Annotated in this window: 55 protein-coding genes and 1 tRNA gene (2 of these 56 cut by a window edge); 32 read left to right on the top strand and 24 right to left on the bottom strand. The window is 64.6% G+C overall.

The window, feature by feature from the left end:
• From C7435_RS02735 to C7435_RS02715, 5 genes are all read left to right on the top strand, one after another.
• Positions 1 to 329 carry the 3' portion of a hypothetical protein gene (locus C7435_RS02735; RefSeq protein WP_121209919.1) on the top strand. Its footprint begins 124 nt before the window's first position, so only the last 329 of its 453 coding nucleotides appear in the window; its start codon lies beyond the left edge, outside the window; it ends in the stop codon at positions 327 to 329.
• Between the two features lie 87 nt (positions 330 to 416).
• Positions 417 to 1,229 carry a helix-turn-helix transcriptional regulator gene (locus tag C7435_RS02730; RefSeq protein WP_147422612.1) on the top strand — a complete coding sequence of 271 codons (813 nt, stop codon included), beginning with the start codon at positions 417 to 419 and terminating at the stop codon, positions 1,227 to 1,229.
• 35 nt (positions 1,230 to 1,264) lie between these two features.
• Positions 1,265 to 1,978, top strand: coding sequence for a CPBP family intramembrane glutamic endopeptidase (locus C7435_RS02725; protein ID WP_121209917.1), 714 nt, complete (start codon positions 1,265 to 1,267; stop codon positions 1,976 to 1,978).
• Between the two features lie 108 nt (positions 1,979 to 2,086).
• Positions 2,087 to 3,247, top strand: a complete 1,161-nt coding sequence (locus C7435_RS02720; protein ID WP_170150321.1) for an Acg family FMN-binding oxidoreductase — start codon at positions 2,087 to 2,089, stop codon at positions 3,245 to 3,247.
• A gap of 38 nt (positions 3,248 to 3,285) precedes the next feature.
• Positions 3,286 to 3,828: a MarR family winged helix-turn-helix transcriptional regulator gene (locus C7435_RS02715; RefSeq protein WP_121209915.1), complete on the top strand. Its 543-nt coding sequence runs from the start codon at positions 3,286 to 3,288 to the stop codon at positions 3,826 to 3,828.
• Positions 3,829 to 3,834: 6 nt separating this feature from the next.
• Here the strand turns inward: C7435_RS02715 and C7435_RS02710 are convergent, their stop codons facing one another.
• Genes C7435_RS02710 through C7435_RS02695 form a run of 4 tightly spaced genes read right to left on the bottom strand, consistent with a single transcriptional unit; the run spans position 3,835 to position 6,609 of the window.
• The gene (locus C7435_RS02710) at positions 3,835 to 5,076 is read right to left on the bottom strand and encodes a CCA tRNA nucleotidyltransferase (RefSeq protein WP_121209914.1); all 1,242 of its coding nucleotides are present in this window, start codon (positions 5,074 to 5,076) and stop codon (positions 3,835 to 3,837) included.
• Complete coding sequence (locus C7435_RS02705) at positions 5,073 to 5,399, bottom strand: DUF6111 family protein (protein ID WP_121209913.1); 327 nt, start codon at positions 5,397 to 5,399, stop codon at positions 5,073 to 5,075. The genes C7435_RS02710 and C7435_RS02705 overlap by 4 nt, the downstream gene beginning before the upstream one ends.
• 3 nt (positions 5,400 to 5,402) lie before the next feature.
• On the bottom strand, positions 5,403 to 6,044 hold the full coding sequence (locus C7435_RS02700; RefSeq protein WP_233350664.1) for a CoA pyrophosphatase: 642 nt from the start codon (positions 6,042 to 6,044) through the stop codon (positions 5,403 to 5,405).
• Between the two features lie 4 nt (positions 6,045 to 6,048).
• On the bottom strand, positions 6,049 to 6,609 hold the full coding sequence (locus C7435_RS02695) for a DUF1285 domain-containing protein (RefSeq protein WP_233350663.1): 561 nt from the start codon (positions 6,607 to 6,609) through the stop codon (positions 6,049 to 6,051).
• Positions 6,610 to 6,691: 82 nt separating this feature from the next.
• On the opposite strand from C7435_RS02695, the gene C7435_RS02690 reads away from it, so the two are divergent.
• From C7435_RS02690 to C7435_RS02660, 7 genes are all read left to right on the top strand, one after another.
• Entirely contained in the window at positions 6,692 to 7,690 is a 999-nt protein-coding gene (locus tag C7435_RS02690) for an AAA family ATPase (protein ID WP_121209910.1), read from the top strand.
• A 2-nt stretch (positions 7,691 to 7,692) separates the two neighbouring features.
• Complete coding sequence (locus C7435_RS02685) at positions 7,693 to 8,589, top strand: DUF58 domain-containing protein (protein WP_121209909.1); 897 nt, start codon at positions 7,693 to 7,695, stop codon at positions 8,587 to 8,589.
• 4 nt (positions 8,590 to 8,593) lie between these two features.
• Positions 8,594 to 11,338, top strand: coding sequence for a DUF4159 domain-containing protein (locus tag C7435_RS02680; RefSeq protein ID WP_121210003.1), 2,745 nt, complete (start codon positions 8,594 to 8,596; stop codon positions 11,336 to 11,338).
• Complete coding sequence (locus tag C7435_RS02675) at positions 11,335 to 13,425, top strand: glutamine amidotransferase (protein WP_121209908.1); 2,091 nt, start codon at positions 11,335 to 11,337, stop codon at positions 13,423 to 13,425. Before C7435_RS02680 ends, C7435_RS02675 begins: the two co-directional genes overlap by 4 nt.
• A 75-nt stretch (positions 13,426 to 13,500) precedes the next feature.
• Entirely contained in the window at positions 13,501 to 13,707 is a 207-nt protein-coding gene (locus C7435_RS02670) for a hypothetical protein (protein WP_121209907.1), read from the top strand.
• Between the two features lie 129 nt (positions 13,708 to 13,836).
• Positions 13,837 to 14,340 carry a DUF3313 domain-containing protein gene (locus tag C7435_RS02665; RefSeq protein ID WP_147422611.1) on the top strand — a complete coding sequence of 168 codons (504 nt, stop codon included), beginning with the start codon at positions 13,837 to 13,839 and terminating at the stop codon, positions 14,338 to 14,340.
• Between the two features lie 162 nt (positions 14,341 to 14,502).
• Positions 14,503 to 15,057: a hypothetical protein gene (locus C7435_RS02660; RefSeq protein WP_147422610.1), complete on the top strand. Its 555-nt coding sequence runs from the start codon at positions 14,503 to 14,505 to the stop codon at positions 15,055 to 15,057.
• A gap of 19 nt (positions 15,058 to 15,076) precedes the next feature.
• Here the strand turns inward: C7435_RS02660 and queE are convergent, their stop codons facing one another.
• Positions 15,077 to 15,706, bottom strand: coding sequence for a 7-carboxy-7-deazaguanine synthase (gene queE, locus C7435_RS02655; RefSeq protein ID WP_121210002.1), 630 nt, complete (start codon positions 15,704 to 15,706; stop codon positions 15,077 to 15,079).
• Positions 15,703 to 16,434, bottom strand: a complete 732-nt coding sequence (queC, locus tag C7435_RS02650; protein ID WP_121209904.1) for a 7-cyano-7-deazaguanine synthase QueC — start codon at positions 16,432 to 16,434, stop codon at positions 15,703 to 15,705. The genes queE and queC overlap by 4 nt, the downstream gene beginning before the upstream one ends.
• Positions 16,435 to 16,469: 35 nt before the next feature.
• Between queC and cutA the strand changes: the two genes are divergently transcribed.
• Positions 16,470 to 16,799 (top strand): divalent-cation tolerance protein CutA, encoded by a 330-nt coding sequence (gene cutA, locus C7435_RS02645; protein WP_121209903.1) that lies wholly within the window; start codon positions 16,470 to 16,472, stop codon positions 16,797 to 16,799.
• A gap of 128 nt (positions 16,800 to 16,927) precedes the next feature.
• Positions 16,928 to 18,571, top strand: a complete 1,644-nt coding sequence (locus C7435_RS02640) for an ATP-binding protein (protein WP_121209902.1) — start codon at positions 16,928 to 16,930, stop codon at positions 18,569 to 18,571.
• A gap of 86 nt (positions 18,572 to 18,657) precedes the next feature.
• Here C7435_RS02640 and C7435_RS02635 read toward each other — a convergent pair whose 3' ends face one another.
• The 4 genes from C7435_RS02635 to C7435_RS02620 form a co-directional block, all read right to left on the bottom strand.
• Positions 18,658 to 18,912: a hypothetical protein gene (locus C7435_RS02635; RefSeq protein WP_075189339.1), complete on the bottom strand. Its 255-nt coding sequence runs from the start codon at positions 18,910 to 18,912 to the stop codon at positions 18,658 to 18,660.
• A gap of 128 nt (positions 18,913 to 19,040) precedes the next feature.
• Positions 19,041 to 19,117, bottom strand: a tRNA-Met gene (locus C7435_RS02630).
• A gap of 95 nt (positions 19,118 to 19,212) precedes the next feature.
• Complete coding sequence (locus tag C7435_RS02625) at positions 19,213 to 21,270, bottom strand: methyl-accepting chemotaxis protein (protein ID WP_083635010.1); 2,058 nt, start codon at positions 21,268 to 21,270, stop codon at positions 19,213 to 19,215.
• A 129-nt stretch (positions 21,271 to 21,399) separates the two neighbouring features.
• The gene (locus C7435_RS02620; protein WP_075189338.1) at positions 21,400 to 21,732 is read right to left on the bottom strand and encodes an energy transducer TonB; all 333 of its coding nucleotides are present in this window, start codon (positions 21,730 to 21,732) and stop codon (positions 21,400 to 21,402) included.
• Between the two features lie 336 nt (positions 21,733 to 22,068).
• On the opposite strand from C7435_RS02620, the gene C7435_RS02615 reads away from it, so the two are divergent.
• Positions 22,069 to 23,136 (top strand): malate/lactate/ureidoglycolate dehydrogenase, encoded by a 1,068-nt coding sequence (locus tag C7435_RS02615; protein ID WP_121209901.1) that lies wholly within the window; start codon positions 22,069 to 22,071, stop codon positions 23,134 to 23,136.
• A 3-nt stretch (positions 23,137 to 23,139) separates the two neighbouring features.
• Here the strand turns inward: C7435_RS02615 and C7435_RS02610 are convergent, their stop codons facing one another.
• From C7435_RS02610 to C7435_RS02600, 3 genes are all read right to left on the bottom strand, one after another.
• On the bottom strand, positions 23,140 to 23,634 hold the full coding sequence (locus C7435_RS02610) for an acyl-CoA thioesterase (protein ID WP_233350662.1): 495 nt from the start codon (positions 23,632 to 23,634) through the stop codon (positions 23,140 to 23,142).
• A 182-nt stretch (positions 23,635 to 23,816) separates the two neighbouring features.
• Positions 23,817 to 25,250: a dihydrolipoyl dehydrogenase gene (lpdA, locus tag C7435_RS02605; RefSeq protein ID WP_407658331.1), complete on the bottom strand. Its 1,434-nt coding sequence runs from the start codon at positions 25,248 to 25,250 to the stop codon at positions 23,817 to 23,819.
• A gap of 91 nt (positions 25,251 to 25,341) precedes the next feature.
• Positions 25,342 to 25,545 (bottom strand): hypothetical protein, encoded by a 204-nt coding sequence (locus C7435_RS02600; protein ID WP_143742922.1) that lies wholly within the window; start codon positions 25,543 to 25,545, stop codon positions 25,342 to 25,344.
• A 153-nt stretch (positions 25,546 to 25,698) separates the two neighbouring features.
• Between C7435_RS02600 and C7435_RS02595 the strand changes: the two genes are divergently transcribed.
• Positions 25,699 to 27,204 (top strand): aldehyde dehydrogenase (NADP(+)), encoded by a 1,506-nt coding sequence (locus C7435_RS02595; RefSeq protein ID WP_121209899.1) that lies wholly within the window; start codon positions 25,699 to 25,701, stop codon positions 27,202 to 27,204.
• A 185-nt stretch (positions 27,205 to 27,389) separates the two neighbouring features.
• Here the strand turns inward: C7435_RS02595 and C7435_RS02590 are convergent, their stop codons facing one another.
• The 4 genes from C7435_RS02590 to C7435_RS02575 all read right to left on the bottom strand — a co-directional run bounded on the left by C7435_RS02590 (position 27,390) and on the right by C7435_RS02575 (position 31,385).
• The gene (locus tag C7435_RS02590) at positions 27,390 to 27,647 is read right to left on the bottom strand and encodes a hypothetical protein (protein WP_075189333.1); all 258 of its coding nucleotides are present in this window, start codon (positions 27,645 to 27,647) and stop codon (positions 27,390 to 27,392) included.
• Positions 27,648 to 27,707: 60 nt separating this feature from the next.
• The gene (locus C7435_RS02585; RefSeq protein ID WP_121209898.1) at positions 27,708 to 28,967 is read right to left on the bottom strand and encodes a dihydrolipoamide acetyltransferase family protein; all 1,260 of its coding nucleotides are present in this window, start codon (positions 28,965 to 28,967) and stop codon (positions 27,708 to 27,710) included.
• A gap of 171 nt (positions 28,968 to 29,138) precedes the next feature.
• The gene (locus C7435_RS02580; RefSeq protein ID WP_121209897.1) at positions 29,139 to 30,152 is read right to left on the bottom strand and encodes an alpha-ketoacid dehydrogenase subunit beta; all 1,014 of its coding nucleotides are present in this window, start codon (positions 30,150 to 30,152) and stop codon (positions 29,139 to 29,141) included.
• A gap of 3 nt (positions 30,153 to 30,155) precedes the next feature.
• Complete coding sequence (locus tag C7435_RS02575) at positions 30,156 to 31,385, bottom strand: 3-methyl-2-oxobutanoate dehydrogenase (2-methylpropanoyl-transferring) subunit alpha (RefSeq protein WP_075189330.1); 1,230 nt, start codon at positions 31,383 to 31,385, stop codon at positions 30,156 to 30,158.
• Positions 31,386 to 31,569: 184 nt separating this feature from the next.
• Between C7435_RS02575 and C7435_RS02570 the strand changes: the two genes are divergently transcribed.
• Entirely contained in the window at positions 31,570 to 32,049 is a 480-nt protein-coding gene (locus C7435_RS02570; protein ID WP_011642643.1) for an Lrp/AsnC family transcriptional regulator, read from the top strand.
• A gap of 42 nt (positions 32,050 to 32,091) precedes the next feature.
• On the opposite strand, the gene C7435_RS02565 is transcribed toward C7435_RS02570, so the two are convergent.
• A complete protein-coding gene (locus C7435_RS02565; protein ID WP_407658330.1) occupies positions 32,092 to 32,580 on the bottom strand; it encodes a TetR family transcriptional regulator in 489 nt (162 codons plus the stop codon).
• Between the two features lie 120 nt (positions 32,581 to 32,700).
• On the opposite strand from C7435_RS02565, the gene C7435_RS02560 reads away from it, so the two are divergent.
• Together C7435_RS02560 and C7435_RS02555 are read left to right on the top strand one after the other, a co-directional pair.
• On the top strand, positions 32,701 to 33,081 hold the full coding sequence (locus C7435_RS02560) for a hypothetical protein (protein WP_121209895.1): 381 nt from the start codon (positions 32,701 to 32,703) through the stop codon (positions 33,079 to 33,081).
• A 13-nt stretch (positions 33,082 to 33,094) separates the two neighbouring features.
• Positions 33,095 to 33,463, top strand: coding sequence for a hypothetical protein (locus C7435_RS02555; protein WP_075189327.1), 369 nt, complete (start codon positions 33,095 to 33,097; stop codon positions 33,461 to 33,463).
• Between the two features lie 52 nt (positions 33,464 to 33,515).
• On the opposite strand, the gene C7435_RS02550 is transcribed toward C7435_RS02555, so the two are convergent.
• Positions 33,516 to 34,199, bottom strand: coding sequence for a hypothetical protein (locus C7435_RS02550; protein WP_121209894.1), 684 nt, complete (start codon positions 34,197 to 34,199; stop codon positions 33,516 to 33,518).
• Between the two features lie 118 nt (positions 34,200 to 34,317).
• Entirely contained in the window at positions 34,318 to 35,508 is a 1,191-nt protein-coding gene (locus C7435_RS02545; RefSeq protein WP_075189325.1) for a thiolase family protein, read from the bottom strand.
• Between the two features lie 165 nt (positions 35,509 to 35,673).
• Here C7435_RS02545 and C7435_RS02540 point away from each other — a divergent pair, with 165 nt between their 5' ends.
• Positions 35,674 to 36,057: a CPBP family glutamic-type intramembrane protease gene (locus C7435_RS02540; protein WP_170150319.1), complete on the top strand. Its 384-nt coding sequence runs from the start codon at positions 35,674 to 35,676 to the stop codon at positions 36,055 to 36,057.
• Here C7435_RS02540 and C7435_RS02535 read toward each other — a convergent pair.
• The 4 genes from C7435_RS02535 to flgK all read right to left on the bottom strand — a co-directional run bounded on the left by C7435_RS02535 (position 36,054) and on the right by flgK (position 42,217).
• A complete protein-coding gene (locus C7435_RS02535) occupies positions 36,054 to 36,773 on the bottom strand; it encodes an SEL1-like repeat protein (RefSeq protein ID WP_121209892.1) in 720 nt (239 codons plus the stop codon). The two genes, C7435_RS02540 and C7435_RS02535, sit on opposite strands and share 4 nt — an antisense overlap.
• 1,044 nt (positions 36,774 to 37,817) lie before the next feature.
• Positions 37,818 to 39,035 carry a tRNA 2-thiouridine(34) synthase MnmA gene (gene mnmA, locus C7435_RS02530; protein ID WP_121209891.1) on the bottom strand — a complete coding sequence of 406 codons (1,218 nt, stop codon included), beginning with the start codon at positions 39,033 to 39,035 and terminating at the stop codon, positions 37,818 to 37,820.
• Positions 39,036 to 39,146: 111 nt separating this feature from the next.
• The gene (locus tag C7435_RS02525; RefSeq protein WP_075189481.1) at positions 39,147 to 40,061 is read right to left on the bottom strand and encodes a flagellin; all 915 of its coding nucleotides are present in this window, start codon (positions 40,059 to 40,061) and stop codon (positions 39,147 to 39,149) included.
• 14 nt (positions 40,062 to 40,075) lie between these two features.
• Entirely contained in the window at positions 40,076 to 42,217 is a 2,142-nt protein-coding gene (gene flgK / locus C7435_RS02520; RefSeq protein ID WP_075189480.1) for a flagellar hook-associated protein FlgK, read from the bottom strand.
• A gap of 538 nt (positions 42,218 to 42,755) precedes the next feature.
• Here flgK and C7435_RS02515 point away from each other — a divergent pair.
• The 12 genes from C7435_RS02515 to C7435_RS02460 form a co-directional block, all read left to right on the top strand.
• The gene (locus C7435_RS02515; RefSeq protein ID WP_170150318.1) at positions 42,756 to 44,711 is read left to right on the top strand and encodes a flagellar hook-length control protein FliK; all 1,956 of its coding nucleotides are present in this window, start codon (positions 42,756 to 42,758) and stop codon (positions 44,709 to 44,711) included.
• 9 nt (positions 44,712 to 44,720) lie between these two features.
• Complete coding sequence (locus C7435_RS02510; protein WP_075189478.1) at positions 44,721 to 45,389, top strand: flagellar hook assembly protein FlgD; 669 nt, start codon at positions 44,721 to 44,723, stop codon at positions 45,387 to 45,389.
• 100 nt (positions 45,390 to 45,489) lie between these two features.
• Positions 45,490 to 46,875, top strand: a complete 1,386-nt coding sequence (locus C7435_RS02505; RefSeq protein ID WP_121209889.1) for a flagellar hook protein FlgE — start codon at positions 45,490 to 45,492, stop codon at positions 46,873 to 46,875.
• A 287-nt stretch (positions 46,876 to 47,162) separates the two neighbouring features.
• Positions 47,163 to 47,432: a CtrA inhibitor SciP gene (gene sciP, locus C7435_RS02500; RefSeq protein ID WP_075189476.1), complete on the top strand. Its 270-nt coding sequence runs from the start codon at positions 47,163 to 47,165 to the stop codon at positions 47,430 to 47,432.
• A 242-nt stretch (positions 47,433 to 47,674) separates the two neighbouring features.
• On the top strand, positions 47,675 to 49,330 hold the full coding sequence (gene fliF, locus C7435_RS02495; protein WP_075189475.1) for a flagellar basal-body MS-ring/collar protein FliF: 1,656 nt from the start codon (positions 47,675 to 47,677) through the stop codon (positions 49,328 to 49,330).
• An 8-nt stretch (positions 49,331 to 49,338) separates the two neighbouring features.
• The gene (fliG, locus tag C7435_RS02490) at positions 49,339 to 50,361 is read left to right on the top strand and encodes a flagellar motor switch protein FliG (protein WP_075189474.1); all 1,023 of its coding nucleotides are present in this window, start codon (positions 49,339 to 49,341) and stop codon (positions 50,359 to 50,361) included.
• Positions 50,362 to 50,373: 12 nt separating this feature from the next.
• Complete coding sequence (locus C7435_RS02485) at positions 50,374 to 51,027, top strand: FliH/SctL family protein (RefSeq protein WP_121209888.1); 654 nt, start codon at positions 50,374 to 50,376, stop codon at positions 51,025 to 51,027.
• 95 nt (positions 51,028 to 51,122) lie between these two features.
• Positions 51,123 to 51,395 carry a flagellar motor switch protein FliN gene (gene fliN, locus C7435_RS02480; RefSeq protein WP_366511510.1) on the top strand — a complete coding sequence of 91 codons (273 nt, stop codon included), beginning with the start codon at positions 51,123 to 51,125 and terminating at the stop codon, positions 51,393 to 51,395.
• 27 nt (positions 51,396 to 51,422) lie between these two features.
• Positions 51,423 to 52,793, top strand: coding sequence for a sigma-54-dependent transcriptional regulator FlbD (gene flbD / locus C7435_RS02475; RefSeq protein WP_121209887.1), 1,371 nt, complete (start codon positions 51,423 to 51,425; stop codon positions 52,791 to 52,793).
• Between the two features lie 12 nt (positions 52,794 to 52,805).
• On the top strand, positions 52,806 to 54,938 hold the full coding sequence (gene flhA, locus C7435_RS02470) for a flagellar biosynthesis protein FlhA (protein ID WP_075189471.1): 2,133 nt from the start codon (positions 52,806 to 52,808) through the stop codon (positions 54,936 to 54,938).
• Between the two features lie 35 nt (positions 54,939 to 54,973).
• Positions 54,974 to 55,966 carry a flagellar biosynthesis protein FlhF gene (locus C7435_RS02465; RefSeq protein ID WP_075189470.1) on the top strand — a complete coding sequence of 331 codons (993 nt, stop codon included), beginning with the start codon at positions 54,974 to 54,976 and terminating at the stop codon, positions 55,964 to 55,966.
• Positions 55,966 to 56,160, top strand: the 5' end (the start) of a protein-coding gene (locus C7435_RS02460; RefSeq protein ID WP_121209886.1) for a nucleotide-binding protein. 606 nt of this gene lie beyond the right edge of the window; the window shows 195 of its 801 coding nt (coding positions 1–195); its start codon is at positions 55,966 to 55,968; the stop codon falls past the right edge of the window. Before C7435_RS02465 ends, C7435_RS02460 begins: the two co-directional genes overlap by 1 nt.

Genomic DNA, 56,160 nt, shown 5'->3' with positions numbered 1-56,160 from the left:
CCAGGACCACTGCCAAAAGCACCGCAAGCCCGGGCTCATCGCAAACAGAACCGACCTCCAAGGCCTTGTCGACCGAGGAGTCCGCCGCCGTCTCGGAATTCCTGCGCTGGGCCAATATGACACCGGCAGAGCGCATCCGGGCACAATATCTCGAGCAGGAAGGTCTGAGTGAAGACTCACTGGCTGCCCTGCCCGAGGAAGAGCGCGAGCGCATCGAGATGGAAATCCAGCAACGCATCCGCGACGCGCTGGGCGGCACGGCTGACGGGGCCGGGACCTCGCAACGGGCCAACCAAGCCTATCAGGCCACGTCCGGCCTTGCGGTCTGACCGGACGCCAGGCTTGATAACAGCCCGCCCGCATCCAATAGCGGATCGGGCCGCATCAAACGGGTGAACCCAAGAGGCGAACCCGTCGTGCCAGAGACCCAGATTTCCCTGCCCTACCAGCGTTTTCACGCCAATATCGTGGCGACAGCCTTCGCGCCGCATCGTCATGACAGCTATGTCTTCGCGCTCACCACTCGCGGGGTGCAGGATTTCGACTATCGCGGCTCGACGCGGCGCTCGCGGCCCGGCGCCGTCGTCGTCCTGCATCCCGATGAGTTGCATGACGGCCGCCCGGGCGCTGAAGGCGGTTTCGGCTATGCCGGTCTGAGCCTCCTGCCGGAAGCGCTCTCGCAATACCGGCCCGGCGGCGGACTGCCCTTCCTGCCCGGCGGGGTCAGTCGCGATCCGGCGTTGATCAGCGCCGTGCGCGCCATGCTGGATCTGCCACCACGGGCTGGCACCCTCGAGCATGAGAACGCGCTGATCGACCTTGCCCTTGCGCTTGATCGCCTCAGCGATGCGCCGGTTGCGGCAAGCCCGGTCAGCCGCGCAGTGGTCGAGGCGGCCTGCGATCATATCCGCGCCCACAGCGCCCGCGGCGTGTCACTGGACGAGCTGGAACGTCTGACCGGTCTGGACCGCTGGCAGTTGAGCCGCGACTTCCGGACCCTGCGCGGCACCAGCCCGGCGCGATACCTGACCCAGCGCCGCCTAGATCAGGTCCGCCAGGCCATCGCCGGTGGCGACCGGTTGGCCGATGCAGCGCACCAAGCCGGCTTTGTCGACCAAGCCCATATGAGCCGCCACTTCAAGGCAGCCTATGGCATTACGCCCGGCCAGTTCGCCCGCACGATCGTACAAGACCCGCGCTCGCCGGTTCGACATCCTGTCCTTCACTGACCGCCAACCGGGCGGTCGCGTTGAAGGAAACATCCATGCCCCTCACCCCGCCTCATCGCAGCCGGATCGCGCTGCTCGTCGAACTCGCCATCGTCGCGATCGTGATGGCCGGCTCGAAGGCGTTGTTCGACCAGGTCGACTGGCGTTTCGCCGGCCCCTTCTCGATGGCCTGCACCATCACCACCATCGCCGTGATCAGTGCCACGCGAAAGGAGAGCTGGGCGAATTTCGGCTTTCGCAAACTGCGCCGCTGGTGGTCCGGCCCGCTGATCCTGCCACAAGCCCTGCTCGGGGTGATTGCCATCATCGCCATCGGCGCCGGTACAGCTTATCTGGGCGATGCGGTGGGGCTGTGGAGTGTCGAGGAAACGCCCGAAGGCGTTGAGGCCCGGTGGGGCAATGTCGAGGGCAATCTGCCGGTCTACCTGATGTGGCTCGCCATCATCTGGACCAGTGCCGCCTTTGGCGAGGAGATCTTCTTTCGCGGCTATCTGATCAACCGGGTCGGTCAGTTCCTGCCGGATGCGCGCTGGGCCAGTTTCGTCGCCATCCTGATCCCGGCCCTCATTTTCGGCGCCGTGCACGCCTACTACCAGGGCTTCCGGGGGTTTGTGGTGACCGGGCTGATCGGCCTCGCCCTCGGCGCGCTCTATCTCGCCAACAAGCGCAATCTCTGGCCCAACATCCTCGCCCATGGCGCCGTCGACACGCTCGGCTTCACGGCGATGTATCTCGACCTGGACATCTGAGCACCACGCCGATCAGGCACGCCGCAATAGCCGTCTTGTAACGGGCTTGCGGCGGCGCCGGTTCGGGATTACACATATGCATTGATATCTATGTATATGGAGCCTGCCATGCCCTCGCGTCGAAGCCTGCTCATTGCCGGAGGCGCCACCCTGTTGGTGGTTGGCGCCGGAAGCGCCTCGGTCTTGATGCGGGATGCGCCGGCCGCGCGCGAACCGTGGTCGCAGGCCGGACAAAGCTTTGACGATGCCCGTCTCGACGCGCTGGCCTTCGCGATCCTTGCGCCCAACCCGCACAACCGCCAGCCTTGGTGGGTCCGGCTGGATGGCGAGGACCGGCTGACCCTGTTTTGCGATCTGGACCGCCGCCTGCCGCAGACCGACCCGTTCGACCGCCAGATCACGGTCGGTCTCGGCGCTTTCCTCGAACTCCTGCGGATGGCGGCGCAGGCCGATGGCTACCGGCTGGAGACCGCCCTGTTCCCGCTCGGCGACGGCGAACCCCGTCTCGATCAGCGACCAGTCGCCAACGTGCGCTTTGTCCGGGATCCCGACGCCGGGACCGATCCATTGTTCGCGCATGTGCCCGACCGCAGAACCGTGCGCACGCCGTTCCGCGATGATCGACCGGTCTCTACCGACGACCTAGCCGAACTGGACCGACTGGCCAGCGCGATACCGGGCGTGCAGCGACGCAGCAGTACTGACGCGGCGCTGGTCGAGACCGTGAAATCGCACCTGCATCAGGCTTGGCATATCGAATACGACACATCGCGCACCCATGCTGAAAGCCTGGCCTTGACCCGGATCGGGGCGGCAGAGGTGGCTGCCAATCCGGACGGGATTTCTCTCTACGGCCCGATGATGGAAGCCTGGCGCGGGCTGGGACTGCTCAACCATGCAAGCCTCACCCGCCCCGACACCATGGCCGCGCGAGGCGCGCTGGATTTCTATGACAGCGCAATCGGCAGCGCCCAAGCCTTCGCCTGGCTCGAGACGGCGTCCAATGACCGGGTCGCGCAAATTCACACCGGGGCCGCTTGGCTGCGCACCCACCTGGCGGCCACGGCGAACGGCCTTGCCTTTCATCCGCTCAGCCAAGCACTGCAGGAATTTCCCGAGATGGCGGGTGTTTACAACGCCGTCCACGCCCTGCTCGGCGTCGCGGCCCCGTCCCGCATCCAAGGCTTGTTCCGACTCGGTTATGTTGACAGCGTACCGCGACCCGCACCGCGCTGGCCCATGGAAACCCGCCTGATGCCACTGGCCTGATGCCAGCCTGACGCGAGCCGTTCCAAGCGGAAAGATTGATGCCGACACCCGAAACACCTGCCTCTGACACGTCCGGTGCGGCGCTCGACCCGCCGGAATTCAAGGTGTTGACCGAGATCGGGATCATCGCCCACCTGGCCGACAATCTGCTCGCGTCGGTGCTGCCGGACGGGCTGACGACGGCGCAATTCGGCATTCTCAACCATCTCGTGCGGCTGGGCCGACGCGAGACCATCAGCGAGCTGGCCAGCGCGATGCAGGTCGCGCAACCGACCATGTCCTCGACCATTCGCCGGCTGGAGGCGGCCGGACTGGTCAATCTGCAACCGGACGCCAAGGATCGCCGTATCCGGCGTGTGGTGTTGACGCCCGCCGGCCACGCCATGCGCCAAAGCGCCCTTGCTGGCATCGGCCCGTTGCGTGAGCGCTACGCCGACCTGATCCGCAACGAGGTCTGGACCGACCTCCTCACCCCCCTGCGTGAAGTCCGCGGAGCGTTGGATCGGAACCGGCCAACCACGCCCGCAAGAAAAAAAGGCCCCGGCCAATCGACCGGGGCTCTTCAAATCCGTGACGGGTGATATCGCCTAGTGTTTGGTCAGCTTGGCGATCAGCTCTTCCCGGGTCGGCTCAAAGCGTTCGGCGATCCAGATCGCCTTGAGTTCGTCCAGCGCGTCGCCGAGCATCGGGCCGGGCTCATAGCCGAGCAGGATGAGATCGCCGCCCTTGACCGGGAAGTCCGGCTCTTTCCATTCACGGGCGAATTGCGCCAGCAGGGTCCAGTCGCGCGGCGGCGGGGCCACCTCGCCAGCGGCTTCGAGCCGGACCTGGTCTTCAAAGGCACGGGCGCCCAATGTCATGATCGCGCGCTCGGCGGCGGCACTGTCCGACCAGGCCTTGCGAACATCCTCGCGGGCGGCCGGATTGACCGCTCCTTCGAGACGACGGGTTTCCGCGTTCGACATTTTCAACTTGGCTGCCATGGTCTTGATCCTTTCCGGTCCGCCATCGGCGAGCGCCGCAAATCTCAGCATCGAATCGGGCGCTAATCCGTATTCTACATCTTGCGCAATGATACCGCTCAGGACTCTTAATGATCCGTTCACTCCGAGCATCATTTCCAGTAGGCCGAAATCGCGCATCAGCTTAACGGCCGCGCGCGGATCAGGCGCTGCCAGCAGCTTTTTCAGCTCCATCCAGACCCGTTCGGCGGATAATTTATGAACGCCGGCGACGTGTTTTCTGACCGCTGCAAGGGCCGTCGGGTCAACTTCACCGCCGCCATACCAGGCCTGAAAGCGGAACAGGCGGAGGATTCGCAAATAGTCCTCGCGGATCCTCGTTTCGGCATCACCGACGAAAACGAAGCGTCGTTCGGCAAGGTCGGCGAGCCCGCCGGTCGGGTCATGGACCACACCGGCAGTATCGGCGTAGAGGGCGTTGAGACGAAAGTCGCGGCGACGCGCATCCTCGGCCCAGTCCTGGGTGAAGCTGACCACGGCGCGGCGACCATCGGTGGCCACATCCTTGCGCAGGCTGGTGACCTCGAAGGGCTGGCCGTCGGCGACCACCGTGATCGTGCCATGCGCCTTGCCGGTCGGAACCGGTTTGAGGCCGGCAGCGCGAGCGGCTGCAATCACCGCGTCAGGGTCGAGCCGGGTGGCAATGTCGATATCGGCGACCGGCTCACCGAGCAGCGCATTGCGCACACAGCCGCCGACAAAGCGCGCGCCACCCGGACAGGCCGCCTCGAGTGCGGTCATCACCTTGCGCGTGGCCGGCGCGGTCATCCAGCCATGCTGCGCCGGATCAAGCGTCAGTGCGGTCATTGCGGATCGTCAGTCCCGCTCTCGTCACCGGTCGGTTCGTCGCTAGTCTCGTCCTCGCCAGCGGGCACGAAATGGCCGGGAATGATGCGACCGTCCACGCTTTGCGGCGGCACATAGCGATCACCGGCATGACCGGCATTGCGGGCGTCGACGAACACCATCACCAGCATCATCAGCACGGCCAGCCCGGCCCCGGCCGCCGCCAGCCGCAGGGTCGGTAACCGCCCCGCATCCGGCACCCGCGATGACAATCTCTGCCACAACAGGAAGAGCGCGAAAGGCAGCAGGAAGGAGGCGATTTCGATGAGCGTTATGCGGACCATGTTTCAACCATATAGCCGATCGTGCAGGGATTTCAGCATGCCTGCCGTCGCCCCCCAGATATAGCGACCTTGCCACGGCATCGCATAGAAATGCCGGACATGCCCCTGCCATTCGCGCGACTGACGCTGATGATTGGCCGGGTCCATCAGGAAATCGAACGGCGTTTCAAAGACATCGGCCACTTCGCCCGGATCGGGGCGGACCACATAGCCCGGCTTGATCACACCGACAAAGGGCGTGACATGATAGCCGGTCACGGTGGCATAGGCGTCGAAGCGACCGATCAGCTCGACATGGGCCGGTGAGATGCCGACTTCCTCCTCCAGCTCACGCACAGCCGCTTGGGCTGCGGTCTCGCCATTGTCGTCGATACGGCCACCGGGAAAGGCAACCTGGCCGGCGTGACGTGGCAGGTGCGAGGCCCGCTCGGTCAGAAGCAGACGCGGCGGGCCATCATGCAGGATGAGCGGTGCGACCACCGCAGCGGTACGGATTTCGACGTCGGCAAAGGCGGCGGGCACGCCGGCAGCCCCGCCATTGAGATCGGCATCACCGAAACGCGGCAGTCCGGTTGGACCCTCGACCGGGTCAAGCCGGTCACGCAAACGGTCCAGAAGCGCAGCGGTTTCAGGCGCGGCGGTCACGGGCTCACGCGCCCAAGGCGAAGAATTCGCCGCCGCTCCAGACGCCGGTGACGCCGTCATGCTCGACTGCCAATTCCGCCAATTCGTAGAAGACAGGCCGTGTCATCAGGGCCTGCAGATTGCCGCGGACATGAACGAGGGGAGTCGGTTCGCCGGTGCCCGCCTCGACGGTCACCGAAATCGGGTGATCGGGACCGGCCTCGATCAGCTCGTCCATATTGGTGTGAAAAACCAGCGACTGGTCACGGCCCTCGCCGACGGCATCGACTCGCACGGCCAGGAAGGGCGCGACCTCGACCTCGATGCCGATTTTCTCAACCGGCGTCACAAGATAATGAATGCCGTCGTCATCTTTCCGCAAGATTGTGGCAAACAGGCGTATCAGACGGTCGCGCGTGATGCGCGTACCCTCATGCCACCATGATCCGTCCCGCTTGATGACGAGGTCCATCTCACCGCAATACGTGGGATGCCAACGCTCGACCGGCGGCAGGCCGCTTCCCGCTTCGCGGGCGGCTTTGAGCAGGGACTGCATTGGATCACGGTTTTGCGTTGCTGCGGGCATGGACACCTTATCTGCGCAACGCCATGCTGCGTCACGCCAATTGGCTTTATAGATCACTTGTATCGCGGAGGAATGTAGGACGATGACCGAGATGAATGAACCCGCAGCAGAGCTGATCGCTGAAGCTGACGCCGCGACGGATCGCCTCAAGGCGGTCAAGGAGTCGATCGGCCGCGTGATTTACGGGCTGGAGAACGAGGTCGAGCTTTGCCTCACCGCCATGCTGTCGGGCGGTCACACCCTGCTCGTTGGCGCGCCGGGCCTGGCCAAGACCCGCCTGGTGGAAACCATCGCGGTGGCGACCGGGATCGACACCAAGCGCATCCAATTCACGCCGGATTTGATGCCAGCCGACATTCTCGGCTCGGAAATGCTTGAGGAAGGCGATGACGGCAAACGTCATTTCCGCTTCCTGCCCGGCCCGATCTTCTGTCGCCTGCTGATGGCCGACGAGATCAACCGCGCCAGCCCACGCACCCAGGCGGCCCTGCTGCAGGCCATGCAAGAAGGCCATGTCACCATCGCCGGCGAGCGCCACGACCTGCCCAAGCCCTTCCATGTGCTGGCAACCCAGAACCCGATCGAGCAGGAAGGCACCTATCCGCTGCCCGAAGCCCAGCTCGACCGTTTCCTGCTGCGCGTGGACGTGCCCTACCCGTCCCGCGATGCCGAACGGGCCGTGCTGCTGGCAACCACCGGCGCCGTGACCACCGAGTCGGTCTCGGTGCTCGACGCTGCGGAAATCCTCAAACTCCAGGCCCTGGTACGCCGCCTGCCGGTTGGCGAACGGGTACTGGAATCCATTCTCGACCTGCTGCGCCTGGCCCGCCCGGAAGATTCCGACGTGCCGGAAGTTCGCGAAGGCGTGTCCTGGGGTCCCGGCCCGCGCGCCGGCCAGGCGCTGATGCTGGCCTGCCGCGCCCGCGCGCTCCTTCAGGGCCGCCTCGCCCCGTCGACCGAAGATGTCGCGGCATTGGCCGAACCGGTCCTGAAACACCGCATGGCGCTGTCCTTTGCGGCCCGCGCTGACGGCCACACGCTGGAAGGCCTGATCAAGTCCCTCGCTGACCGGGCGGCCTGATCATGAGCCAGGGTGGCAATCGCCAGGATGAGGCGCGTGTCGTCTCGCTGCGCCATGAAGGCGAGGACGCGGCCGCCAGCCTGCCAGCGCTCCTCGCCGAAGCCGATCGCATCGCCGCGACGGTCGCCCAAGGTGTGCATGGCCGTCGCCGCTCGGGCATTGGCGAGACGTTCTGGCAATACCGCCACCACCGCCCGGAAGACGGACGCCAGGCCATCGACTGGCGCCAATCGGCGCGCTCGGACCAGCTTTTCGTGCGCCAGAATGAATGGGAAGCGGCCAATACGATCTGGCTGTGGCGCGATGGCTCGGCCTCGATGCGCTACAGCTCCAGCCGCAATCACGGCGCCAAGATCGACCGCGCGGCGGTCTGCCAGATCGCCGTCGCAGCCCTGCTGACCCAGGGCGGTGAACGGGTCTCGGTACTCGGCGAATCGGCAATTGCCCGCACCGGCGCTTTGGGCCTGGAGCGCGCCTCGCGCCGTCTGGCACTCGGTCCCGGCGATGCCACCTCGGTGGAAGCGCCCAACATGTCGCGCTATGGCCGCGTCGTGCTGGCCAGCGATTTCCTTGATCCAGTCGAGACCTGGGCTGCCCGCCTGTCACGCTTTGCCGCCATGGAAGCCCAGGGCGTGCTGCTGCGCGTGATCGACCCGGCCGAGGAAGACTTCCCCTATGCCGGCCGCACCCGTTTCGAACACCCGGGCGGCGGCGCCAGCCTGCTCTTCGGTCGCGCCGAGGAAGCCCGCTCGGCCTATCGCCAACGCTGGGCCGAGCATGGCGAACGCCTTGCCGATCTCGCCCGCCAATATGGCTGGACCCTGGTGACCCACCGCACCGACCGGCCGGCAACCAGCGCCGTTCTGGCCCTTTTCCGCGCCCTTGCGAGGGATGTCTGACCTGATGTTTGCCCTTGGCCCCCTTTCCTTTGGTGCCCCGCTGGCACTGGCCGGCCTCGTCGCGCTGCCGGTCCTGTGGCTGTTGCTGCGGGCCACCCCGCCAGCGCCCAAACGCGCCATCTTCCCGCCGCTGCGCCTGTTGCTGGGTGCGCCGGATGATGCCGAAACACCGCAGCATGCGCCGTGGTGGTTGATCCTGTTCCGACTGCTGATTGCCGCCCTGATCATCATCGCCCTCGCCCGTCCCGTCTGGACGCCGCCGAATGTCGAGGAAGAGACCCGTCCGGCCCTCATCGTGATGGATACCGGCTGGGCCAGTGCCGCCGCCTGGAATGATATGCGCCAGGAAGCCGAGCGCCTGATCGGTGACGCCGAGCGCGACGGTCGCGCGGTGGCCCTGGTGACTACGGCACCGACCGGACAGGCCCTGCCGGCCCTGCGCCTCGGCAATGCCGATGAGGCCCGCCGCCGGCTGGACAGTATCGAACCACAACCCTGGCCGGCGGATCGCGCCGCCACGGCCGAGCGCATCGGCACGGCTCGCAGCAATGGTACGCTGGATGGCGCCATGGCGGTGACCTGGCTCAGCGACGGGGTCGACAGCCGCGACGCCGCCGAACTGGCCCGCATGCTCGACGGTCTGGGCGACCTCACCGTGATCGAACCCGATGCCGGCCGGGCACCCCTCGCCCTTGCCGCGCCGGAACCGGCCGCCGACGGGCTCACCGTCTCGGTCCTGCGCGCCGGCCGTGACTTTCCGCGGACGGTTGCCGTGACAGCCCTGGGCAGCGATGGTCGTGCCATTGCGCGCCGGGATCTCAGCTTCGACGCCGGCGCCGGTCTCGCCTCGGCCGATATCGCTTTGCCGCTCGACCTACGCAATCGTATCGCCAGCCTGCGCCTGGATGGCACCACTTCGGCGGCCTCGGTCCGCTTGCTGGGGGATCAATGGCAAAGACCGCGGGTCGGCCTGATCACGCTGGAAAGCGATGAGGGCCAGCCGCTCCTGTCCGATTTGCACTATGTGCGCAGTGCGCTGGGTCCGCATGCCCAACTGATCAATGGCGATCTCGACGCCCTGCTGGCCGAGGATATCTCGGTCCTGGTGATGACCGACAATGCGCGGTCCGATGACGTCCGGATTGCCGATTTCGTCAATGAGGGCGGCGTGTTGATCCGTTTTGCCGGACCACGCCTCGCGGCCCAGGGCGATGATCTGTTGCCGGTCATCCTGCGTGAGGGCGGCCGCCTGTTCGGCGGCTCGCTGAACTGGGACGAACCGCAACGCATTGCCGCCTTCCCCGACACCTCGCCCTTCGCCGGCCTGCCGGCCGACAGCACCGCCACCATCGACCGCCAGGTCCTGGCCCAGCCGGGCAGCGCCACGCCGGACCGCGTCTGGGCGCGACTGGAGGACGGCACGCCGCTGGTCACCGCCGAACGGCGGGCCCGCGGCTGGATCGTGCTGTTCCATGTCACCGCCAGCCCGGACTGGTCCGACCTGCCCCTGTCCGGTCTTTTCCCGCGCATGCTGCAGCGTCTGATGGGCCTCGCCCAGGGCGGCACGGCTTCGGTTCCCGGCAATGGCGCCTGGGTGCTCGACCGGGCGCTGGATGCCAGCGGCCAGCTGGTCGCGGCGCCGGTCAGCGCCCGTCCCGTGCCCGCCACGAATTTTGATACCACCCCGGCGTCCCCCGTCGCACCGCCCGGCCTCTACCGGCTCGGATCGGCGGCCAGCGCCCTCAATATCGTCGGACCTGATACCCGCATGGATCCCCTGCCCCGCGACCTTCCCGGTGCCAGCTTTGCCGGACTGGACGGTCCCCGCGCCCGCCATTTCGACGCGCTGCTGTTGGCCGCCGCCCTGATCATGCTGACGCTGGACGTGGTGATCGCCCTCGGCCTGGCCGGCCGCCTGCCTGTGCGCCTCGGCGGTGCGACTGCTGCGGCTGTGCTCGCACTCGGCCTGTCACCGCTGATGACCCCGGCCGCCGACGCCCAGGATGCACCCTCCAGCCCGCAACGCGTCGAGCTGAGCGATGAGATGATGCAGGCCGCGCTCACCTTGCGCTTTGGCTATGTGACCACCGGTGACACCACGATCGACAATCGCAGCCGGGCCGGGCTGACCGGGCTGTCGCAGGAAATATTCCGACGCAGCGCCATGGAACCGGAACCACCGCTGGCCGTGAATGTGAACACCGACGAGCTGATCTTCTTCCCGCTGCTCTACTGGCCGGTCACGCGTGACGCCGCCCCGCTGAGCGATGCCGCCTCGCGCCGGGTCGCTGCCTATCTGGCCGCTGGCGGATTGATCGTCTTTGACACCCAGGACGCCGACATCGCCATGCTGCGCGCCGGCGCCCCGCATCCCGGCCTCGTCAATGTGCTCGACAGCATCGACGTGCCGGCCCTGTCCCAGATCCCCGGCGACCATGTGCTGACACGCGCCTTCTACCTGCTGCAGGAATTCCCCGGTCGTTATTCCGGATCGCCGGTCTGGGTTGAAGCCAATCCGGACGGGGCCTCACGCGACGGCACGTCCGGCGTGATCATCGGCTCGCATGACTGGGCGACCGCTTGGTCGCGTGGCGAGGGCGGCGGCGCGACAGCGCCGATTGATGGCGGCGAACGTCAACGCGAACTGGCTATCCGCTTCGGCGTCAATATCGCCATGTATGCGCTGACCGGAAACTACAAGGCGGACCAGGTCCACGTGCCGGACATACTGGAAAGGCTGGGCCAATGAGTGTGTCGCAAGGCCTGCCCCTGAGCGCCACCGTGTCGGCGCTCGACTTTGCCCCGCTCCTGCCCTGGTCGATAATTGGCGGGCTGGCCGGTATTGCCCTGTTGGCGATTGCCGTCGGCGGCCTGCAAAAACTGTCCGGCTGGATCTGGCGCACGCTTGGCGTGGCCCTGATCGCGCTGGTGCTGGCCAATCCCTCACTGGTCGAGGAAGAGCGCGACCCGCTGCCGGATGTCGCCGTACTGGTTACCGACACCTCGGCCTCGATGACCGTCGGTGGGCGGCGCGAAGCCGCCGGCGAAATGGCAGACGCCCTGCGCCGCGAAGCCGAGAACGACCCGCTGCTCGACCTGATCGAGGTCGAGGCCGGTGAAACCGCCGACGGCACGATGCTGTTTGACGGCGTCAATGCCGCCCTCGCCTCGGCCCCGCCGGACCGTCTGGCCGGTGTCGTCCTGGTCACTGATGGCCAGGTTCACGATGCCCCGCTGGACGCCGATGCACTCAATGTCGACGCCCCGATCCACCATGTCATGACCGGTGACCGCGCCGCTGGAGACCGCCGCCTCGTGATCGAGGAAGCGCCGCGCTACGGCATTGTCGGACAGACCGTCTCCTTCGTGATCCGCGTCGAGGATGACGCCATGCAGGGCACGGCCAATGTCGCCTTCCGCTTCGAGGGCGGTGACCCGCAAGTCCATTCGATCCCGATCGGCCGCTCGACCCGGGTCGAAGTGCCGGTCGAACGTCGCGGCCAGAATGTCATCGAGGCCGAAGTCGAGGCCGGACGCCAGGAATTGTCGCTGATCAACAATCGCGCCGCCGTTTCAGTATCCGGTGTCCGCGACCGGCTGCGAGTGCTGCTGGTGACCGGTGAGCCGCACAATGGCGCCCGCGCCTGGCGCGACCTGCTCAAATCCGACCCCTCGGTCGATCTGGTTCACTTCACCATTCTGCGGCCGCCGGACCGGCGCGATTCGACCCCGGTCGACGAGCTGGCGCTGATCGGCTTTCCGGTCCAGGAGCTCTTTGTCGAACGCCTGAGCGAATTCGACCTGGTGATCTTCGACCGCTATCGCCGTCGCAACATCATGCCGCCGCTCTATTTCGACTATATCGCCCGCTATGTGGAAAATGGCGGCGCGCTGCTGGTTACTGCCGGGCCCCCCTTTGCCGGACCGCCAAGCCTCTACCGCACGCCGCTGGCCGCTGTACTGCCCGTGCGACCGACCGGCTATATCACCGACGCGCCCTTCACACCGGAGCCGACCGATACCGGTCTGCGCCACCCGGTCACGGCCGGACTGGCCGGCGGCGGCGAGACGCCGCAATGGGGTCGCTGGCTGCGTCATATCCATGGCACGGCGCTGGGCGGCGAAACCCTGCTGGAAACACCGGATGGCGATCCGCTGCTGGTCGTGCAGCGCGCCGGCGAAGGCCGCGCTGCCATCGTGATGTCGGACCAGACCTGGCTGTGGTCGCGCGGCTTTGAGGGCGGTGGCCCCTATGCGGAAATGTTCCGTCGCGTCGCCCACTGGCTGATGCGCGAACCGGAGCTGGACGAGGAACGCCTGACCGCCTTTGCCACCGACGGTGAATTGCGGGTCGAGCGCGTCACGCTGGCCGACACACCGCCGCCGCTGCAGCTGACCTGGCCGGACGGGCGCCAGGACGTGGTCACGATGACCGAGGACGAGGCCGAACCCGGCCATTTCGCGGCCCGCCTGCCGGCGTCCGGGTCAGGCCTTGTGCGCCTGCGCTCCGGTGATCTGACAACCGTCGCCGCGCTGGGTCCGATCAACCCGCTGGAATATGCCGACATGCGGCCGACCGACGCCATACTCGACCCCTTTGTCGACGCGACCGGCGGCCGCCTGTTTGCTATCGGCGACGGTCCCGGTGCCAATCTGCCCAATCTGCGCCGCACCCGCTCCACGGCCGACCAATCCGGCCGTTCCTGGCTGGGCCTGCAACGCAATGAGCGCTATGTCGTGCGCGCCTCGACCCGCATCCCGCTGTTGCCGGGCCTGCTGCTGGTCCTGTTGATCACGACGATGCTCGGCTTGGGCTGGTGGCGCGAAGGCCGTTGATCCTGACGGGCCCGCATTCACCATGCGGAAAGGCCTTGTCGGGCATGACAGGGTGAACACGCACCGGAGATCACCATGCGCCGCATCCTGACCCTTATCGCCATCCTCGGTCTCGCACCGGCCCTGTCCGGCTGCCTCGTCATCGGCGCTGCCGCGCTGGCGACCGATGTCGCCGTCGGCACGGCCGGCGCCGCCGTTCGCACCGCCGGTGCCGTCGGCGGCGCCGCCATCGACGTGGTCACCCCCGGTGATGACGACGATGATCACGATCATGACCACTAGCCATGACCACTAGGATGACCCGGCGCTGATCGACACGGGATCGTGTTGCGTCGGTCCTTCTCAACCCCTGCCTGAGTCTGCTACATTGTCCGTGAGGGACTGCTTGTAGACGTATCAGGGAGGCGCGAAATGTTGCGCACAATGACGGCCATTCTGGCACTGGGTACCTTGTCCACCCCGTCGCTGGCAGATCAGCCGGTGGCGATCGGTGAAATCGCCTACGGACCAGAACTTGTTGAACATGCAGAAGATTTTGGCGAGCGTGAGCTGGACCGTCTGGCCGGCTATCTGCGCGACGCACTGGAGCGCGAACTCGCTGACCAACTCGGCGATGGCGGCCGTGTGCTGAACGCGACGATTCTCGACGCCCAGCCCAACCGGCCGACCATGGAGCAGATGAGCGGCGCCCGCGCCCTGCACCACTCGTCAGTGTCAATCGGCGGTGCCGATGTCGAAGCCCAACTGGTTTCCGCCGACGGCGAAATCCTTGAAACTTACAGCTATGGCTGGCGCAGCTGGAATATCCGGGACGTCGTGGGCCATGCCCAATGGACCGATGCCCGGCGCACCTTCTCGCGCTTTGCAGACCAGGTCTCCGACAGCCTCGACGAACGGGCTAACACTGGCTCCTGATCCGCATCTGTGGACTGACATCAACGGACGCACCTTCGCAGGTGCGTCCGTTTTTTTATTGTCCTGCAGCATGGATTTACGCGCGCGCCCCCTGCTCGCGATCACGCGGATGTGATACGCTGGCGCCATCGCAGGGGGGACATGAACCCAGGAGAGACCGACATGCGTACTCTCGTTTGTGTACTTGCGTTGTGTTGCCTTGCTCCACCCGTTGAAGCCCGGGACGATTCCAGCTTCCGGGCCGACTACCGCAGCGAGGCGGGCGGATCCATCGAAATCGGATTGATCGGGTTTTCCGATCTCGTCCGAAGCAAGGCGACCAGTCTCGGCGAAGCCGAACTCGCCCGCCTGTCCGGCTATCTGCGTGACGATCTGGAACGGGCGCTCATCGACGCCAACTGGCATGGTGTGGCCGCTCGCGAAACAGTGCTCACCGTGACCATTCTCGATGTCGTCCCGAACCGACCGACCATGCAGCAGATCCAGGACATGGCCGGTGCCCACTATACGTCCCACGCCGATGGCGGCGCCGCGCTCAGCGCCGTACTGCGCGATGCAGACGGCACCCTGATCGCGACCTTCAACTATGTCTGGTTCAATCCCGACAGCGGTGCCGGCGATGGCTATGGCGTGTGGACCGACACCCGGCAGGCCTTCGACCAGTTTGCCGGCGCCCTGGCGAACAGTCTCGGCGTCGCACCCATGCCGCGCAGCTGAGCGCGGGACAGGCCGGTCATCAGGGTGCGCCGATCCATTTGTGGGTCTGCAGTGACAAGGACCATTTCGGATGCGCCAGGCAGTAGTCGAATGCGGCCTGGGCATTCTCCATCATCTGCGGCCCGTCCATCGGCTGCAGGGAGAAGCGCTTGAAGTCCCACGCCTCAAACGTCGCCGGATCGAGCTCCGGCTGCGGATAGACGAGCTTGAGCTCGTGACCGGAGGTCTGGACGACCGGCGCCTTGCCCTTCGGGCTGACCGTGATCCAGTCAATCCCGTCGGGCGCCTTCACCGTGCCATTGGTTTCCACCGCGATCTCGAAACCGCGTGCATGCAAGGCGTCGATCAAGGGCGTATCAAGCTGCAGCAGCGGCTCACCGCCGGTGCACACCACGAGCGGCACTCCGCCACCCGGCCACAACTCGGCAACGGCTTCGACCAGCGCTTCGGCGGTCTTGAACCGGCCGCCACCGGGCCCGTCCATGCCGACGAAATCCGTGTCGCAGAAATTGCAGACCGCCTTGTGCCGGTCCTGCTCGCGACCGCTCCACAGATTGCAGCCGGCGAAGCGCAGGAAGACCGCCGGTCGGCCCGCCTGGCCGCCCTCGCCCTGCACGGTGAGAAAGCGTTCCTTCACCGAGTAGGTCATGCCGGCAACGACGCTTTCCAGGCCGCGTGACCGCGCGCCCGCAGCTCGCAAGCAGGGCAATGTCCACAGCCATAGCCCCAGGAATGACGCTCGCCGCGTTCGCCGCGATAACAGGTGTGACTGTCTTCCTCGATCAGCGCTGTCAGCGCCCGCCCGCCAAGCCGTTCCGCGAGCGCCCAGGTCTGCGCCTTGTCGAGCTGCATCAGGGGGGTGGCGATCTCCAGAGGCGTGGCGAGGCCGAGGGCGAGCGTTGTTTGCATCGCGTCAATCGTCTCGCGTCGGCAGTCGGGATAACCGGAATAGTCAGTCTCACACATGCCGCCGACCAGAACACCATGCCCGCGGCGATAGGCCAGGGCGGAGGCGACCGTAAGGAAGACGAGATTGCGGCCGGGAACAAATGTGCTGGGCAGGCCGCTGGCCTCCATCTCGATGGCGCGATCCGCTGTCAGGGCGCTCTCGGCGATCGCGCCATAGCCCGACAGGTCGATGACGAAATCCTCACCGAGTCGTGCGGCGGCGTCCGGCAAGGCGGTCGCCATGCCGCCGCGGATCCGCTCGCGCGCCTGCATCTCGACATGGTGTCGCTGGCCGTAATCAAAGCCGACCGTCTCGACGCGATCATAACGGTCGAGCGCCCAGGCGAGACAGGTCGCGGAGTCCTGGCCACCGGAAAACAGGACAAGGGCCGATCGCTCGGCAGGAACAGGGCTGGAGGTATCGCTCATGCGGCGCTTATATACCGAAGGGGAGAATTTTGACCATGCAGGGCGTTTGCCTGATTTACACATGCTGGCCCAATGCCGACACCGCCGGCCAAGCCGCCGCGCGCGTGGTCGAGGAGGGCCTGTGCGCCTGCGCCAACATCCTGCCCGGCATGACGAGCGTTTATCGCTGGCAGGGCGAGATCGAGACCGGGCAGGAATGCGTCGCCCTGTTCAAGACCTCAATCGCGGGCGCCCCGGCCCTGCGCGAACGGCTGCTGGCCCTTCATCCCCATGACGAACCCGCCCTTCTTGCCCTGCCTGTAGACGCCTCAGCCAGCTCGGCGAGCTTCCTCGACTGGGTCGTCGCGCACAGCGCTGGTTCGTGAAACTTCCATGAAGTTTTGGTGAAACCCCCTGTCTGTTCAAGGAATTGAAAGCTGGACCGGCGATTTTCCAGGCGTCATTTCCCGGCCTGTCTGCCGGTTGTGATCCGTTTTGAGCAAGGGTTCCGAAAATGAGTCGATTGGTTCGCGATGTCGTCGTGGACGCGCCGGTCTTGGCACCGGATGTGACCGGCGAAGAGGTCTATAATTACCTGTCCGAGGACGAGAACCTGCTGGTCATCGCCGTCGTGCAGGACGGTCGGCCGGTCGGTCTGGTCTCGCGCGACCAGTTTTTCCTGCGCATGGCCGACCGCCATGGCCGCGCCCTGTTCGGTCGGCGGCCGATCACCTTCATGATGAACAAGACCCCGCTCATCGTGGACGCCACGACCCCGGTCAATGAGCTCAATACCCTGATCGTTCGTAACAGCGCCAGCGCGCTGATGGACGGCTTTATCGTGATGCATAACGACGCCTATTTCGGCGTCGGCACGACGCTCGCCCTGTTCCGGATGATGGCGCGCGAAAGCGCCGAGCGAAATCACAAACTCTCCGCCCTTGCGGAACAGCTCGGCCGGGCGCGGATTGAAGCGCTGGCGGCGTCCAAGGCGAAGTCCGATTTCCTGGCCACCATGAGCCACGAGATACGCACCCCGCTCAACGGCGTCCTCGGCGTCGCGCAATTGCTGATGACGACCGAGCTGGACGAAGAACAAGCCGATTTCGTCCGCGTGATTGACGACAGCGGCAAAATCCTGCTTCGCCTGCTCAACGACATTCTGGATCTGTCAAAGATCGAAGCGGGCAAGATGGAGCTTGATCCCCGCCCCTTTTCTCCGGTCGCCCTCGCCCGTGACACCCGGGCCTTGTGGCTCGGCCGGGCATCCGAGCAGGCGATCGATTTCACGGTGAACGTCGATGAGAGCGATCCGGCACGCTATGTCGGCGATCTGGTCCGCCTGAAACAGGTCGTGTTCAATCTTGTCGGCAATGCCATAAAATTTACCGAAGCTGGCACGGTGGAAGCCGATATCAGCCTGCACATGATCGGGCGACGACGCAGTGTGATGCGGGTCGAGGTTCGCGATACCGGTTGCGGCATTCCCTTGGACGCCCAAGCCGGCCTGTTTTCGTCCTTCACCCAGGCCGATGCCGAAACCACGCGCCTGCATGGCGGCAGCGGTCTGGGCCTGGCCATCAGCCGCCGGCTGGTCGAACTGATGGGCGGCACGATCGGCTTTCGCAGCACGCCTGGCGAGGGATCAACCTTCTGGTTTGAAGTCCCCTTGCGTCGCGAAGATGCATTGACCGCCGCCGCCGACGAACCGGCCCCGCAACCACTTGCCGCGCCGACGCCGGCACCCCAGGCGCGGATACTGGTCGCCGAGGACAATATGGTGAACCAGGCCGTCGCCCGGGGTTTTCTGAAACTGCGGGGGCTTCAGGCTGACTATGTGAACAACGGACAGGCTGCCGTCGACGCCGTGTCGACGGGTGCCTATGACCTCGTATTGATGGACATGGAAATGCCGGTCATGGACGGGCTGCGTGCCTGCCAGGAAATCCGCAGGCTCGCTGGCCCAAACCAACACGTGCCCATCATTGCCCTGACCGCCAACGCGCTCGGTTCGGCCCGCGACCGTTGCCTGGCGGCCGGCATGAATGACGTTGTGACCAAACCGATTGAGCGCGAAACTTTCTTCCGGGCGCTTGATGCCCATCTCGATCCCGGTGCAAGTGCCGGCGGAGAGATCGAACAGCGCGGCGCTGCCTGATCCGGACCAGGCCGGCGCCCGGTCTGGCTGCCATCATCGGGCAGCCCATACAGAGACGGACCGGTTTCGCGCCTGACGGGCCGCTGTCACGCGTCCGGGCTATCGGGGCGCGAGGCTTCATGAGCGGCCTCGTCGAAGCCGCGGCGGCGCGAGATGACGAGCACGGTCGACAAGACCCCGCCCAAAGCCAGGCTGACCACCGTACCAAGGCCGAGCGCGATCCAGCCATGGGCGCTCATCTCAACACCGGCGAGCCGGATCATGCCGAACACCATGAAGGCACCGCACATCAAGATCGCGATAATCGCCATCGTCAAGGTCAACACATTGGAACGCGACATGGGCCTAGGTCTCCGGGCAGGTTGATCCCCTATATGGACCCGTCGGGACGCCCGCACCACGAGACGTCCCGTCGCAGGCGCAAATGTCGCAGCGCGGACGATGGGTTCCTGATTGTACCGGAGAAAAGTGGTGGCGAGGGAGAGACTTGAACTCTCGACCTCACGATTATGAGTCGTGCGCTCTAACCAGCTGAGCTACCTCGCCACACAGGCCCCTCCGCAAGGGAGAGGCACGCCGTATACGCGCAGCGCCCACGGCTGGCAAGCCGTGGGCGCTGGCGGATTTCAGTTCTGTCGCAGTCAGGCTGCGCGAACTTCCTGGAGGAATTGTTCGACCGCCGTCTTGAGCGTATCGGACTGGCGTGACACGGCCAGCGAAGCCTCGAGCACTTCGCCCGCGCTTTCGCCGGTTTCCGACGTGGCTTGGTCGACTTCCTGGATGTTGGTGAAGACCTGGCTGGTGCCGTCTGCCGCTTCCTGGGCCGAACGGGTGATCTCACCGGCTGCAGCGCGCTGCTCTTCCATCGCGGCCGCGATGGCCGTGGCAATCTCGCTCATCTCGTGGATGGTTCCACCGATCGAGGACATCGCCTCGACCGCTTTCGCCGTCGCACCCTGGATGCCGTTGATGTGTTCGGAGATGTTCTGCGTCGCCGCGCCGGTCTGGCTGGCGAGTGCCTTCACTTCCGACGCAACAACCGCAAAGCCCTTGCCGGCTTCACCGGCGCGAGCCGCCTCGATGGTGGCGTTCAGGGCCAGGAGGTTGGTCTGCTCGGCGATATCATTGATGAGGCTGACGATATTGTCGATCGACTTGGCCGCGTCATCGAGACGCTGAACGTCGCCATTGGTCTGTTCCACCTGGTCAACCGCGGAGTTGGCGATATCCGTGGAGCGGGAAATCTGCTGCGAGATCTCGCCGATCGAGGACACCATTTCCTCAGCCGCGGCAGCAACAGTCTGGACGTTCTGCGAGGCGCCTTCGGAAGCCTGGGCCACGGCGGCAGACTTGCCGGTGGTGGCGGCCGCTGTCGAGCTCATCGCCCGGGCAGCGGTTTCCATGCGGGTGGCGGCTTCGCCGACCTGGCCCAACGCATCGCTGGACGCTTGTTCGAAGACCTGGATCAGGCTCTCGATCGCGGCAGAGCGCTTTTCCTTCATGCGGCGCTCTTCCTCGGTCTCCGCTTCGAGGCGGGCCCGTTCGATGGCGTTCTGGCGGAACACATCCACCGAGCGCGCCATGTCGCCGATTTCGTCCTTGCCCGGCGTGAAGCCGAGATTGACGTCGCTATTGCCCTCGGCCAGCGCGCCCATGGTGCGGGCCATGGCGCTCAGGCGCTTGAGGAGCATGTTGTTGACATAGAACCAGGCAATCGCGGCAGCGACGACGAGGCCGATGGCGGCAATGGCAATCAGCAGGATGCGACCGGTAATCACTGCCGTGTCGGCGGCGGAGGTCGCTTCGCTGACGCGCTCATCGACCTGGCTCTTGAAGGACTGGACACTGGTCAGCAAGGCCTCGGCGGAAATGCGGGCTTCCTCGGCCACGACTTCAGCCGCAGCCACGGCTCCCAGTTCGGCCTTGCGAAGCTCGAACACACCCGTCGCGCCCTCGCCGAAATTGATCAGATTGTCGGACTGGGTCTGCATGATGTCGGTCACGACCGGTCCGAGAATGGCGAAATTGACATCCAGCTCGCCCGCTGCTTCGTCCCAACGGTCAAAGATGACGTCGACTTCGCCGGTCGAAGCCGCGATATCGACCTCATTGTACTGGATCATGATCTGGTTGGCGGCGAGCAGCGACCGCAGCAGGCTCTCGACATCTGCTTCGTCGCTGGCATCAAGGGCGCCTTCGACGCTTTCGGCAAGATCGTTGCGGGCATCGCGGGCCTGGCTGGTCACGGACCAGCGCTGGTCGCGGATCTGCAGACGGCGCTCGACCACCTCATTCATGCTTTCAACCAGCTCGTTGAGGTCAGCCACGGCGGTTCGCAGGGCTGCGGTCTCACCGACGCCAGACAAGGCTTCGAGCTGCTGGAGTTCTTCGTCGAGCGAATTCCGGTAGGTCATCACCCGGTTATAGTTTTCAAGTCGGGCCTCGACGGTGGTCGAAGCGGCAAACACACCCAGTGCCTCGCTGAGGCCGACGCTGTCCTCGGACAGCGCGTCAACCGTTTGCGTTTCCGGAATCGCGCGGTTGGCGATCTGCTCGACCGCGTAATTCGCTGAGTTGAACCCGGTGACACCGACGATGGCGGCAACCAGCGTCATGACAGACGTCAGTCCGAATGCAGCGAGCAAACGGACCCGGATGCTGGTGGTTTTGCTGAGGAATTTACCAAGCACAGAATTCATTTCACGGCCCCTAAGGCTGATGGCCCGATTCAAAAAGATACGGCGACGCTACCGCGCCGCCGTAAATGAAGTCTTATTATGGTAAACGCAGATCAGTTCTTTTGCTGATTAGCGTTTTTCCTCCGGGCGTTAGCCGCCGAGGTTGAAGTCGAAACGCTGCTGCATTCCTGCCGTGGCGGCCGGAGCCGGGGCATAGGACCAGCCTTCAATGGCCCGCAGGACAGCGCGATCAAACACGCCTTCCGGCTCTGCCTCGACGACCGTTGCCTCTGCGATCGTGCCGTCTTCCGACACGGTATACTCGACCACGGCATAACCCTCGATGCCGCGACGTTCCGCGCCACGCGGATATTCCGGAGCTTCCACAGCGGTGCGCTCGCGGTCCTGAGCCAGTGCCGGAGCCGCAGTGAAAGCCAGAGCCGACATTGCGGCTGCCAGAATCATGGTTCCCGTCTTTTTCATGACTTACCCTTCATCCATTTTACAAATGGCGCGTCCGGGATTTTCCCCGTGTTCGAACGCCGTGTTGAATTCGTGCGGGTCGTTTGCTGCCCGACGAGATGGATAATGGGGCAGAGCGGTTGCCAAACGTTTAAACGAAGGCGGAAAATACCGCTTTTGAGTCGATTTTTTTAGCGCGCAAAATCAGCATGTTACGCGAAAATTGGCGCCGAAAACGCCGGCTTGTGCCAAAATGTGACAGGTTTTGATCTGACCTATGCTTAACAAAGCCCTAACACGAGGGCGCAAATCTTATGCATGGCCGCGCATTACTGAAACAGGAAGAGTGACCCGACAATGAGCACACCGGAACGCCGCCTGACCCCGGCCGAACTCCTGGCCTTTTGCCGCGAGGTTCTCGTGGCAGGCGGCGCACGGCCTGATGACGCCGACTGTGTCGCCACACATCTTGTCGATGCCAATCTCAAGGGGCATGACAGTCACGGTGCCGGCCTTCTGCCCGCCTATGCGCAACACATGAAAGACGGGCAGGTCAACCTGTCCGCCTTGGACAAGGTCCTGGCGGATACCAGCGTCATCCTGCGTATTGATGCCGATGGCGGATGGGGCGCTCCAGCCGGCCAGCGCCTGGTCGAACGCGCCAGCGCCAAGGCCCACGAGCACGGACTTGCTGCCGCGACGCTGGGCCATGTCCATCATCTCGGCCGGATCGGTGCCTATGCCGAACAGGCGGCCGCGGCCGGACTGGTCTCGATGCATTTCGTCAATGTCACCGATCACGCCCCGCTGGTGGCGCCCTATCGCGGCTCGGATGCGCGGTTCGGCACCAATCCGGTCTGTATCGGCTATCCGGCCACGCCGAGCCGCCCCGTCTTCCTGCTCGACATGGCCACCAGCCAGATCGCGCTCGGCAAGGTGCGCATCGCCGCCAATCGCGGCGTCGCCGTCCCGAGCGGCTCCCTGATCGACGCCCGCGGCATGCCGACCACCGACCCCAGCGGCATGGCAGGATTTGAACTGGAAGGCGCCCTCGCCCCGCTGGGCAAGCACAAGGGCTATGGCCTCGCCTTCGCCTGCGAACTCCTGGCCGGTGTCCTCAGCGGCGGCGGCACGATCCAGCCCGGCACCCCGCGCAAGGGCGGCATCACGAACGGCCTGTTCTCGATCTTCATCGACCCGACGGCCTTTGGCGACGAAGACTGGATGCAGGCCGAGACCGACGCCATGGCCCGCTATGCCCTCGCCTCGCCGCCGATGGATTGGGACAGCCCGGTCCTCTATCCCGGCGACCCGGAACGCGCCATCGCCGGCAAACGCACCAAGGAAGGCATCCCGATGGACGAGGTCACGGTCGGGCAGCTGAACAAGACGGCGGAGAGGCTGGGTGTGGCGGAGCGGCTTTAGCGCCTACCCCAACTCTGCCCCGACCAGACCAAACGTCGCCATCACATCCTCACCGATCCGCATCGGGCGGCGGGTGTCGCGGCTGATGCGACACCATTCAGTGGTGGCACGGGCGGAAAAACGCTTCGCGCCGGGCTTGCGGATATCGACATGGCGGTCAAAGCGCGGTCCGTGGGGCCGGCCGAGCCAGGTGCGGATCTCGGCGATCTCGCCGGGCAGGATGGGATCGCGATATTCAATCGTGTGTTTGAGCGCCACCCAAACCTCGCCGCCGACCATGTCGTCCGGCGCGACGGCATGCCAATGCGTGATGGCGATATCCTGGACCCAGCGCAGATAGACGACATTATTGACGTGACCGAGCTCGTCGATATCGGCCGGGTCCGGTTCGATCCGGCGCAGGAAGGCCGTCTCGAAGGAGACACAGCCCATGCCCTCGCCAGCAACGGCCTGATCAGACCCGATGATGCCGGAGAGAAAACTGCCCTTGTCGTCCATGATGATCCCGCCTCGATTGCTGGGCTCTATATAGAGACGTCAGAGCACAGATGAAGGCCTGCCCCTCACCCGGCCCTCCGGGCCACCCTCTCCCGCAAGGGGAGAGGGCCTTCTTGTTGATGGCGGGCTCATACGCCTTCTCCCCTCGCGGGAGAAGGTGCCCGTAGGGCGGATGAGGGGGCCTATTTCTTCGGCGCCGAGATATGGATCGGATGCCCCAGCGCCGTAAGCGCCGCTTCGGCAAAGCCTTCGGTCAGGGTCGGGTGGACGTGGATGGTTCCGGCGATGTCGTCCAGACGGGCGCCCATCTCGACGGCCAGGGCGAACTCGCCGGACAATTCGGAGACATGCGTGCCGACGGCGTGGATGCCGAGGATGACATGGTCTTCCTTGCGTGCGGTGACACGGACGAAACCGCCATCCAGGCCCGCTTCCATCGACAGGTAGCGACCGGAGGCAGCGAGCGGGAATTTGCCGGTGATGATCTCTTCGCCCTTGGCCTTGGCCTCGTCCGGCGTCAGGCCGACGCCGACCACTTCCGGCTCGGTGAAGCAGACCGCGGCGATGGAGACCGGATCATGCACGCGGCGATGGCCGGCAATGATCTCGGCGACCATCTCGCCCTGGGCGGTTGCCTTGTGGGCCAGCAGCGGTTCGCCGACGACATCGCCAATGGCATAGACGCCGCGCATGCCGGTGCGGCACTGATTGTCGACCTTGATGAACTTCCCGCCGTCCAGGTCGAGGCCCATATTTTCCAAGCCCCAGCCGTCGAGGCAGGCCTTGCGACCAACCGCGACAAGGATCTTGTCAGCCTCGATGGTCTGCGCATTGCCCTTGGCGTCTTCATAGTCAAGAACGGCCTTGCCGCCCCTTTGGCTGACGCCCTTGGCCTTGCAGGACAGGTTTACATCGACCTTGTGTTTCTTCAGCCACATGGTGATCGGACGGGTGATCTCCTTGTCATAGAGCGGCAGGATACCGTCTGACGCCTCGATGAAGGTGACCTGCGAGCCCAGCTTGCGGAAAGCGATGCCCAGCTCCAGACCGATATAGCCGGCACCGACCACGACCAGCTTTTCCGGCAATGCGTCGAGGTCGAGCGCATCGGTCGAGCCGATGACATTCTCGCCAAACGGAAGGAAGGGCAGCTCGACTTCTACCGAACCGGTGGCCAGGATCACGTTCTCGGCCGTGATCTCGACTTTCTCGCCATCCTCTTGTGTGACGACACAGGTCTTGGCGTTGGAGAATTCGGCCCAGCCGGCGATGTGTTCGGCGCCTGCGGCCTTGATCAGCTGACCGACACCGCCGGTCAGTTTGGAGACGATGCCATCCTTCCAGCCGACCAGCTTGCCCATGTCGAGCTTGGGCGCTTCGGCGAGCGAGATGCCCAACACATCGCTGTCGGCATGCTTGGCCATGTCCTCGAACTTGGTTGCGGCATGGATCATCGCCTTGGACGGAATGCAGCCGCGATTGAGGCAGGTTCCGCCCAGCCCGTGCTTGTCGACAATGATAGTATCGAGACCCAGCTGGCCGGCGCGAATGGCGGCCGGATAGCCGCCCGGGCCACCTCCGACAATGAGGACTTGGCAAGACCGTGTCTGCATCACAGGCGCTCCTTGGAAGATCAAAGCACGAAAACGCGTTTTCCGGGGACGGATTTAGCGGTTCGGCGGATAAAGGGAAAGGGGCGGACTGAGGCTAGGCCCGTCGGATCACGCGGCGCCAGAGCAGTGAGCCGATGGGCGCGAGGATGGCGACCAGGAGGAAGCTGCCGAACACGACTTGCGGCATCCATTCCGACGGCATGCCGACCTTCTTGTGATAGAACATGATCACGAACACCCCGCCGCCCCATACGGCCATGGCGGAGACAAAATCGGACCAAGTCTGTTTCACGGACATCGACATTTCCGGGCACCCCTCTGCTGCATTTGTGCCCCCGATGCATCACGCGGGTCAAGCACGCGGCCGCGTTGCGGAAATCTCTCAGCAAGGGCTGTTGAATAACTCAGACAATTAAGGCATGACACCTGTGCAACCAGCGGAGGACAGGCCATGATCATCGGGAAACATCTCGTCGCGGGAAACTGGGTCGGCAGCGACCGGACCTTCTCGTCGGACCCGGCGCACGGCCCGTCGCACGATTTCGCGATCGGGACGCCCGAGCTGGTCGACCAAGCCTGCCACGCTGCCGAAGAAGCCTTCTGGTCCTACGGCTATTCGTCGCGCGAAACCCGCGCCAAATTCCTCAATACCATCGCCGACGAAATCGACGCCCGCGGCGACGCAATCACCGAGATCGGCACGCAGGAGACCGGCCTGCCGGAAGGACGCCTCAATGGCGAGCGCGGCCGCACGGTCGGACAACTGCGCCTGTTCGCCAGCCATATCCTCGCCGGTGATTATCTCGACAAGCGCCATGACGCCGCCCTGCCCGATCGCCAGCCGCTGCCGCGCCCGGACCTGAAACTGGTGCAGCGCCCGATCGGCCCGGTCGCCGTTTTCGGAGCCTCCAACTTCCCGCTCGCCTTTTCGACCGCCGGTGGTGACACCGCAGCAGCCCTGGCGGCCGGTTGCCCGGTGGTCGTGAAAGGCCACTCGGCCCATCCCGGTACCAGCGATATTGTCGCCCAGGCGATCGACGCCGCGATCAAGGCCTGCGATATCCATCCCGGCGTGTTCAGCCAGATCCAGGGCGGTGACCGCTCGGTCGGTCAGGCGGTGGTCGAACATCCGCTGATCAAGGCGGTCGGCTTTACCGGTTCGCTGGCCGGTGGCCGCGCCCTGTTTGACCTCTGCGCCGCGCGCCCCGAACCCATCCCCTTCTTCGGCGAGCTGGGCTCGGTCAATCCGATGTTCCTCCTGCCTGCTGCCATGGCCTCGCGTGCCGAGGCGGTCGGCAAGGGCTGGGCCGGGTCTCTGACCATGGGCGCCGGCCAGTTCTGCACCAATCCCGGCATCGCTGTGGTGATCGAGGGCCGCGACGCCGAGACCTTCATCCAGGCCGCCGTCGCCGGTCTCGGCGAAGTCGGCCCGCAGACCATGCTGACCGACGGGATTGCCCAAGCCTACCAGAAGGGCCGCGACACGATCCGCGGCACTGCCGGTGTCCGCGAAGTCCTGACCACGACCTGCGATCTGCGCAATGCCACGCCCTATCTCTTCGTCACCACCGGCAAGGACTGGCTGGACAATGAGATTCTCGGCGAAGAAGTCTTCGGACCGCTGGGCCTCGTGGTCACAGTGAAGGATGAAGCCGAAATGCTGACCGTCGCCATGTCACTGCAAGGCCAGCTCACCGCGACGCTGTACCTCGATGACGGCGATACCGCGCTCGGCCAGAAGCTGTTGCCGGTGCTGGAACGCAAGGCCGGTCGCATCCTGACCAATGGCTTCCCGACCGGTGTCGAAGTCAGCGACACCATGGTGCATGGCGGTCCCTATCCGGCCTCGACCAATTTCGGCGCCACCTCGGTTGGCACAATGTCGATCCGCCGCTTCCTGCGCCCGGTCTGCTACCAGAACATGCCGGATGCGTTGATGCCGGGTGATTGGGGATAGGGTCGACAAGGTCCTCGCCCTTGATGGGCGAGGTGGATTGCCGCTTCAGCGGCAAGACGGAGTGGGTGATGGGCAGTCGGGACAAGAACGCTGGCGCGTTTCACCCCTTCCGTCTCGGCGCTTCGCGCTGATCCACCTTCCCCATCAACGGGAAAGACCTGACCCGGCGAAGACTGCCGCGTGCGTCAGGAAGCCTCGCTGCGCCGTGCCACCCAGATCAGTCCGGCCACACTTACCGTTACCAGCAGGGCGATTCCGGACAGCGCCCAGACCAGCGGGTCATTGCCGAGGAACCAGATCACAAAGCCGAGGGCGACGAGCAGAAACATCGCCAGCGCGATGCCACCCAGTGTTTTCCAAAAACTGGTCTCCAGCGCATCAAGCTCTGCGCGCGGCGTCCCGTTCGGACGATCCCATTGAGCATGCCAGAATTTGTGTGTCATGCCACAATCCTAGGGCATGCCCCCGCCCCTGACAATCGACGCGGCACCCGAAGCAGCGACCTACATGAACAGCGTTGCCGGGTTTTCCAGATACCCCTTCACGGCCTGGATCAGCATGGCGGCTTCATAGCCGTCGACGATGCGGTGATCGAAACAGCTCGACAGGTTCATCAGCTTGCGCGGCACGACCTGACCCTCGGCATTGAAACGCGGCAGGGTCTGCATCTTGTTGACGCCGATAATGGCGGTTTCCGGCGCGTTGAGGATGGGTGTGGTGACCAGACCGCCAATCGCCCCCAGCGAGGTGATGGTGATGGTCGAACCGGTCAGTTCGTCCTTGGTCGCCTTGCCGTCCTTGGCGGCACCGGCCAGCCGCTTCAGCTCGGCGGCGATCTGCCAGATATCAAGGCTTTCGGCGTGCTTGATGACCGGCACCATGAGGCCGTTGGGCGTCGCCGCAGCGACCCCGCAATGCACCGCATCATGCTTGGTCAGCAGCATTGCCTCGCCATCGAAATGGGCATTGGCTTGCGGTGTGTCAGGCAGGGCCTTGGTCAGCGCCATCACCAGGAAAGGGATGAAGGTCAGCTTGGCCTGGTCATCCGACTTGCTGGCGTTGAGATGGCCGCGCAGCTCTTCCAGCGCCGTGACGTCGATTTCCTCGACATAGGCGATGTCGGGAACGGTGCGCTGGACGTGAGACATGTTCTCGGAGATGCGGCGACGCAGGCCGATCACCTTCTCCTCGGTCACGCCGGTGCGCGGTGCCCGGACCGATGAACTGCCCGAGCCCGACCGGGCAACCAGACGGCCGCCCGACTTGATGAAATCGTCCAGGTCATCATGGGTGATGCGTCCGGCAGGGCCTGTGCCCGGCACATTGGCGAGACGGATATCGGACTCCAGGGCCCGTTTGCGCACCGCCGGGCTGGCCAGCGGACGCTCACCGCCGGTGCGGCTGGCGATCGACGGCGCTTCGGCGGCGGCGACCGGTTCGGCGGCCTTCGGCGCGGCCGGCTTGGCCGGCTCAGCCTTGGCTTCGGCTTGCGCGGGCGCTTCGGCCTCGGCGGGAACCGCGCTATCGACGGCAATGAACATGATCTCGGTGCCGACCGCGATGACATCGCCCGGCGCGCCGACCAGCTTGGTCACCTTGCCATTGACGGCGCAGGGGATTTCAACGGTGGCCTTGTCAGTCATCACATCAAGGACGTGCTGGTCCTCGGTGACCGTATCGCCTTCCTTGACATGCCATTCGACGATTTCCGCCTCGACGATACCTTCGCCGACATCGGGCATCTTGTAACGGTATTCGCTCATTTTCAGTCTCTCCAGGCTCGGCTACCCCGTTTCTTCCCCCACCTGCGGGGGAAGTGGGCCGGACATTGTCCGGGTCGATGGGGGACGCGCAGCGCGCTTGCGGCCCGGCGGGCCGCCCCCTCCGCCCCTGCGGGGCACCTCCCCACATGTGGGGAGGAAAACGTTGCGTCGTCAGGCCTCCAGAACGGTGTTCATGGCGTTGATGAAACGGTCCGGCCCCGGGAAGTAGGACCATTCATGGGCGTGCGGGTAAGGCGTGTCCCAACCGGTGACGCGCTGGATCGGCGCCTCGAGGGCGAAGAAGCACTCTTCCTGGATCTGCGCCGCCAACTCGGCCGCGAAGCCGGAGGTGCGCGGCGCTTCCTGGGCGACGATGCAACGGCCGGTCTTGTTCACCGAGCGGGCGATCGTCTCGATATCATAGGGCACCAGCGTCTTGAGATCGATCACCTCGGCGTCGATTCCGGCTTTCTCGGCCGCCGCCTGGGCGACCAGAACCAGCGTGCCATAGGCAACAATCGTGACCGCAGAGCCTTCACGCACGACCTCGGCCTTGCCGATCGGCAGGCTGTAATGGCCTTCGGGCACTTCGCCCTTGGGATGATTGCCCCAGGAGGCCAGTGCGCCGCCGGAATGACCTTCGAAGGGGCCATTATAAAGGCGTTTCGGCTCGAAAAAGATGACCGGGTCCGGGCTTTCGATGGCGGCGATCAACAGACCCTTGGCGTCATAAGGGTTGGACGGCATCACCACCTGCACACCCGGCACCTGGGTGAAGAAGGCTTCCGGGCTCATCGAGTGTGTCTGGCCACCCCGGATGCCACCGCCGCACGGCGTGCGCACCACCACCGGCGTGGTGAAGGCCCCGGCGGTGCGATAGCGGATGCGCGACATTTCCGAGACGATCTGGTCAAGACCCGGGAAGATATAGTCCGAGAACTGGATCTCGGCGACGGGCTTCAAACCCTTTGCCGCCATGCCGATCGCCATCCCCATGATCGCCGCTTCGTTGATCGGCGCATCGAAAGACCGGTCGAGGCCGTATTTGGTCTGCAGGTTCGCCGTGACCCGGAAGACACCGCCGAAATAGCCGGCATCCTCACCGAAGCTGATCACGTCGGGATCGCGTTCCATCATGTTGTCCAAAGCCGAGTTGAGGGCCTGGATCATGTTCATCTTGGCCATGATCTAAACTCCCAGATCCTGGCGCTGGCGACGCAGGCGCCAGTCCGGTTCGGCATAGACATCCTCGAAGATCGACTCGACCGGCGACAGCGGACCGTCATGCAGCGTGCCGTGGCTTTCCGCTTCCTTGTAGGAGGCGATGACCAGCTCGTTGAGTTCCTTTTCGAGCGCGGCGTGGCGCTCATCATCCCATTCGCCCAGACCGATCAGGTGCTGCTTCAAGCGCTCGACCGGGTCGCCCAGCGGCCAGATCTCGTTTTCGCCCTTGGGCCGGTAGCCGGACGGATCGTCCGAAGTCGAGTGGGCATCGGCGCGATAGGTGAAATGCTCGATCACCGTGGTGCCATGTCCATCACGGGCGCGCTTGGCAGCCCATTGCGTCGCGGCATAGACGGCAAGGAAGTCATTGCCATCGACCCGCAGGGAAGCGAGACCATAACCCAGCCCCTTATAGGCAAAGGTCGGCGCCTCACCGGCGGCGATGCCCTGGAAGGTCGAGATCGCCCACTGGTTATTGACCACATTGACGATGACCGGCGCGCGATAGGTCGAGGCCAGCACCAGGGCACCGTGGAAATCGCCTTCGGCGGTCGAGCCGTCACCGATCCAGGTCGCGGCAATCTCGCCATCACCGCGATATTCGCAGGCCATGGCATAGCCGACAGCCTGCGGCAGCTGGGTCGCCAGATTGCCGGAGATCGAGAAAAACTTGCCCTCGGCCCAGGTATAGTGGACCGGCAATTGGCGTCCCTTGAGATTGTCGCGACTGTTGGAGATGCAGTGACACATCATCTCGACAATGTCGCGACCGCGGGCGAACAGGATGCCCTGCTGGCGGTAGGAGGGGAAGACCATGTCGTCCTTGCTCATCGCCATGGCGCCGGCAACGGCGACGGCCTCTTCGCCGGTCGACTTCATGTAGAAGCTCATCTTGCCCTGGCGCTGCAGTTTCAGCATGCGATCATCATAGACCCGGGTCAGCACCATGTGGCGCAGGCCTTCGCGCAGAACATCCGCATCCAGCTTGGGATCCCACTCGCCAACGGCCTGGTGATTATGATCGAGCACCCGGACCAGGCCAAGCGCTAGATCCTGGGTCTCCATGCCGGGAACCGCCGTGTCGGGCCGTTTGGCCTCGCCAGCCGGCGGGATCGCAATATGGGAAAAATCTGGCTTGTCGCCGGGCCGCACATGCGGGGACGGGACATGGAAGCGGGGTTCAGTGTGTGCCATGGGCTCTCGCTGAAAACGTCGGCAGGACGTGCCAATTTGGGGGTCTCCGCACGATGCGGACACGCGACAGGCGTCTAGCGCGCAAGAGCGGGTCTTGTCCAGCTTAGCAATGCGGTGCCATTTCGGGGTTCGCAAGTGCGGAAACTTGAATTAATTTCCTGCGAAATGATGATTTGAGGAAATAATGACCGTCACCCTGGATACGATCGATGTACGCATTCTTGAAGCCCTGCAGGCAGATGCGGGCCGATCCGTCGCTGATATCGCCGAAATCGTCGGCCTGACCCCGTCGCCCTGCTGGCGCCGGATCCGTCGCCTGGAGACCGAAGGCATCATAAAACGCCGCTCGATCCAGCTCGATCGGCGCATGATCGGCCTGATGTTCACGGCCTATCTGGAGATCAAAATCCAGCCGGCGCGCAAGGCCAATTACGAAAAGTTCGAGAAGGCGATCCAGACCTTTCAGGAGATCACCGAGGCCTGCACCATGACCGGCCCCTATGATTATCTCCTGAAGATCGTCACGCCGGACATCGATGCCTATAACGAATTCATGCAGGAGCGCATGATCCCGCTCGACGTCGTCGGTGATTTCCGGACCTCGGTCCAGATCCGCAATGTCAAGGAAGGCCGCGGCCTGCCCTTGGGACATATCGACGGCTGATGGCGGCGCACTGGCTTCGCCAGTGCAACATGGGCGGGCCGGTCAGTCTCTAGTCAGCAAGGACATGACGGCCCGGCTTATATCGGCGTCGAGGCTCTCTGGCACCGCCTTTGCCGGCAGATATAATCGGACGGCCCCGAGCGGGACGCCAATCAGCGCCAACCGGACCCGCGCCAGCGGCAGGCGCTGCTCCCGGGCAAACGCCTCCAGCGCCGCTTTGCTCTGCGCATTGAGCTGGTCGAGACGGAGCCGCATGTCCGGCGGCGCCTTGTCGGACATCATCTCGGCGCGCCGCCCGGTGGTGAGGATCAGGGCCCTCCCGACCTCTTCCCGACAGAAGGCCGGCGTGACCAGCGCCGCGGCAAGCCCCGGCATCTCCTCGGGCGATGCCAGCGCGGCAAGAAACCGCCTTTGAAATGCCGCCACGGCGTCGAGCCAGGCCGCGGCCATCAACCCCTCCCGGGATCCGAAGCGGTGATAGATCGATCCCGTCGATACACCGGCCGTCGCCGTAACGGCCTGCAGGCGCACCTCCCCCTGCTCGACCAGGCAATTGGCCACGGCGGCGAAGACAGTTTCATCGAGGAAGCTTGACGGTCGGCCCATAATAGAACATTTTTTCTAGAACAAATTATTCAGAACGGATCGATCATGAACATCCTGGCCGCCTTGGCAAGCTTGAGTGCGCTCATCACCTTCCTCATCCACACCTTCGCCGGCGGCCGGGAGGTTGCCCGCCCCCTGTTGGCGGACACGCACCTGCCGCCCGCCAGCAAATGGCTGAACTATTATTGCTGGCACATCACCACAGTCCTGCTGGCCGCCATGACCATTGCCTTCGCGGCGACCGCCCTGGACCCGCGCTTCGCCGCCTTTCCGCTGCTGCTGGGCCCCTTGGCCCTTTGCCTGTCGGGTTTGAGCGCGATCATCGCAATGAAAGCCGGCATCGCGCCCCTGCGACTGCCGTCGACCAGCCTGTTCGCCCTGACCGGGGCGCTTGGCATCGCCGCAATCATCGCCGCCCCTGCCTGACCGGAGTTCGTCCATGCTCATTGCTGCTGCGACCCTGACCGTGCTGGTCGGCCTCTTCCACTCCATCGCCGGCGAGATCCGCCTGATCCGGCCGCTGCTGGCGATACCGGGCCTGCCGACCCTGGGTCATGGCCCCTGGTATGTTCGCTCCCTGATCCGCACCGCCTGGCACCTGACCACGCTGACCTGGTGGGGACTCGCGGTGATGATGCTGATCATCCATGGCGACCCGGCTCCCCAGCATCGCGCCTTGCTTGCGATATGCAGCGCCATCTTCGCGATCAGCGGTCTGGCCGCCCTGACCCTGAGCCGGGCAAAACACCCGGCATGGTTGGCCTTCCTGCCGATTGCCGCCTTGCTGCTGATCGCGGCTTGGACATGACAGGCCGGCAAAGGGCCGGCTCCCACCCTTCTGACAAATCCCGACCGGTCGATCAGCGCCCGGCAGATTCATAGCGTTGGCGGACATAGTCGTAGACCGCATATTCCAGCGGGTGAGCTTCACGGAAGACGTCGCGTATGTCGTCCGGAACCGTTTCATCACGCTCAGTCGCGTTACGGTGCTCAAGACTATTCGGATCGAAAGACTTGCCGGTTTTTTCGGCCATGCGCCGAAGCGATTCGGGCAGGAACTCGGTCAAGCCGACCTCGACAAAATACGTCTCGATAATGTCCTTGTAGTTTTCCAGCGTCACGTCGCGCGGAAAGTGGTTGAGCATGTTTACCGGGTCTCGCGCGATGCTGTCCTTGAGGTCTCCCCGTGGAACCCGGGATTGATCCTGCCAGCCCGCGGCCACCTTGCGGACGTAGAAATAGTTCGAAATCATCAGTTCCAACGGGTCGCGCAAGACGGTCATGAACTGATCGACATCGGGATAGTATTGCTCGACCCCGAACCCGCGCAGCTTGTTAAAATGGCCGTATATGACGGGAGGCGTGCCGGCAGCCTCCAACGCCCGCAAATCATGCCTGGGCGGCATTTGGGCGGCCTGTTCATTGTAGTAGTGAGGACGAAACTGACCGGGAAACCAGGCCTTCGCCACCTCAGCCACAGACCGACCGCCCGATTTAGGCACGTGGATGAATATCAACGACTTGTTCGGGTCAAAATTTTGCATGAGCCGCTCCTGATCTGGATGGCGATTTGACCGATACAAACGGACGAAAAATCAAGCAGAGATTACCGTTACCGGCAAGCTCTGCTTGACTTCAGGGCGCGCTGACATCCTGTCAGGATTACGCAAAGCGCTCCACAGCCACCGCCGTCGCTTCACCGCCACCGATGCACAGCGAGGCGACGCCCTTGGTCTTGCCATGCTTTTCCAGCGCGGCGAGCAGGGTGACCATGATGCGGGCACCAGAGGCGCCGATCGGGTGACCGAGGGCACAGGCGCCGCCATTGACGTTGACGATGTCGTGGGAAATGCCCAACTCTTTCATCGCAATCATTGGCACGACAGCGAAAGCCTCATTGATTTCCCACAGATCGACATCGCCGATCTGCCAACCGGCACGCTCGACGACCTTGCGCATGGCAGGCACCGGCGCGGTGGTGAAATAGGCCGGCTCATGGGCGTGGGCGGCAGTGGCAACGATCTTGGCGATCGGCTTCAAGCCACGACGCTCGGCTTCGGACAGGCGCATCAGGATCAGTGCGGCGGCGCCATCGGAGATGGCCGAAGCATTCGCAGCGGTCACCGTGCCGTCCTTGCCAAAAGCGGGGCGCAAAGACGGAATTTTCTCCGGCATCGCCTTGCGCGGCAGCTCGTCGGTATCGACGACCGTGTCGCCCTTGCGACCCTTGATCGTGACCGGCGTGATCTCGCGCTTGAAATCGCCGTCCTTGGTGGCGCGCTGGGCCCGGGCGAGGGTTTCCAGGGCATAGGCGTCCTGCTGCTCGCGGGTGAATTGGTGTTCTTCCGCAATCATGTCGGCGAACACACCCATCGGCTTGAATTCATAGGCGTCCTCAAGACCGTCCTGGGCCATGTGGTCCTTGATGGTGTCGTGGCCGTATTTGAAGCCGCCGCGATGGGTGGGCAGCATGTGCGGGGCGTTGGTCATCGATTCCATGCCGCCGGCGATGATGATGTCGGCATCGCCCGAGGCGATCGAGGCGCGGCCCATGATGGCCGCCTGCATGCCCGAGCCGCACATCTTGTTGAGCGTGGTCGCTTCGACGGATTTCGGCAGACCGGCCTTGATCGCCGCCTGGCGACCGGGCGCCTGGCCCTGGCCGGCCATCAGCACATTGCCCATCAGGACCTGGTCGACATCATCGCCGGCCAGGCCGGCTTCTTCCATGGCCGCCTTGACGGCGATGGCGCCGAGCTCATTGGCAGACAGCGGTGCAAGTTCGCCGAGCAGGCCACCCATCGGGGTGCGGGCCATGCCGACGATGACGATGGGATCGTCCACAGCACTCATTTGATCTCTCCTCTGGGATTGTTCTGGCTTAGTCTGGCGCGCATGATCGAATTATGCGGCACAGCGTCAAGTTATTTCGCAGATGCGAAACGGGCGGTCCGGACTTGGCCGGGATTGGACAAATGGGGGCAAACCCTTCCAATCCTTGCCGGATTCATCGTCGCCATGCTCGCGATCAACGAAGTTGAACCAACTGTCAACTTTGCTGTGACCGGCGACCTGCCCGGCCTGTTAGCGGTAGCAGCAGTGGCCATCCTCATCCCGGCCTTCGCCGAAGAACTGGTGTTTCGAGTCAGTCTCGCCGGTCGTCGCGGCCGGGTCCGGGCGGCACTGGCGATTGCCGCCTTCGTGCTCTGGCACCCGGTCCAGGCCTGGCTCGGCCTGCCGATGGCGCAAGCTGTCTTTCTCGAACCCGGCTTCCTCGCGATCACCGCCGCCCTCGGCCTCGCCTGCACGCTCGCCTGGCGGATCAGCGGCTCAATCTGGCCGCCGGTCCTCCTCCATTGGCTGGTCGTGGTCGGCTGGAAGGGTCTGACTGCACCGGTCTAGTGGCCGCACGCCTGCTGCGAACCGAGGTCACAGGCCCGCCTGAACAGCTCATCGGCGCGGCGGGCATTGCGGCGCATTGTCTGCGCCCCGTCGCGGCCACGCTCGAACATCAGGGCCAGTTCGACACAGGCCGCCGCATCGCCCTCGTCGCACACCGCTTCGCAATCGCCCTGCTTGCGCATGCGACCCGGACGATTGCCGTAACAGGCACCGCGATGCGCGTCCAACGGATCACGTCCGAGCGATACCAGCACATCAGCAAGCCGGGCGCAGCCATCAGCGAAACCCCGCTCGCAGGAGCGGCGCGACAGGGCCGCAGCCTGCTCCCGCTCGGCCTCGCTACCCGTTTCCAGAAAGCCTGCCGCCTGCCAACACGCCATCGTGCTGCCGCCTTCACAGCCCGACAGGGCCACCGGCAGATAGACCGGCCGGTCATAGCGCACATCATCATAGGGGTTGGGTTCGTTGATGCGTTCGAAAATCCAGCACGACCGGTCCGACCCGACTTCACAGCCCCGCAACAACAGCGCGATCGCGCCTTCACTCTGCCAGAAACTCCGGTCGGCCCGCTGCAGCAACCCGTAGGCATAATTGCAGGCAAACCCGTCCCCGGCCTCACAGGCCGCGACATAGGGCTGCGGATCGGGCGACTCCGGCTGGGCTGCTGCCGGCGCCGCCAGGGCAAGGCTGAAAAGAAGGATCAGGAAGAAACGCATGTCACCCCGCAGGTTTGGCGGTCAGGATAGGCAGTCCGCCCGCCTGCCGGCAAGGACAGACATCGGCATCCGGGAGAGCCTGCAGCCGCCTTCCCGCCCGACCGGCGGCGCGGATGCGCCAGAGTGGAAAGCCCGGTCCGGCAGGCGGGAAGGCGGTCTGATTGACGGTCTCCTTTCCTGGATTTGAGTGATCGACAGGCCGGCCCGCGCCACGGCGCGAACGCCTGGCGGTTTGGGCAGTAGAGGAGTGCGAGGTGCCTTGCCGGTGCCTTGCTATGTAAGTTTTGTGGGTGGCGCCGGGGGCACCTCGCACACGGAGATTTGGTCAGGGCCGTTGCCGGCCCCGTCTCGAAACCGACAGGAACAAACGGTCGAGCTTTGTGCCGCCGCCCTGCCGATGGCCACGCCGGGTTGGTCTGGCGGTGTTTCCAGGCAACCGGACGAGCTCCGTACTCCCAACGCCCCCGGATCACCAATCCGGGCCTCGAGTAGCGCGGGACAACGGGGATTATGGGATGGCGCAAAAGGGGGGCGGATAAGTTTTGTGAAATTTCCCGCCCCACACACCGTCATCCCGGCGCAAGCCGGGACCCAGTCTGCGAGACAAGCTATTGCCATGCTTGGCGAAAACGCGTGTGCGAGACTGGGTCCTGACTTGTCTCAGGATGACGGTGAGGGTGGTGAGGTGTGGGATAACCTGCCTCTCCCCGACCGGGGAGAGGTCCCGCAGCGCGTCAGCGCGCAGGGGGTGAGGGGCGCGCCGCGAAGCGGCGCCAGGGAAAGTCTTTAATGGCGCTGACGCGCCGCCCCTCATCGGCCCTGCGGGCCACTTCTCCCCGGTCGGGGAGAAGCGAGGGCTGTGCATTTTTCAAACGCGATAGTCCGTCATCCCGGCCGCAGCCCCGCAAAAGCGGGGCGGAGAGCCGGGACCAACGAAACGCTCCGGCAAGCGATGAGTCTCCCGTCGGTCCCGGATGGCGCTGCGCGCCTCCGGGAAAAATGAAAAAGGGGGAGCGCTGGCGGTGGCGCCTCGTAGCGCCGCCCTCAGCCGATCAACCTCACCCCGCTCGAACCACCACTTCCACCGCTGGTGCTGGTGATCCAGCCACCGCCCAGCACCCGGTCTTCGTCATCGCTGGAATAGAAGACACAGGCTTGGCCGGGGGCGACGCCTTCCTCGCCCTTGGCGAGCACCACGCGGACATCATCGCCCTCGACCGACAGGGCGGCCGGGACGGGCGGGCGGGTGGAGCGGACCTTGACGCGGATGGGGGCGCCATCGGTCATGGCGTCCTCGCCGAGCCAGTTGATCTCTTTCAGAGCGATCGTGTCGACTTCCAGCGCTTCGCGCGGGCCGACAACGACTTCGGCCTTTTCGGCATCAAGACGCACGACATAGAGCGGATCACCGACGGCGATCTTGAGACCGCGGCGCTGGCCGACGGTGTAGCGGATCACGCCTTCATGTGTGCCCAATACCCGGCCATCGACATGCACGATCTCGCCCGGACGAGAGGCGCCGGGGCGGACTTTCTCGACAATATCGACATAGCGGCCATTGGGCACGAAACAGATGTCCTGGCTGTCCGGCTTGTCGGCGACGATGAGGCCGAAGGCCTCGGCCAGTTCGCGCGTCTGGTCCTTGTTCAGATGCCCCAGCGGGAAGCGCAGGAAGTCGAGCTGTTCATGCGTGGTCGCGAACAGGAAATAGGACTGGTCCTTGCCGGTATCGGCGGCGCGGCGCAGCTCCGGCCCGTTTTCGCCCGTGACACGCTGGATGTAATGCCCCGTTGCCATGCACACAGCCCCGAGCTGGCGGGCCGTGGTCAAAAGATCGGCGAATTTGACGGTCTGGTTGCAGCGCACGCAGGGAATGGGCGTGAAGCCGGCCAGATAGGTGTCGGCAAATTCCTCGATCACGGCTTCGCGGAAACGGCTTTCATAATCGAGCACATAATGGGGAAAGCCGCAGGCCTCCGCGACGCGCTTGGCGTCGTAAATGTCCTGACCGGCACAGCAGGCGCCCTTCTTGGCCAGGGCGGCGCCATGATCATAGAGCTGCAGCGTCACGCCCACCACATCATAGCCGAGATGATGCAGCAGGGCGGCGGTTACGGAACTGTCGACACCGCCGGACATGGCCACCACGACGCGGTGATCGCCGGGATTGCCGCCCAGTCCCAGCGGATCGCCGGCGAGGCCCAAACGGGAAATGAGGTCATCGGCCTGCGCACGGGCGCGGCCGGTAAGGTCGGTCGTCATATATCGCCTCCAGCGGGGTCAAGGCCCGCAGCAAACGGTTGTTGGAGGCGGGTGTATACGCCGTCGTCGTGGCAAAAGTAAGAGGCCCGGCGCCCACGCGCCCTTCCCCCCTTAGCGCAGGAAGTTCAACAGCGAGACCTGGCTCAGCGAGGCGAAGGTCTTGGCGGACACGTTCAGCGCCGTTTCGGCCGCCTGGAAACGGGTCGCGGCCTCGGCCATGTCGACATCTTCCAGATCCGACAGCATCTGCTGCAGGAAAACCTGGCGGTCGGCATGCGAGTTCTTGATGGTCTCGACATTCGCCTGGGCGGCGCCGTTTTCACCGATCTTCGTGTAGAGATTGTCCAGCGCGGTGATGACGTTCTGGATCTCGCCATTGAGGAAGCTTTCCTGGGCGGCGCTCAAGGGCTGGCCGAAGGGGCCGTTGGCGCCAGCATTGAAGTCGGCAATGCGCTTGAAACTGTCAAACACCTCCCCACCGACATCGCTGGCCAGCATGCCGGTCTCCATGGTCAGGTTCTGGTCGAGCTGGACCTGCGGACGGCGATCATTGTTGACGAAGGCCTCGCTGGCCGTGCCCATTGCCACCAGATCATTGATATCATTGGTCGCCACCGGCGGGGTATCGGTCCGGGTGCCGCCGAAAATATAGGTGCCGGCATGCTGCGTGTTGAGCGAGTTGGAGATCTGGTAGAAGGCCTCGCGGACCTGGTGCATCGTGTAGTCGCCATCCTTGGACGTGACCGCCAGCCGCAAATCCGTGATCGCATCGGCCATCCGCCCCATCGCGATGTCCTGGCTTTCCAGTCGCGCCTCGGTGCGAACGGCCGCTTCCTCAAAGGCATCGGCGCGCTGCAGGGCGGCGCGGGTCGCCGACAGGGTCTCGGCCTGGTGGCCGACGCCCTTGAGATCGGTCGCCAACTTGCCGGTGGTGAGTTGTTTCTGGGCGTCGAGCAGGGATTTCTGGGCCTTCATCAGGTCCATCAAGGCGCTCTGGTTGGCGGCGAAGGTGGAAACACGGGTCATGTCGTCATTGCCTCCTAGACGATGCCCATCAGGGTATCGGTCATTTCCTTGGCCGCCTGCAGCATGCGCGCGGCGGCATTGTAGGATTGCTGGTAGAGCGTCATCGCGGCCAATTCCTCGTCCAGGCTGACGCCTTCGACATCGGACCGCTTCTGGGCCGCGGTCGCCTGCAGGGTTGCCGCCGAGGCCGCCTCGCTTTCAGCGCGGGCGGCGCGTGAACCGATCGTGCCGGCGATCCGGGCGGTATAATCACCCAGGCTGGCCGTCGAGGTCGACAGGGAGCCGGCGGCGTTGAAGGTCCGCGGCGCCGACAGGGCCGCCTGCAAACCGGCCCCGCCGCGATTGTCACCGGCTGCCAGGACGTAGTCGCCGACCACGGTGGCCGCATCGATATCAAGCTTGCCCAGCGCCAGGCGTGAACTGTCGGCCCGGATCGCCTTGTCGACGGAGAAGGCCTCGGCCCGCGCCGCCTTGGCTTCCAGCCCGACCCCGAAGAGTTTCGAGAAGGCGACGCCGGACGTGCCGCGCGCCGTATCGTCGCCGGTCAGCGACAGCTCGTAACCCTCATAACCGGCATTGGCCGTGTAGGAGAGCTTGCCATTGCCGTCGAGCGAGAAGGTGACATAGCGGCCCATGCCGGTGGCAGGGTCGTTGAGTGCGGTGACGATGTCGTCAACGGTCTCGCCGGTGACCATCGGAATGGTGTAGCTGCCCGCGGTCTTGCCGTCGGTGGTGTCCATGCGGAAATTGAGCGAGGTGCCGGTCGAGAACTGGTGCAGATCGGTGCCCGACAGGCCGGTCTCGAAGAAACCGGGCACGTCGCTGCGGACCAGGTCGTTCAGGCCGAAGAAGTGCGACAGGCCACGGCCGCCACGATCCGACGGCGTGGTCTCGTCCTGCAGGAAAGCGACGCCATTATTGGCCGAGTCAGCGGCGACGCTGAGCGTGCCATTGGTAAAGCTCGCCGTGCCGACCCCGGCCAGTGCGGTGTTGAGGGCCGTCGCGAGATCGCCGACTGTCGCGCCAAAGGCGACCGCGCCGCCGCCATCCACGGAATAGGTTCCGGCATCGAAATCGACATCAACGCGGCGCACAAGCTGACCGGTATTGTCGGCCACGGCGAGCGTGGTCGCGCCGGTGAAATTATGGGCATCGGCGGCGTCCAGCCCGGTATTGCGGCCGGTCAGGGTCTGCGGTGCGGGATAGGCCGCCGCATCGTTATGGGCCGCATTGAGCGCGTCGGCGGCACCGGCCGCCATCTCGGCCAGCTCCTCGGCAACGTCCGGCAGCGTCCGGTCACGCAGGTCGATCAGCGCCCGCAGCTCGCCCGACTGGATATGGCTGTCGAGTTCCTGCGGATTTCCGCCATTCGGCGATTCCGCATAAATCTTGCCATACTCCACACCGTAGGAACCGGACCCGGAGACCTTGTAGGTCAGATTGGCCGGATAATTGTCGAGCAGGAGGACGCCGTCCGTGGTGCGCAGGACAACCCGGCCATCGCCCTGGAAGTCGGCGCGGACATCCATGTATTCGGACAATTCATCGAGCAGTTCGGAGACCCGGTTTTCAGCGCCGGAACTGTCGCCGCCGCCAGCCGAGACACTCTGGACATTGGCGTTCAGCTCGTAGAGCTCGCGCAGGATCTCGTTGGAGCGTTGCAGCGTGGCATTGATCTTGGCATCGGCTTCCATGCGCTGGGCGCGGATCTCGCCGGACAGACGCTCGGATTCGGTGAAGAAGCTGTCCAGATCGGCCGTTGCCGACAGGCGCGAGACCGACAGGGTCGGGTCGACGCTGGCTTGCGACAGGCCGGCAAAGGCCGAGTTGAGGCGGGCGAAGATCGAGCCACTATCGTCGAGATTGCCGAATTGCGATTGCAGGCGGTCGAGCGCATTGGCCTGCGTCGCGGTGACGCTGGCTTCCGAGATCGAGCGCAGCGAGGTCAGCTGCAGATGGCGATCGACGATGCGGACAATCCCGTTGACCTGGACGCCCATGGCGACGCCGCCGACATTGCGGGCTTCGAAACTGGCAATGGTGCGGGCATAGCCGGGCGTGTTGACGTTGGCGACGTTGTTGGACGACGCACGCAAGCCGGCCTGACTTGCCTGAAGCCCCGACAGGGCGTTACCGAGAATACCGCTCAATGACATGGCTGGCTCCCTGCGCAGTCGGCAAAAACGAGGCGGTTGCGGCGGATTCTGCCGTCAATGCGGCAAGCATTGCCCAGCGAGGCGGCCACCCCCAAGGGCGCCTCCACAGGGCATTCCACGCCGTAACCGTTTGCCTTCATTTGCTTTTTCATGCGCTTTCCGAATTCCGGCCCGCACAGGACCTGCCCGGGCATGCCTTAACCATCGCAAGCGGCGGGCCAGACGCTGTCCCCACACTCCAAGGGATGAAAAACGCGGCCACCGTACCTCACACCCGCAGATCGCGCGCGCGATCACGCGCGGTCATAGGGACTCACACGCGCGCCAGCCCCTGATCGCCATGCCAAGCCGGCGACCCGGCAAATTGCGCCCACCGGCGGGCAAGGCCGACCGGACGTTCCTGCCCACCGCAAGGTGTTACCTCAAAATTAATACGGTAAATCAATTAGATAGATGGGGGGGGCACCTTGGCACACGGCTTGCGAACATGACTTCGAGACGAGGCGTGACGTGCGCCTTGATGCCGACGAAGGGCGCCATGACGCTGGACCTGAACACTGCGAACCTGCTGGCCATGACGGGCGGAAACGGTGGCGCGACTGCGCAGCCGGCCGCAACATCGTCCGGTGGTCCGCAGACGCAAGGCACGGGTCAGCCTGGCGGCGTGGCGGCGACATCGCCCTTCGCGCTCTTGGTCAATGCCAATCAGGCCCAAGCCCAGGCCACGACCGCTCCGGCAACGCCCGGAACGGTGCGCGGCGGCGCGCTGACCTCTGCCTCGCCGCTGCCATTGGAAATCGCCGGCGCCAGCCCGGCAGGCGTGCCGGCCGCCAATGATACGTCGGATGCAGTGCTGGCCGGAGAGATCGTTGTGCCGGTCACGCCGGTTGCAGCCGTCAGCCCGACGCGCAGCAAGCCCGCAATGCCCGTCCAGGACGTGATCGACCCGGCAATACCGACTGCCGCTCCGGTCTCCGCTCCGGCTGCCGCTCCGGCAGCGGCCTCGGACAAGGCCATTTCCGCCGACAAGCCGGTATCGGAAATCATTCTGCCCAAACCGGTCGCCGCCAATTCCGCAGCACCGGCTCAGGCCGCGACATCACCTGCCGGTCCGGCCGCGACGCCGGCCCCGACAATGCCTGGCGCAACCGCACCAGCCGCAACCACACCCGCCGCAATACTCCAGGCCGCGACAGGCCAAGCCACGACAGGCCAAGCCACGACAGGCCAGACCGCGACAGGCCAGACCGCGACAGGCCAGACCGCTGCGGTCCAGACACAAGCGATTTCGGGCGAAGCGCCGGTTCTGCCCGCCGCACCGACAACGCCGTCGCCGGTGTCGCCCATTGCTGACGAAGCGGCCCCCCGTTCCGGGCCGGTGCCGGTCGCGACCGCCGTCGCCAGCCAGCCCGCCAAACCCGATGCCGCCAAGTCCGGCACTGCAGCTGACAGTGCGCATGTCGACGTCAAGCCGACGCCCTTCGCCAAGCCGCCAGCCGCGGCCGCCGGCCTGAACCCGCCAGCACCGGGGGCAACAGGCAATCCGGCCGTCTCAGCGGCGCCCGCCACCCCCACCACGGGTGCAAGCGCGCCGGAACAGGCCGCGGCGGCTGTCAATGCCAGCGAGAACGCGCCGTTGCGCCAGCGCGGTAGCGATGCCCCGGCCATCCAGACCGCAAGCGGCCTCGCCGCCCGGCCGACCGGCGGCCTGTCACAAGCCGGCAATGCCGGTGCCAATGGTGGCCAGTCCGGCAATTCCGGCACTGGCAGCAATGGCGGCAATCCGACAACCGGAACGCCAAGCCCGACAGCGTCCTCCGCCGATCCGGCGGCCACCCTGACGGCCGGCAAGGACACGCTCCCGACCGCCGCCCAGAGCGGTGCCCCGATCACGCCGCCGGCGGGCTTGCAGACCGGCGCCCAGCCCCAACCCGTCGTGAATCCCGACCAGGCAGCGGCAGACGCCGCCATGCAGGCCGAGACGGATTTCAACCTGTCGCGCGTCGACGGGCGCATGGCCGCCGATCGCTCGGCCACCAACACGCCCCGCTTCACGCCGCACACGACCCAGCAACTGGCCGGACAGATCACCAAACAGGTCTCGAACGGCAATCGCGTCTTCGATATCCGCCTTGACCCGGCCGAACTGGGCAAGGTCGATGTCCGCATCGAATTGCGCGCCGATAATCGTGTGCACGCTGTGCTCACCGTCGAACGTCCGGAGACCCTCAACGAGTTGCAGCGTTCGGCGCGCGACCTTGAGCGTTCGCTGGCCGAGGCGGGACTCGAACTCGACGAGGACGGGCTCAGCTTCCAGATGAATGACGGCGAGACCCCGACCGGCGATGACGGTCGCGGCCAAGGTGAGGCCCTGCCGATTTTCGCACAAACCACTGAATTGGCGCAGCGCGCGGAGGATGAACTCGCATCCCGCCCGCGCTCGGCCTACGGCTTCCTGTTGTCCGGACGCTCCGGCGTCGATGTGCAGGTCTAGGAGTAGAGCATGGTAGACGCAGTATCCGGCATCGGTTCGACAAGCCCGGCCCTGTCGAATTCACAGACCGGCCTGGCCGATAATTTCGAGATGTTCCTGACCCTGCTCACCGAGCAGATGAAAAACCAGGACCCGCTCAATCCGCTCGACTCGACGCAGTTCGTGAACCAGCTGGTCGATTTCTCCAGCGTTGAACAGCAGATCGCGCAGAACCAGAATCTGGAAAACCTGTTGCTGCTCCAGTCGGCCGCCGCCCAAAGCGCCTCGGTCAGCTATATCGGCCGCGTGGCAACGGCACTGACGCCGCAGGCCATGCTGCAGGATGGCGAAGCGAGCTGGGAATACACCGTGCCGGACGAAGTCCATTCCTCGTCGATCATCATTCGCGACGAGAATGACCGCATCGTGGCCCGCCGCGACGGCGAGACCACGGCCGGTTCACACGACTTCACCTGGGATGGCCTGGGCGATGGCGGCGCCGCTCTCGAAGACGGTGTCTATTCGCTGGAAGTCATTGCCCAGAACGCCGACGGCGACAATGTCGACGTCAATATCCAGGCCGCCGCCCGTGTTACCGGCGTCGACCTGTCCGGATCCGAGGTCATCGTGGAAATGGGCGGCATTCGCGTCCCGCTGTCCTCGGTGATGTCGATCAAGGACGCCAACCCAAACTCATGACCAGGCCGCCGGCCTGATCCGGACCGCCAGAATGGCGCCCCGGCAAACCCGACCAGCAGAAAGCTCCGCAATAACAACCAAAACGCCAGGAGCATGCATTATGAGCATCAATTCCGCGCTTTTGGCCGGCGCATCCGGCCTGATCTCGAACTCGAACGCCCTCGCCTCGATTTCGGACAATATCGCCAACGTCAACACGGTGGGCTACAAGCGCGCCAACGCCGTCTTTACCCCGCTTTATGACAGCGACAGCTCGACCAAGGGCTATTCGGCAGCGGGCGTCCGCTCAGTGGCGCGCCTTTCCATCGGCGAGAGCGGCCTCCTGACCGCCGGTTCCTCGCCGACGGATCTGGCCATCTCAGGTCGTGGCTTTTTCGTGGTTCGCGATGACGCCAACCCGAACTCCTCTGACCCGGTCTCCTTTACCCGCGCGGGCCGTTTCACGCCGGACACCACCGGCTATCTCCGAAATGATGCCGGCAAGTATCTCGCCGGCTGGCCGGTCGCGGCTGACGGGTCCGTCCCGCAGAACCCGTCCGACCTCAACGCGCTGGAGACGATCAACCTGTCCTCCATCGGTGGCGCCGCCGAAGCCACGACGACGATGGGCATCAATGCCAACCTGCAGCAAAGCCAGGCGATCTCCGCTGATGAAGCGACCTATGATCCGACCGCAGCCGCGACCAACATGGCATCAGGCGCTGTCACACCGGACTTCCAGCGCTCCATTCCCTTCTATGACAGTGTCGGCGGTGTCCGCACCCTGACCATCTCCATGCTCAAGAGTTCAACGCCGAACCAGTGGCATGCCGAAGTCCACATGGTGCCGGCAACCGACGTCACGACCGGGGCTGGTCTCCTGAACGGCCAGCTGCTCACAGGTACGGTGGCCTTTGACGCCCAGGGTCGCATCGACAGCGCCAATACCACGCTGCCGACCCAGCTCGACTTCCTCTCCTCCACCAATGCCGGCGCGCTGGCTGGCAACGAATTCCAGTGGGCGACCGCGACCGGCGTGGATGCCCAATCGATCACCCTGGACTTCGGCGATCCCAACGCACCCGGCGGCTTCACGCAGTATGACAGCCCGTCTGCCCTGCTCTCGACCAATGTGAACGGCTCGGCCTTCGGTAATTTCTCCAGCGTCGATGTCGATGATGACGGTTTCGTCTTCGCCAAGTTCACCAACGGCATCGTCCGCAAGATCTACCAGATCCCGGTCGCGACCTTCACCAATCCGGACGGTCTGGAAGCCCAGTCGGGCGGTACCTTCACGGTGACGCCGGAATCCGGTGCCTACACGCTCAACCCGCCGGGCCTGGGATCTTCGGGCTCCATCGCCGCCGCGACACTGGAAAGCTCGAATGTTGACCTCGCCAACGAGTTCACCAGCCTGATCACCACACAAAGGGCTTACTCTGCCTCGTCGAAAATCATCACCACTGCCGATGAAATGCTCGACGAAGCCATCCGCATGAAGCGCTAACCATCACCCAACCGCTTCTTGACTAAGGGCTCCGCCTCCCGGCGGGGCCCTTTTTTTGCCCGGAATTCCAGGCGCGGGTCTCTGACAGGGTTCAGTTTTCTCGAAAATGCCGACGGCATTCCCGATCCTGGCCAGGCCCATATTTTATGACCGCCGGATGAGCCGGTTCGGAACATTTAGAGGCGGATTTTACGGACAAGGTTAAACGTAAATTTACCCAGTGGTTTAGGGCGATGTTAAAGGGCTGCGTGTAGGTTGATCCTACAAACAAGAAACGGGGATCGGACATGCAGCCGCGCCTTAAAAAAGAAAATTATGTCATTGGACCGGATGGTAGCCCGCTTACGCTTGGCGACCTGCCCAACCCGAGTACCCAGCGTTGGGTGGTTCGGCGAAAGGCTGAAGTCGTCGCAGCGGTGCGGGGTGGTCTACTCACTCTGGAAGAGGCGTGTCAGCGCTATTCGCTAACCGTGGAAGAGTTCCTCGGCTGGCAACGTTCGATCGACCGTCATGGTTTGGCCGGGCTTCGCACGACGCGCATCCAGCAATACCGCTAAACGACCGCTAGCTCCCCTTACTAGCGCAAGATGAGCGGCGACCGCGCCCCCTCGGTCGCCGCTCGCCTGCGTTTGCGGGAAATCGCCGGTGCCACTGCTTACCGATTGCGTGCCCTGATTGGATAATCGGGGGCGAGTCATGACGTATGCAATCGTCTTAAAGTCTCGTTTACCCAACAGGTAGGAAAATTCTGCCCAGTGCTTCGCTGATGAAGCGCACGCAATGAGGCAGGGATTTCCAGGTGAACGCGCTTTTTGAACAGTTCAGGGCTTTCGGTGCCGGACGGCTGACCGCGATCTTCGGCCTTGCCGCCGGTGTCGCCGCAGCGCTGATGTATTTTTCCGGTGCGATGGGCGGCGCCAGCCAGTCCCTGCTCTATTCCGGTCTCGACCCGGCCGACACGGCTGCGACCTCGCAACTGCTCGACCAGGCAAACATTCCTTATGAGATCCGCGAAGGCGGCACGGCCATCTATGTCGAGCGCGACCAGGTTGACGAAGCCCGCGTGCGCGTCGCCTCGAACGGTCCGCTGAGCGGCGCTTCGGTCGGCTACGAGATTTTCGACCGCCAGGACAGTTTCGGCCAGACCAGCTTCGTCCAGAACATCAATGCCAAGCGCGCCATGGAAGGCGAGCTGGCCCGAACCATCCAGTCCCTCAACTATGTCAGCTCGGCCCGTGTTCACCTGAACCTGCCGGAACGTCGCCTGTTCGCCCGCGATCAGCAGTCGCCGACCGCCGCTGTCACCATCGCCACCAATGGCCGTTTGAACTCTGAACAGGTCCGCGTGATCCGCAATATCGTGGCCTCCAGCTCGGGCATCGCGCCGACCGGGGTGTCGATTGCCGATGATCGTGGTCGCCAGCTGGCCAGTGGCGGCGACGGCCAGTCGGCCGGTTCCATCCTGATGGATGAACGTCGCGGCGAGATCGAAGCCCAGCTGCGCCAGAACATTCTCGATATTGTCGAAGGCGTGGTCGGCGTCGGCGCGGCGCGCGTCCAGGTCAATGCCGAGCTGGATCGCCAGAGCGTCACCCAGAGCTCGGAAATCTTTGACCCGAACGGCCAGGTCGTGCGCTCGCGCCAGCGCGGCGAAGACCTGTCCAACGATCAGGACGGTGCCAATCAGAACCGTGTCTCGGCCTCGGAAAACCTGCCGGACGCCGGTGACGGCGCGGCCGAAGATGGCCCGTCCAGCCTGTCCAGCCGCGAGAGCACGAGCGAGCGGGTCAATTACGAGATCTCCTCGACCACACGCACGGAAATCATTGAGGCCGGCGCCATTAATCGCCTGTCGGTCGCCGTCGCCGTTGATGGCGTACTGGAGACCGCTGAGGATGGCACCGTGACCTGGCGCGAGCGCCCGCAAGCGGAAATCGACCGGATCGAAGGCCTGGTCCGCTCGGCCATGGGTTTCGTCAACGAGCCGGGCGTCCGCCAGGACCTGCTGACCGTCAGCCAGATGGAATTCGCCCGGACCGATCCGCTGCTGGGCACCCCGGCCGCCAGCGGTTTCTCCTTCTCCAAGAATGACATGATGCGCGCGGCGGAAATCGCCGTGATGTTCATCACCGCCTTGCTGATCATCTTCCTGGTCGCCCGGCCGCTGGTCAAAGGCGCGAGCGGCGTCGCCATGCCGCAGGGCCTGGCTCTGGCGGGCGCCGGCGCCGATGGCGCTGTCCAGGGGGCGCCGGCTCCCGCCGCCCTGCCGACTCCGGCCAACCGCCCCGCGGCCCTGCCCGCGGCCGGTGGTGGTGCGGCGCGCGAGGATTCCATCGATATCGAGAAGATCGATGGCCAGGTGAAAGCGTCCTCGCTGAAGAAAGTCGCCAATATCGTTGAATCCCACCCGGAAGAATCGATCTCGATCCTCCGGACCTGGCTGCATGAGAGTTGAGCCCGCCCATGGCTGACAAACGCGCCATTGAAGATCCTGCCCGCCTGACCGGCCCCGAGAAGGCCGCCGTCATGCTCCTCGCCCTGGGCGATGAAGGCGAAAGCATGTGGCAACATCTCGACGAGGAGGAAATCCGCGAGGTTTCCCAGGCCATGTCCAATCTGGGCACGGTAACGTCGAGCGCGGTGGAAAAGCTGATCGTCGACTTTGTCGGCCAGATGTCCTCGACCGGGTCCCTGATGGGTTCGTTCGAAGCCACCCAGCGCCTTTTGACCTCCTTCCTGCCGGGCGAGAAGGTCGAATCCATCATGGAAGAGCTGCGCGGTCCCGCCGGTCGGACCATGTGGGACAAGCTGGGCAATGTGAACGAGGTCGTCCTCGCCAACTATCTGAAGAATGAATATCCGCAGACCGTTGCGGTGGTCCTGTCCAAGGTGAAGCCGGAACATGCCAGCCGTGTTCTGGGCGCCCTGCCCGAGGATTTCGCCCTGGAAGTCGTCACCCGCATGCTGCGCATGGAACCCGTCCAACGGGAAATTCTTGATCGCATCGAAGAGACGTTGCGCACCGAATTCATGTCCAACCTGGCGCGCACCTCCAAGCATGACAGCCACGAGATGATGGCGTCTATCTTCAACAATTTCGACCGCCAGACCGAGAACCGCTTCCTGGCCGCCCTCGAGGAACGAAATCGCGAGAGCGCCGAGAAGATCCGGTCCCTGATGTTCGTCTTCGAAGACCTGTCCAAGCTCGATCCGGGTGGCATCCAGACCCTGATGCGCGCCATCGACAAGGAACAGATGGCGCTGGCCATGAAGGGCGCATCCGACAGCCTGCGCGACCTGTTCTTCTCGAACATGTCCGAACGCGCCGCCAAGATCATGCGCGAGGACATGGGCTCGATGGGTCCGGTCCGCCTGAAAGATGTCGACCAGGCGCAACAATCGATCGTTTCCATGGCCAAGGATCTCGCCGCCAAGGGCGAAATCATGCTGGCCGATGGCGGCGCCGACGATGAACTCATCTACTAGGGAGGTTGAACGATGAATCCTGTCAAATTCGATTTCGATACAGAGTTCGACCATGACGGCCAGATCCTGCGCGAAGGCGAGAGCTATAAGCGCTTCTTCACCCAGGATGATGTCGAGGCCGCCCGCATGTGGGGTGTCGAGGAAGGCCGCGAGATGGAAGAAGGCCGCTGCGCCCAGTCGCTGCAGGCCATCGCCTCACAAATGCAGCTGATCCTGGCCCGTCTGGCGCATGAATCCGACGCGCTGCGCCAGGAGTCCGCCAGCCTGGCCATGGCGGCCGCCCGCAAGATCGCCGGTGAGGCCCTGTCGGCCTATCCGATCGACACGATCGAACAGGTCGCGCTGGAAGCGGTGAAGGATTTGCGCTCGGAGCCGCGCCTGTCGGTCCGCTGCAACCCGGAGCTGGTTGAAGCGCTGGCCGAGCGGTTGGAGAAGACCGCCCGCGATGCCGGTTTCGACGGCGCCATCATGGTGCGCGGCGACCAGGGCCTGCCGAACGCGGATGTCCGCCTGGAATGGGGAGCCGGTGCCGTTCAGCGCAGCGCCGAGGAAATCGAAACCCGACTGAATGACGTCGTCGCGCGCTGGCTGGCTTCGCCGCCAAGCGACGAGGAAACCCAATCTGACGCGTCCGACGGCCATGCGGCCGGCGTGAGCGCGGCTTAAGGAGGCCCGACATGGCTGACGACAATCTCGACCTTCCCGATCTGGGCGATGACGGCACGCAGGTGCCGGTCGAAGCACCGCAACGGGGCCAGCAGATGATGGACGAGGAAGAAAAGAGCGCCGCCGACCTGGCGCCGGTCTTTGATGTCCCTGTCAACATTTCCGCGGTGCTCGGCAAGGCGCATATCGATGTGAATTCGCTGCTGAAACTGACGTCGGGCTCGGTGGTCGAACTCGATCGCAAAATCGGTGAAGCCATCGACATCTATGTCAACAACCGGCTCGTCGCCCGCGGTGAGGTTGTTGTTGTCGACGACCGGCTCGGCGTGACCATGACGGAAATCATCAAAGACGGGGACGCGGGCTAAGGCCTGGCGGAAAGGACGGAACATATCATGCGTATTCTGATAGTTGGCAGCCTGGGCGGGCAACTGCACACCGCCACCAAGATCGCCCTCGACCGCGGCGCCAAAGTCTCGCACGTCGACACGATCGAGCAAGCCACCGCCCATTTGCGGGCCGGGCGCGGGGCCGACCTTCTCATGGTCGACCTGCACCTGGACGTGCAATCCCTGATCGAGGCCAATGAAGCCGAACGGATCTCGGTGCCGGTCGTCGCCTGCGGCGTCAATGTCCGTCCCGAGGCTGCTGCGGCCGCGATCCGCGCCGGCGCCAAGGAATTCATCCCGATGCCGCCGGATGCCGACCTGATCGCTGCCGTCCTGGCCGCGATCGCGGATGACGAACGCCCGATGATTGCCCGCGACCCGTCCATGCAGGCCGTCATCCACCTCGCCGACCGCATCGCCGGCTCCGACGCCTCCGTCCTGATCACCGGTGAAAGTGGCTCCGGTAAGGAAGTCATGGCCCGCTATGTCCACACCAAGTCGAAGCGCGCCCAGGCGCCCTTCATCTCGGTGAACTGTGCCGCGATCCCGGAAAACCTGCTGGAATCCGAACTCTTCGGTCACGAGAAAGGCGCCTTCACCGGTGCCATTGCCCGCCGCGTGGGTAAGTTCGAAGAGGCCGATGGCGGCACGCTGCTGCTCGACGAAATCTCGGAAATGGATGTCCGCCTGCAGGCCAAGCTGCTGCGCGCCATCCAGGAACGCGAGATCGACCGGGTCGGCGGCACCAAGCCGGTCAAGGTCAATATCCGCATCCTGGCGACCTCGAACCGCGACCTGCGCAAGGCCGTGGCCGATGGATCTTTCCGCGAAGACCTGCTGTTCCGCCTCAATGTTGTGAATCTGGCCCTGCCGCCGCTGCGCGAGCGCCCGGCCGACATCGTCGCCCTGTCTGAGCATTTCGTGAAGAAATACTCGGCCGCCAATGCCGTCGATGTCCGCCCGATTTCCGAGGCGGCCCGCACCTCACTGCTGGCGCGCGAATGGGCCGGCAATGTTCGCGAGCTGGAAAACGCCATGCACCGTGCCGTGCTGCTGGCGACCGGCCGCGAGATCACGCCGGACGCGATCCGCATGCCGGATGGCTCCGCCTTCACCGGTTCGGGCAGCAATGTGGTCCGCCAGGCTGCTGACGCCGCCCAGTCGGTCCAGGCCGACATGATCGGCCGCACCGTGGCCGAGGTCGAACAGGACCTGATCCTGAACACGCTCGATCATTGCTTCGGCAACCGGACCCATGCCGCCAACATTCTCGGCATCTCGATCCGGACGCTGCGCAACAAGCTGAAGCTTTACTCGGACCAGGGCCTGGACATTCCCGCGCCCAACCAACCCGCCCAGGGTGTCTCCGTAGCCTGATTGGACTGATACGTGGTCGATACCGCAGCCTCCCCAACCGCCGCACCTGCAACCGGCGGATTTGATCTCCGCGCCTTCCTGAACCGCACGCTTCGCGGTGATGTGGCGTTGGCGGTCGGCATTCTCGCCATTCTGGTGATGCTGATGCTGCCCATGCCCAGCTTCCTGCTGGACATGTCGCTGGCGATCTCGATCTCGATGTCGGTCCTGGTGCTGATGACCGCGCTCTTCATCAAGAAGCCGCTGGAATTCTCCGCCTTCCCGGCCCTGCTGCTGATCACCACCCTGCTGCGCCTCGGCCTCAACATCGCCTCGACCCGCCTGATCCTGTCGAAGGGCCATGAGGGCACGGACGCGGCCGGCGAGGTGATCGAGGCCTTCGGCTCCTTCGTCATGCAGGGCAATGTCGTCATCGGCATTATCGTGTTTGCCATCCTGGTGATCGTGAACTTCGTCGTCATCACCAAGGGTTCCGGCCGGATCGCGGAAGTCGCGGCCCGCTTCACCCTGGATGCCATGCCCGGCAAGCAGATGGCGATCGACGCCGATCTCTCTGCCGGACTGATCACCGAGGATGAGGCCCGCAAGCGCCGCACCGAGCTGGAAGGTGAAAGCAATTTCTTCGGCGCCATGGATGGTGCCTCCAAATTCGTCCGCGGCGATGCCATGGCCGGCCTGATGATCACCGCCATCAACCTGGTCGGCGGCATCATCATCGGTGTGGTCCAGTCGGGCATGCCCTTCTCGGAAGCCGCCTCGGCCTATTCCTCGCTGACCATCGGCGATGGCCTGGTGTCGCAGATCCCGGCCCTGATCATCTCGGTCGGCGCCGGCCTGCTGGTCTCCAAGGCCGGTGTCAACGGACAGGCCGACAAGGCCCTGTTCGGCCAGCTGACCGCCAACCCGCAAGGCCTCGGCCTGGTCTCCGCAGTCGCCCTGATGGTCGGCCTGCTGCCCGGCATGCCGCTCATTCCCTTCGCGCTGATGTCGGCCGGTGCCGGTGCCCTGGCCTGGATGAACAGGGATCTCGCCGAGCGGACTGCGCAAGCCGAGATCGACGCCAAGGCGGAACAGGAAGCCGAGGACGTCGAAAGCAAATCCGCCGAAGAAGCGCCGATCGAGGACAGCCTTGCCATTGACGAGCTGAAGATCGAGCTGGGCTATGGCCTGCTGCCGCTGATCAATGATGTCGATGGCCGCAAACTGACCGACCAGATTCGCGCCCTGCGCCGCTCGCTGGCCGAGGAAATGGGCTTCATCACCCCGGCGGTGCGCATCATCGACAACATGGCGTTGGGCAACAATGAGTACACGATCCGCATCAAGGAGCTGGAAGCCGGTCGCGGCGATCTCGAGCTGCACAAGCTGCTGGTGATGGATCCGGCCGGCCTGTCGATCGACATGCCCGGCAAGCACGTCAAGGAACCGACTTTCGGCCTGCCGGCGACCTGGATTGATGAAGGCCTGCGCGAGGAAGCCTCTTTCCGTGGCTACACCATTGTCGAACCGGCTGCCGTCCTGGTCACCCACCTGACCGAGCTGCTGCGCGAGAACATGGCCGACCTCCTGTCCTACGCGGAGGTCGAGAAGCTGATCGGCAAGCTGTCGAAAGAGCACAAGGGCCTGGTCGACGACATCACGCCGAACCAGATCAGCCGCGCCGGCATCCAGCGTGTGCTGCAATCCCTGATCAAGGAGCGCATCTCGATCCGCGACCTGCCGACCATTCTGGAAGGCATCGCCGAAGCCAGCGCCACGACCCAGAATCTCGACGCCATTGTCGAACATGTCCGGACCCGCCTGGCGCGCCAGATCTGCCACGCCAACAAGGCGCATGACGGTGTGCTGCCGGTGCTCGCCATGGGTCCGCAATGGGAGCAGGCCTTCATGGAAGCCCTGGTCGGCGATGGTGATCGTCGCCAGCTCGCCCTGGCCCCGTCCAAGCTGCATGATTTCGTGGCTGCCATTCGAAACTCTTTTGAAACCGCATCAGCTCAGGGTCATGTCCCAGTGCTGCTGACGAGCCCGCTGATTCGTCCGTATGTGCGTTCTCTGGTTGAGCGTTTTCGCCCGCAGACCGTGGTGATGTCGCAGAATGAAATCCACCCGAGCGCGCGCCTTCAGACGATGGGCCATGTCGGCTAAGCGACCGTTTTTGACCTGTGATATGATCCGAGCCCATGCATCTTAAAACCTTTGCCGCCCCGTCCCTGACCCAAGCCATGGCTGATGTCCGCCGTGAAATGGGTCCCGACGCTGTCATCATCGCCACCGGCGATGGCCCTGATGGCGGCGTGCAAGTGCGCGCGGCCAGTGAAATGTCGCGGGTCGTCGAACCGGCCGAACAGGTCCGTGACCGTTCGATCCGTCTGGCCGGCGAGGCCGATATCGAGCGCGGCCTGCGTGAAGACAATGAGCTGGACCGGGTGATCCGGGCGCTCGGCTTTCACCGCGCACCGGGTTCGGCTGCCCAGGCCCTGATCCGTTCGGCCCATGACCTCTCCGACGGCCAGGCCGTCGCCCGTCTCGCCCACGCGATCGAGAGCCGCTATACCTTCCAGCCGCTGCCCGCCGTGCCCGAACACGCCATCCTGTTTGCCGGCACGCCTGGCGTCGGCAAAACCTCGGCCCTGGCCAAGACCGCCGCCCGCGCCATCACGGCCGGTGCCGTGCCGACCCTGATCTCCTGCGACGGCGAACGCGCCGGCGCCACCGACCGGCTGCAAGAGCTGGCCCGCCGCATGGGCGCCGGTTTCCGGGTCGTCGATGATCCGCGGGAAATGATCGATGCCGTCGAGGAGATTGACGGCCCGGTCCTGATCGACAGCCCGGCGGTCAATCCGTTCGAGCTGGACGATCTCGACATGACGCTGGCCTTCGCTGACAGCGCCAATGCCGAAATCCTCTATGTCTTTGATGCCGGCCTGACACCGGAAGATGCCGAGGACGCCGCCTCGCTGTTTGCCTCGATCGGCGCCAGCCGCTGCATCCCGGTCAAGCTCGACTGTGCCCGCCGTCTCGGTGCCATCCTTGGCGTTGGTGAAACCGGCCTGGCCTTTGCGCAAATCTCCTCGACCCCCTTCATTGGCGGCGGACTGGCCCCGGCGACACCGCTGCGCATGGCCCGGGTCCTGGTCGAGGACCGCACCACACCGTTCGAGGACGACGACTGATGAAAATCGCCTCTGCACCGCAGGACCGTTCCGCCGGTCGCATCCTCGCCATTGCCTCCGGCAAGGGCGGCGTCGGCAAGACCATGCTGTCGATCGGGATGGCCCGCGCCTTCTCGCAAATGGGCGAGCGCTGCCTGTTGATGGATGGCGATCTGGGCATGGCCAATATCGACGTCCAGCTGGGCCTGCAGCCC

Source organism: Maricaulis maris (assembly GCF_003634045.1).
Taxonomy (GTDB): domain Bacteria; phylum Pseudomonadota; class Alphaproteobacteria; order Caulobacterales; family Maricaulaceae; genus Maricaulis; species Maricaulis maris.
Note: the sequence above shows the minus strand (reverse complement) of the source record. Positions and strands in the feature narration are given on the sequence as shown.

Bases quoted from the DNA above. Each gene is read 5' to 3' on its own strand.
- queC (WP_121209904.1), bottom strand. From the start codon at position 16,434: ATGAGCGATACCTCCAGCCCTGTTCCTGCCGAGCGATCGGCCCTTGTC.
- C7435_RS02685 (WP_121209909.1), top strand. From the start codon at position 7,693: ATGAGCCAGGGTGGCAATCGCCAGGATGAGGCGCGTGTCGTCTCGCTG.
- C7435_RS02510 (WP_075189478.1), top strand. From the start codon at position 44,721: ATGGTAGACGCAGTATCCGGCATCGGTTCGACAAGCCCGGCCCTGTCG.
- C7435_RS02590 (WP_075189333.1), bottom strand. From the start codon at position 27,647: ATGACACACAAATTCTGGCATGCTCAATGGGATCGTCCGAACGGGACG.
- C7435_RS02675 (WP_121209908.1), top strand. From the start codon at position 11,335: ATGAGTGTGTCGCAAGGCCTGCCCCTGAGCGCCACCGTGTCGGCGCTC.
- flbD (WP_121209887.1), top strand. From the start codon at position 51,423: ATGCGTATTCTGATAGTTGGCAGCCTGGGCGGGCAACTGCACACCGCC.
- sciP (WP_075189476.1), top strand. From the start codon at position 47,163: ATGCAGCCGCGCCTTAAAAAAGAAAATTATGTCATTGGACCGGATGGT.
- C7435_RS02610 (WP_233350662.1), bottom strand. From the start codon at position 23,634: ATGGACGACAAGGGCAGTTTTCTCTCCGGCATCATCGGGTCTGATCAG.
- C7435_RS02505 (WP_121209889.1), top strand. From the start codon at position 45,490: ATGAGCATCAATTCCGCGCTTTTGGCCGGCGCATCCGGCCTGATCTCG.
- C7435_RS02550 (WP_121209894.1), bottom strand. From the start codon at position 34,199: ATGCAAAATTTTGACCCGAACAAGTCGTTGATATTCATCCACGTGCCT.
- C7435_RS02665 (WP_147422611.1), top strand. From the start codon at position 13,837: ATGTTGCGCACAATGACGGCCATTCTGGCACTGGGTACCTTGTCCACC.
- cutA (WP_121209903.1), top strand. From the start codon at position 16,470: ATGCAGGGCGTTTGCCTGATTTACACATGCTGGCCCAATGCCGACACC.
- C7435_RS02690 (WP_121209910.1), top strand. From the start codon at position 6,692: ATGACCGAGATGAATGAACCCGCAGCAGAGCTGATCGCTGAAGCTGAC.
- C7435_RS02485 (WP_121209888.1), top strand. From the start codon at position 50,374: ATGAATCCTGTCAAATTCGATTTCGATACAGAGTTCGACCATGACGGC.
- C7435_RS02570 (WP_011642643.1), top strand. From the start codon at position 31,570: ATGACCGTCACCCTGGATACGATCGATGTACGCATTCTTGAAGCCCTG.
- C7435_RS02725 (WP_121209917.1), top strand. From the start codon at position 1,265: ATGCCCCTCACCCCGCCTCATCGCAGCCGGATCGCGCTGCTCGTCGAA.
- C7435_RS02720 (WP_170150321.1), top strand. From the start codon at position 2,087: ATGCCCTCGCGTCGAAGCCTGCTCATTGCCGGAGGCGCCACCCTGTTG.
- C7435_RS02625 (WP_083635010.1), bottom strand. From the start codon at position 21,270: ATGAATTCTGTGCTTGGTAAATTCCTCAGCAAAACCACCAGCATCCGG.
- fliN (WP_366511510.1), top strand. From the start codon at position 51,123: ATGATGGACGAGGAAGAAAAGAGCGCCGCCGACCTGGCGCCGGTCTTT.
- flgK (WP_075189480.1), bottom strand. From the start codon at position 42,217: ATGTCATTGAGCGGTATTCTCGGTAACGCCCTGTCGGGGCTTCAGGCA.
- C7435_RS02620 (WP_075189338.1), bottom strand. From the start codon at position 21,732: ATGAAAAAGACGGGAACCATGATTCTGGCAGCCGCAATGTCGGCTCTG.
- C7435_RS02580 (WP_121209897.1), bottom strand. From the start codon at position 30,152: ATGGCCAAGATGAACATGATCCAGGCCCTCAACTCGGCTTTGGACAAC.
- C7435_RS02635 (WP_075189339.1), bottom strand. From the start codon at position 18,912: ATGTCGCGTTCCAATGTGTTGACCTTGACGATGGCGATTATCGCGATC.
- C7435_RS02680 (WP_121210003.1), top strand. From the start codon at position 8,594: ATGTTTGCCCTTGGCCCCCTTTCCTTTGGTGCCCCGCTGGCACTGGCC.
- mnmA (WP_121209891.1), bottom strand. From the start codon at position 39,035: ATGACGACCGACCTTACCGGCCGCGCCCGTGCGCAGGCCGATGACCTC.
- C7435_RS02660 (WP_147422610.1), top strand. From the start codon at position 14,503: ATGCGTACTCTCGTTTGTGTACTTGCGTTGTGTTGCCTTGCTCCACCC.
- C7435_RS02535 (WP_121209892.1), bottom strand. From the start codon at position 36,773: ATGCGTTTCTTCCTGATCCTTCTTTTCAGCCTTGCCCTGGCGGCGCCG.
- C7435_RS02560 (WP_121209895.1), top strand. From the start codon at position 32,701: ATGAACATCCTGGCCGCCTTGGCAAGCTTGAGTGCGCTCATCACCTTC.
- C7435_RS02515 (WP_170150318.1), top strand. From the start codon at position 42,756: ATGACGCTGGACCTGAACACTGCGAACCTGCTGGCCATGACGGGCGGA.
- C7435_RS02715 (WP_121209915.1), top strand. From the start codon at position 3,286: ATGCCGACACCCGAAACACCTGCCTCTGACACGTCCGGTGCGGCGCTC.
- C7435_RS02585 (WP_121209898.1), bottom strand. From the start codon at position 28,967: ATGAGCGAATACCGTTACAAGATGCCCGATGTCGGCGAAGGTATCGTC.
- C7435_RS02600 (WP_143742922.1), bottom strand. From the start codon at position 25,545: ATGTCCGTGAAACAGACTTGGTCCGATTTTGTCTCCGCCATGGCCGTA.
- fliG (WP_075189474.1), top strand. From the start codon at position 49,339: ATGGCTGACAAACGCGCCATTGAAGATCCTGCCCGCCTGACCGGCCCC.
- C7435_RS02640 (WP_121209902.1), top strand. From the start codon at position 16,928: ATGAGTCGATTGGTTCGCGATGTCGTCGTGGACGCGCCGGTCTTGGCA.
- C7435_RS02555 (WP_075189327.1), top strand. From the start codon at position 33,095: ATGCTCATTGCTGCTGCGACCCTGACCGTGCTGGTCGGCCTCTTCCAC.
- queE (WP_121210002.1), bottom strand. From the start codon at position 15,706: ATGACCTACTCGGTGAAGGAACGCTTTCTCACCGTGCAGGGCGAGGGC.
- C7435_RS02525 (WP_075189481.1), bottom strand. From the start codon at position 40,061: ATGACCCGTGTTTCCACCTTCGCCGCCAACCAGAGCGCCTTGATGGAC.
- C7435_RS02670 (WP_121209907.1), top strand. From the start codon at position 13,501: ATGCGCCGCATCCTGACCCTTATCGCCATCCTCGGTCTCGCACCGGCC.
- C7435_RS02595 (WP_121209899.1), top strand. From the start codon at position 25,699: ATGATCATCGGGAAACATCTCGTCGCGGGAAACTGGGTCGGCAGCGAC.
- C7435_RS02465 (WP_075189470.1), top strand. From the start codon at position 54,974: ATGCATCTTAAAACCTTTGCCGCCCCGTCCCTGACCCAAGCCATGGCT.
- C7435_RS02545 (WP_075189325.1), bottom strand. From the start codon at position 35,508: ATGAGTGCTGTGGACGATCCCATCGTCATCGTCGGCATGGCCCGCACC.
- C7435_RS02710 (WP_121209914.1), bottom strand. From the start codon at position 5,076: ATGACCGCACTGACGCTTGATCCGGCGCAGCATGGCTGGATGACCGCG.
- C7435_RS02575 (WP_075189330.1), bottom strand. From the start codon at position 31,385: ATGGCACACACTGAACCCCGCTTCCATGTCCCGTCCCCGCATGTGCGG.
- C7435_RS02695 (WP_233350663.1), bottom strand. From the start codon at position 6,609: ATGCCCGCAGCAACGCAAAACCGTGATCCAATGCAGTCCCTGCTCAAA.
- C7435_RS02540 (WP_170150319.1), top strand. From the start codon at position 35,674: ATGCTCGCGATCAACGAAGTTGAACCAACTGTCAACTTTGCTGTGACC.
- C7435_RS02615 (WP_121209901.1), top strand. From the start codon at position 22,069: ATGAGCACACCGGAACGCCGCCTGACCCCGGCCGAACTCCTGGCCTTT.
- C7435_RS02705 (WP_121209913.1), bottom strand. From the start codon at position 5,399: ATGGTCCGCATAACGCTCATCGAAATCGCCTCCTTCCTGCTGCCTTTC.